The organism is Planococcus sp. TJ-201 (genome assembly GCF_058268495.1).
This window is the reverse complement of sequence record NZ_JBZDOG010000002.1, coordinates 113,899-170,234: the sequence shown is the minus strand read 5'-3', so window position 1 is coordinate 170,234 and position 56,336 is coordinate 113,899. Positions and strand designations below refer to the sequence as shown.

Here is a 56,336-nt window from a genome sequence, read left to right as displayed (position 1 = left end):
TTTAACTTTCTGCCAGGACAAGTCATGCCTAAGCATGGCCATCCCCAAAAGAATGCCTATGTGTTTGTGGCCGAAGGAGAAGGTATATGCTATCTGGATGACATAGAGTCTGCTGTTCACCAGGGAGATATCATTCACTGCAATCCTCAACAAAAGATCAGTATAGAAAATAATGGAACCACTTCAATGACAGTATATGTGGTTCACGCAGACGAATAAATCAACAATTGAAAGTCCAAGCCGCTATTATCCTCGGCTGGGCTTTTTTTATTTGGTGTTTATCAAATACTTTGGACTTGAGAATCCTTATTTTATATCTTCGATTGGTAGTAAAGAATTTACGAATTAGTCTTGATGCCATGAAATATGTAATCTACTTTACAACTGGAAGTAGCGTTAGCTGTTATATTTTTTTAAAAAAGATGTCTACACAACGCTTTTGATAGGCGTTGTGTAGACATCTTTTAAAAAGAATAGTTATTAAAGTAAAAAATGATGCGTGCCAGAATTTCCGCCTCTTGTTAGCTTTCGTGTTCTTTTTAATGTTTTTTCGGACTGCCGATAGAATGTTTCATCTATTGCCTCTTTCACTTTCCAAAGCACCCAGAAACCTAACGCTAATTGTAGAACAATCAACAAAATATAGAGCGGATTGGAAAAAACTTCTTGGCTTACAAACAACAAAAACAGCAAAGTAGCTTGCAAAGAAAATGTTTTTACTGAACGTAAAAGTACAGAAATGAAAAGAACAACAATACCGACAATTAGAATCAAATTATGATTATGCAATAGCGATGTAAAGTGGAAATCAACTGAAAACATTGAAGTTAATTGAATGGCATTCATTTATCGTCATCCTTCTTTTTTGATTTATCTTGTGCAATAGAAAGCGATAAAAGTTCTTCTTTGGCTTTTAGTTCTGCATGAACTTCTGCATATTTCGGATTGATTGAGCCGTTGCCCAATCCTTCATTAATCATGCGATCTGTTTCATTAAAACCGTCGTATTGAGCTTGTTTTTGTTCTTTCATTTTCATCTCTCCTCATTTTTATATCTTAGATAATTCGGGATTTATAGAATTCAATAACGTTTTTTGAAATTGATCCATCATTATTTTGATGGATAGCAGATCTTTATCTGAATCTGGAAACAGGTCAACTTTGACCGTCTGTTCAATGACAGTTGCATTCAAAAGTTCAAACTTTTCTTTCATCAAATCTACTGCCTCACAAAACTGAGAATAGGCCGTATCTCCTGAACCAAAGACACCGATTACTTTTCCTTTTAAATCAAGGTTTTCCAAGCTGTCGCAGAAAACCGCTGTTTCAAAGGGAAGATCTCCATCGTCATAAGTGTAGGTACCAAACAAGATACCATCATAACTAAGCAGTGAATCCAACTCCATGTTGTCCAATTCTATATTTTTTTGCGTCACCTCAAATCCTTTTGAATTGAGATATGTCTGCATCAAACAGGCAATTTCTTCTGTATTTCCGGTAGAACTTGCATAAAGAATAAGTATTTTCTTCATAATGAACACTCCTACTTATTGCGCACCAACATATGTTTCGCTCCTACTAAAATTTTAGCTGTTGATAAAATCAGCTTAACCGAATTTTTTTTAAGAAACCTTGATACGCGTCAAGTTTGTGTAGAAGTAGCATTCATTTATTTAAGGCTGAGCTTGTTCTGGTCTTAGTTGTTGAAATTAAGAAAGTGGATTGGGAAAAGCTGCACCCTCTGTACAGAAAATGCAGCCTTTTTTAGCCCTTTTTATTTTTCTATGTCTGCAATATCTTGTGTTTACTGCCCTGAAGCGTCGGCGCTAAAAATGTCCAAATTAGCGTGGCTTCTTCAGGAGAGCGTGGAGTGATGGCAGCTGACTTTGGATAAGGCAAAGCAGCAGACTGTTTCTCAATATATTTTTTCAAATATGGGTTTTGATCAATAGCTTCTGTATAGAGTTCCTGGGATTTTTGTGAAAGTATATTTTTTTGCTGTTCAATCGACCACTTAAACCAACCAAAGAATGCGTTATCGCTTAACTCTTGTTCGTAATGGAGGATTAAACTCTCAGCTTCCTCAAGACGTCCGAGTGCTATTAATGCAGATGCCGTTAAATATCGTACGCCCTGGTGATCACCCGGATTTAAACGTAATACCTCGTAGTAAACAGGGAAGGCTTCTTCAAAGCGAGCTTGTTCCCAATAGAAGTTCCCAAGCAAAAATAACGCGCGCAAGTAGGGGCGATTGGGAACGTAAAGCCAAGCAACATCCATTTCCGGCTCGAAACGTTCTTTGCCGCAGGCAACTGCCTGCTGAAGCAATTGTTCTTTCGTTGCCAAATCGGCTTCCATTTCAGCGGCCAGTAGAAATGCGTCTGTATTTTGTGGATCTAATTGCTGAATTTCCTTCAAGTGGCTTGCCGTAGTTGAATCGGTGTATGCATTATAGGCAAGAAGTTGAGCACTTTCCAATTTGGTTTTTGGTTCATAAGATTTGCTGTGATAATACTCCATCTGGCGTTTTAATTCATTTTCGCTTTTGATGGTGGCGTTTTTTAAATGCATATACAATTGCCAATTCCGCAGTTCGCTGCTCTTGGGATCTGTTCCCACTTCGAAAGCATATACTGCTTCTTTTTCAGTGTCTTCATTTCCCGTTGCGTTTTGATAAAAAGAATCAATTTCTTTTTTGAAGCTTTCCAATTTTTCTTCGTCTACGGCAAAATACTTTGCAATGTCTTCGGCACGCCATTCCAATTTTATCAACTGGTTTTCGATGGCAAATTGAATTGCGCCAGCCACAGCTTCTTTAGGAATCAACGCTAAAGGTTCTGCGTAATGGAAAAAGGCTTCGATTAGTTCATCGCTTTTTAAATCATGATCTATCAGGAAGTTTTCCAACTCTTCCACAGTCTCAAGAACGGCCGAAGAAACTTTGTCAGTAGCGAGGAGGCCACTGCTCAGTAGTTGATAAACCGTCAGGATGTTTTGGCTGTAAAATTCCTGTGCCGTTGCAGCTTTAGAGCTTTGATACATAGTTTGAAGCTTGGAAACGCTATCCTCTTCGACTTCAACAGCAACAGTCAAGCTGTTTAGCACCATGAAGAAATGTGCACCCATTCGAACATCTGGCAAGTAAAAACCAGAAGCAATATTTCCGGCTTCTACAGGAAAGGATTCATTGACTTCAATTTCCATGACTGCTTCAGAAAGCAAATCGCGGACCTGTGCGCGGTAGTCGGAGACGGAAACAACTTCGCCGGCCATAAACATGGGGTTGAGCCAAGTTTCAAGAATCTGTTTAATTTGTGTTCTTTCTTCCTTGGCAATTTTTTGTTCGATAAAACCATTCCACACATCGACCCGTTCGGAAAAGAAAAAGATATCCCCAATAATTCCGTTTGATTTTTCTTCCCCGTAAAGAGGGACGAGCAGGTTTTCAACCGTATCTTTCCATTTCAACAGCTCTCTTTGTTCTGAGGGACGAGGAAAATTTCCAAAAAAATCCTGGAGAAATCCTTGAAGTACTTTGTTTTGTTCTTCGGTGATCAAGTTTGAAGAATCTTGGACTCCACAACATTTTTTGTATTTTTTTCCACTTCCACAATGGCATAAGTCGTTTCTACCGAGTGTGTTTATCATAATGCAGGCTCCTTCAATAGCAGCCGTTCTTCTTCACGGCTATGAATGGCATTTATCACAAGCAATGCATGGAACTGTTTCATAACTCCGTAGCTGACGCCTTCGTCTTCAAGCAGTTTTTTTATATCCGAAACAATAATCCGCAATATATCGTGATCACGCGTCAACTCGGCTACGGTTTGTTTGAGTTCGGAGTTTTGTTCGATCATTTCCAAATAAAATCCTTCTTCTTCCGCGTCTGCATGGCTGATGATCCGTGTTTCCCAATATTCCAGCAAATGGTCGGCTGCCTGACGAGCGACTTCATATTCTTTAGCTCTCAATAAATCTTCTACTTCTTCGGTTTTTGTTAATGCGCCGGATAAGGCGCCTTCGTGAATTGCATGATGGGCATGCAATTGGCGCAAAGATGGTCCTGACATAATCATTCATTCCCCTCATTTTTTTTCAGTATAACACGCTGAAAACCCGAAATTTTCCAGCTAGGGCATTTCCTTATCGGAAAGAGGGAACTCCCTTATTCGCTCCAATAAAAGGCCTGAAGCATAGTTAAATCAAAAGGGGACTTGGTATCTTTGGTTTTATTTTGAACAGAAATTTTTAGAGGGAATATTGAATGTTTCCTGTCTGCTTGTTCAAGATTCGTCTAAAAGGAATTTAAACAGTTTGCCTATTAATAGAACAAAGTCCGCAATTTTTCTGGGAACAAGGGAGTTCCACCGGTTCTATAGGACTTTCCCTAATGGGAACTTTTTTGCATCACTTCCATAATGAACACATACGAATGATATGGAGTGTATTCCCATCCATGTTTTCATTCTGAGAAGGAGTGGTAGTAAGCGATGAAGAAAAAATTTGGATTAAATTTCTTTAAACCAGTAGAAAGTTATTCAGGCAGCTGGTCAATCCTTGAAGAAAAAAGTAGAGATTGGGAAAATATGTACCGCCAAAGATGGTCACACGATAAAGTAGTCCGCACCACACACGGCGTTAACTGTACAGGTTCATGCAGCTGGAAAGTATTTGTGAAAAACGGCATCATCACTTGGGAAAATCAGCAAATTGATTACCCTTCCTGCGGACCGGACATGCCGGAATTTGAACCACGCGGATGTCCACGAGGGGCTACGTTTTCCTGGTACGAATACAGCCCGCTTCGCGTGAAATATCCTTATATGCGCGGTAAGCTTTGGCGGTTATGGAAAGCAGCTCGTGCAAGCCATGCAAATCCAGTAGAGGCTTGGGCGAGCATTGTAGAAGATCCTGAAAAAGCGATGTTCTATAAATCAGCGCGAGGAAAAGGCGGACATATCCGGGTTAACTGGGATGATGCGCTGGAACTGATCGCAGCACAATTGATTTACACAATTCGGAAATACGGCCCGGATCGCGTGGCTGGCTTTACGCCAATCCCTGCGATGTCAATGGTCAGCTACGCTTCGGGAGCACGTTTTATTTCGCTTCTTGGTGGGCAGATGCTGAGCTTTTATGATTGGTACGCAGATCTTCCACCGGCTTCTCCACAAATATGGGGCGAGCAGACAGATGTACCTGAATCATCAGATTGGTATAACGCAGGCTACTTAATGATGTGGGGATCGAATGTGCCCATGACTCGGACGCCGGATGCGCATTTCATGACAGAAGTTCGCTATAAAGGAACAAAAGTAGTGTCCGTGGCTCCAGATTATGCGGAAAATGTAAAGTTTGCTGACAATTGGCTGGCTCCACATCCTGGAACAGATGCCGCATTGGCTCAAGCCATGACACACGTGATTTTGGATGAGTTCTACCAAACGCGCCAAGAACCAATGTTCATTAATTATGCGAAACAGTTTACGGACATGCCGTTTATGATTCTTCTGGATCCTCATGAAGATACATTAAAAGGCGGGCGCTTCCTGCGTGCCAGTGATTTAGGAGATACTTCACAACATGCAGAATGGAAACCGGTCATCTTTGATGAAGCGGCAGACAACTTGATGGTTCCAAACGGTACGATGGGTCAGCGATGGGAAGAAGATAAAAAATGGAACTTAATTCTTGAAAATGAGGATGGCTCTAAAGTAGAGCCGGCTTTGAGTGTGGAAGGCCACCAAGAAGAATGGAAGGAAATTGTTTTTCCATATTTCGATAATCAAGGAAATGGCGTCTTTAAACGCGTGATTCCGGCAAGAAAAGTCCTTTTGGCAGATGGCACTGAACGTTACGCTGCAACTGTTTATGATTTGATGATGAGCCAGTACGGCATTATTCGGACAGACAGTGAATACAACGCCAAAGGTTACGATGACGAAACGTCCCATTATACACCGGCATGGCAGGAAAAAATAACATCGGTAAAAGCATCGGTCGTTACGCAGATCGCCCGTGAATTTGCACAAAATTCACTGGATACAGATGGCCGCTCGATGATTATAATGGGTGCCGGAATCAACCACTGGTTCAACAGCGACACCATTTACCGGGCAATTTTAAACTTGGTCATCCTAACAGCCTCTCAAGGTGTTAACGGCGGAGGATGGGCTCATTATGTTGGACAAGAAAAATGCCGTCCGATTGAAGGCTGGTCTACAGTCGCTTTTGCAAAAGATTGGCAGGGCCCTCCAAGACTGCAGAATGCAACTTCCTTCTTTTACTTTGCAACGGAACAATGGAGATATGAAGAAAGCGGCACAGATGCCCTAACTTCACCACTCGCTGAAAACGTTGCATACCAGCATCCGGCTGACTATAACGTATTGGCAGCAAGACTGGGCTGGCTGCCTTCTTATCCGCAATTTGATAAAAACAGCCTCCAGTTTGCTGAAGAAGCTGCTGAAAAAGGTGGAAAGACCGATAAGGAAATTTTAGATTACGCTATTGAGCAAGTTACATCCCGTGAAACAAAATTTGCTGTAGAAGATCCTGGTGCACCTGAAAACTTCCCAAGAACCTTGTTCATTTGGCGTTCAAACTTGATTTCCAGTTCTGCCAAAGGCCAGGAATACTTTATGAAGCATTTGTTAGGCGCATCGGATGGCTTGTTGGCTGAACCGAACGTCGAAGAAAAGCCAGAAGAAATTGTCTGGAGAGAAGATGTAGAGGGCAAATTGGATTTGATGGTTGCACTTGATTTCCGAATGACTTCAACGCCACTGTATGCGGATATTGTGTTACCGGCCGCAACTTGGTATGAAAAAACCGATTTGTCATCAACAGATATGCATCCTTTTGTTCATCCATTTAATCCGGCGGTCAATCCGCTTTGGGAATCTCGGTCAGACTGGGATATTTACGCGAAATTGGCTGAAAGATTCTCTGAAATGGCAGAAACACATTTGCCTGGTATTTACAAAGATGTCGTAATTACACCGCTTGCCCATGACACAGCCAGTGAAATTGCACAGCCGATGGGTCTGGTCAAAGATTGGACCAAAGGCGAAATTGAAGCGATTCCCGGCAAAACAATGCCAAACTTCAGTATAGTGGAGCGGGATTACACTCAAATTCACAACAAATACATTACCTTAGGACCGAATTTGGCAACCGGCAAAACCGGTGCCCACGGCGTCAGCTTCTCAGTTGCAGAAGAATATGAGGAGTTAAAGCAGATAAACGGCACGTACTTTGATGAAACGATTAAAAACGGTTTGCCGAAAATCCAAACAGCGCGTCAAGTAGCTGACGCAATGCTAAATCTATCATCAGCGACCAATGGCCGTGTTTCGCAAAAAGCATATATCGAAGCGGAAAAAGATACCGGTGTTCCATTAAAAGATATTTCTGCAGATCGCGCCGCAGAGAAAATCACTTTCCAAAGCATCACTGTCCAACCGCGTGAAGTCATACCAACACCAGTGTTCAGTGGCTCCAATAAAATGGGCCGCCGCTACTCGCCATTTACAACAAATATCGAGCGTTTGGTTCCATTCCGGACATTGACCGGCAGACAACATTTCTATATTGACCATGAAATTTTCCAGCAGTTTGGCGAAGCCTTGCCGGTTTATAAGCCGACATTGCCACCTATGGTGTTTGGTAAAAATGATAAGAAGATTAAAGGCGGAGTCGATTCACTCGTGCTGCGGTATTTGACACCTCATGGCAAATGGAATATCCATTCCACTTACCAGGACAATCAGCACATGCTGACGTTATTCCGTGGAGGTCCGACTGTCTGGCTCAACAATGAAGATGCGAAGGCTCACGACATTGATGATAATGCTTGGCTTGAAATCTACAACCGAAACGGCGTAGTGACAGCGCGTGCCGTCGTCAGCCACCGGATGCCAAGAGGCACAATGTTCATGTACCACGCTCAAGACAAACACATCCAAGTACCGGGATCAGAAATCACCGATACCCGCGGCGGCAGCCATAATGCACCAACACGGATCCATTTGAAACCGACTCAGATGGTCGGGGGATACGCGCAGCTAAGCTATGGCTTTAACTATTACGGGCCAATAGGCAATCAGCGCGATGAGTACGTAGCGGTTCGGAAAATGAAGGAGGTCGACTGGCTTGAAGATTAAAGCACAAGTAGCGATGGTTATGAATCTCGACAAATGCATCGGCTGCCATACCTGCAGTGTTACGTGCAAAACTACATGGACCAACCGTAAAGGCGCTGAATACATGTGGTTCAACAACGTAGAAACTAAGCCTGGAATCGGCTATCCAAAGCGTTGGGAAGATCAGGAGCTGTACAAAGGCGGCTGGGAACTCCGCAAAGGAAAACTAGAGTTGAAATCAGGCAATAAGCTGTCAAAAATTGCGTTGGGGAAAATCTTTTATAATCCCGATATGCCCGAAATGAAAGATTATTACGAACCTTGGACCTACAATTACGAGCACTTGACCAACGCAGGTGAATTAGAACATTCACCTGTTGCGCGGGCGCACTCGTTGATTACCGGCAAAAAAATGGATCTCGAATGGGGCCCAAACTGGGAAGATGATTTGGCTGGCGCGCACATTACTGGCCCTCTGGATCCAAACATTCAAAAAATAGAAGAAGAAATCAAATTTAACTTTGATAAGGCGTTTATGGTTTATTTGCCAAGACTATGTGAACACTGCCTGAATCCAAGCTGTGTTGCCTCTTGTCCTTCTGGAGCAATCTACAAACGGGAAGAAGATGGCATTGTTTTGGTCGATCAGGAAGCATGTAGAGGCTGGCGGTATTGCATGACGGGTTGCCCATACAAGAAAGTTTACTTTAATTGGCAGACCAATAAAGCAGAAAAATGTACATTCTGTTTCCCGCGCATCGAGGCAGGCTTGCCTACCGTATGCTCGGAAACCTGTACAGGCCGGATTCGCTATTTAGGCGTTCTGCTTTATGATGCAGACCGTGTTCTGGAAGTAGCTTCTACACCGGACGAAAAAGATTTGTACAAAGCGCAATGTGATTTATTTATTGATCCATTTGATCCTGAGATGATGGCATTGGCAAGAAAAGACGGAATTTCAGAAGACTGGATTGAAGCGGCTCAGAATTCACCTGTCTACAAGCTGGCAATTGAGCATAAACTGGCTTTCCCGCTTCACCCGGAATACCGCACCTTGCCGATGGTTTGGTATGTACCACCGCTTAGCCCAATCATGAACTATTTTGAAGGAAAAGATTCCATCAAGAATCCAGATATGATTTTCCCTGCTATTGAAGAAATGCGGACACCAATTCAATATTTGGCCAATATGTTGACTGCCGGGGATACCGAGACGGTGAAGCATTCGCTGCAGCGTATGGCCATGATGCGTTCATACATGCGTGCCAAAACAACGGGCAAAGATTTTGATGAAAGCCGCTTGGAGCGAATTGGCATGACGGCTCATCAAACGGAACAAATGTATAGACTCTTGGCAATTGCCAAATACGAAGACCGCTTTGTTATTCCAACTACGCACAGAGAAGGCCGTGTCAACCCTTACCGAGCACAAGGAATGGAAGGTTTTGATACAGAAGGCATGGGCGGTTGGGGAACTGATTCTGGCAGTTCATGTGATGGCTGTGGACCTGCATCCCCAAGCCCAACTGGAACCGCTACGAAAACAGGCAAAGAAATTTACGAAGAAAACTTCTATGGAGGTATTTGGCGTGATTAATTTAGAGAAGCTATATCGTTACAAAGTGTCATTCGGCTTCTTTGCCCATCACCTGACCTATCCGCAAAAACTGGATTTTCATCCTTCTCTTATTGAGGAATCATTTGATGCGGATCATCCGGCATTTGAGCATGTTCAACGTTATTGGGAATTGATGCACGAATTGAGCTTGGATCAGATACAGGAAATGTATACCGATATTTTTGATTTTGACAAAGACAGCACATTGTTTATGACGTACTTCAAGTTCGAAGATGCGAAGGAACGGGGCCAGATGCTTGCCAAGATGAAGGTATCGTATGAAATGTTCGGACTTGAAATGCCTGACTCGGAGTTATCCGATTTCCTCCCGCTTATCTGCGAGTTTTTATATGCAGCTGAGTGGCTGGGAGATCCCCGGGCACCCCAAAGCTTCCAAATGCTGATTGCGGTATTGGAAGATGGAACCTATCATTTGCTCAAGTCTTTAGAAGAAAAGAATAGTCCATATTACTATCTTGTAAAAGGATTGCGCGAAACGTTTAAAGTTTGTATCGAGCAGGAGGTGCCTGTCGATGGAAACAGTTGATAAATTCATTTGGGTAGTTTTCCCCTATATGTGCATGGCTATTTTCATATTCGGCCATATTTACCGATACCGCGTTGATAAATTTCATTGGACAGCAAAATCCAGTGAATTTATTGAGAAAAAGCAGCTGATGATTGGCAGTTTATTGTTCCACTTGGGGATTATCCCCGTGATTTTTGGTCATATCGGGGGATTGGCCGTTCCAGTAAGCTGGATGAACGCCATGGGAGTCAACGACCATCTTTATCATATCGGCGCAATCTACATCGGCGGATTTTTCGGTTTTATGACCTTGTTTGGGATGATTGTTTTAACTTTTAGACGTTTTTCCATTTCGAGCGTCCGGAAACTAAGTTCGTTTTCCGATCTTGCGGTGAATTCACTTCTTTTGTTTATTGTTGTGATGGGCATGTATGCCACACTCGTTACCAACGTGGTTCAGCCTGATTTTGATTATCGATTGACCATATCTGTATGGTTCCGAGATTTGTTCTTTTTTAATGCCAATCCTGAAATTATGGCGAATGTGCCTTTGTCTTTTAAAATTCATATTTTGACTGGTTTCGCTATATTTGCATTCTGGCCGTTTACGCGTCTCGTACATGTTTGGAGCGTACCGTTGAATTATGTGGGCAGAAGTTATATCCTATACAGAAGACACAAACCAACAAATTAGAAATGAGTCTTTCTTTTTAGTTTGATAGGAGATAAAAGTATGGAATATATAGAAGAATACCAATTGCAAATTGAAAAATTCCGGGAAGCTCTTGGATGCGATATTATGGCGCTTGCATTGGTCCAACCAGCGGAAAATCTTTACGTGTTAAAATGGCAGTACATTTCCGGCAATACAAGCGAACGCATCAAAAAAGTTGTGCTGCAATCTGGAAAAGGAATTGCAGGGGGCGTTTTTAAAAGCGGAAAGCCATTGATGGTACCCGATGTAAGCGAATTTGCTTCAAGAGATGATTTGTTCAACTACCCAATACTAAGACTGGAAAAGTTAAAGAGTGTAGGAGCCACACCGTTATGGCATAGCGGCAGAGTGGTGGGTGTGCTTTTAGGTGGATACCGGGAAGCAAACTTAATGACAACGGAAAAGTTGCAGCTGTTGATTAGCATGTCAAAATCCGGTCTTGGCAAACTGGATGGAAAGGAATTGTTGCGTAATTGATTTCTGACAAAAAAGAACAATTAACGGACTTGATGCTGAAGATGTATGAAAACAGCACTGAAGCAATTTTCTTTTTTACCAGGGAAGGCCAGACAATTTCCATGAATCCTGCCGCCGAAAAAATTATGAACGTCCATGTGCTGGAACAGCTTAAAAAAGGTGCAGAAAATGCACTTTGCACAGTTTGTATAGGCTATACCAGTGAGAGTGATCTGCAAACATGCAAAGACTGTTATTTTACGAGTTCCAATCATGAAGATTTTTCCTCTTTTCAAGTTTTTCTGGAAACCGAAGGCAAAGGAATCACACCTTACGCTGCCACTTTTCATATCGTAGATTTTGAAAAAGGCACCCGTGTTTTTATCTTAAGAGATTTATCGATTCAATTTGAAACGCAAACCAAACTCGAGCAAAATACAATGATGAAAAATGTCATTAAAGCACAGGAAAATGAACGAAAGCGTATTTCAAGGGAATTGCATGACAGTGTAGCCCAAGAGCTTTTGAGCGCAGTTGTTGATTTGCGGGCCCTTAAATACATGACAGATGATCAAGATGTATTAAAGAAAACCAATGAAAGCACGGCTACATTAATACGGCTAATGGATGATATACGCAACCTGTCCGTAGAACTCCGTCCGTCAGCCCTCGATGATTTTGGGTTAGAAGCAGCTTTTCGCTCACACTTCAAACGATTGGAAGAAAGTTCTGGATTGAGCGTCGACTTTGTGTCTGCAATTGAACGAAAACGGTATGAAACCGAAGTCGAAACGGTTTTCTACAGAATTTGCCAGGAAGCTGTATTTAATGCGATTAAGTATGCCCATGTTGAAACGGTTCAAGTCAGGTTGTTTGAAGAAGACAATGTGCTGCAGTTAATTGTCAAAGATGAAGGTGCCGGTTTTGTGCGAGGAAGCGACCCAATAGGAACTGGGCTTGGACTATACGGAATGAATGAACGAGCCGAATTGGTACTGGGCAATGTCACGATAAGTTCTGAAGTTGGCAAAGGAACTACCGTACACCTGCGTGTGCCTTTACAAGAAAAGCGGGAGATGGCGACATGAAAATTGTGATAGCAGATGACCATGCAATTGTGCGCAGCGGTTTTTCCATGATCCTCAATTTCCAAGAAGATATGGAAGTAATTGCAATGGCAGCAGATGGAATTGAAGCTTATCAAATGGTAGCCAAACACCAACCGGACATCTTACTTCTGGATTTAAGCATGCCGCCGGGTGAAAGCGGGCTCGTGGCGACAGGAAATATCAAAGAGGACTTTCCGGAAACCAAAATTTTGGTTTTGACGATGCATGACGATGAAGAATATTTATTTCATGTGTTAAAAAACGGCGCATCCGGCTATATGCTGAAAAGCGCCCCAGATGAAGAACTGCTGCAGGCTATAAGAGTCATCTATAATGGCGGTACTTATATTCACCCAAATATGGCTACGTCATTGGTTCGGGAATTGCAGAATAAAGATCAAAATGTTAAGGAATCAGATCCTTTTGAATTGTTGTCCAAAAGAGAAATTGAAGTACTTCCTTTGGTTGCTAAGGGCTATGGAAATAAAGAAATTGCTCAAAAACTGTTCATATCTGTAAAAACAGTCGAAGCGCACAAATCAAAAATTATGGAAAAGCTGCAGTTAAAGAGCCGTCCGGAATTAGTTGAATATGTGTTAAAGAAAAAGCTAATGAATTTTTGATGATAGTAAGGAGGCGGCATCTGCATGGCAGAAAAATCAGAGTTTCGATTTAAAGAACCCGGGATGAGGCTGTTGGAAAATGAACATGCTTATTTAACCTTTTTGATGAATGAATGGCATGCACTTGTCTTATCGTTTGAAGATGATCGGCTCAGCTTGGAAGCCGGGCGTGAAAACATGAAAACGTTACGCCAAAAGCTCTTTGAGTTTATCGAACCCTTTAAAAACCATACGGATAAAGAAGAAGAATTCTTTTTTCCAGCGCTTGGAAACTACATTGGATTTGAGCAGGGACCACTCGTTGGGATTCAAGATGAGCACCAGGAAATTGATGCTTATATTGGACACTTTTTTCACCATACCCGTGATAATATCGACTTGCTGACATTGGAACAAATGAAAGCCGTTGCGCAAGACGCAGCAGAGGCATTTGAAGTTTTGACAGTCCATTTCATGAAAGAGGAAACCGTATTATTTCCGATGGCTGAAAAAGCGATGAAGGCGGTCGATCAAGACGAATTGTATAAAAAATTAAATTCCCTTATTACCTGACTTTACTGAGCTGCTTCCTTTGGAAGCAGCTCTTTTCATTTTAAGGGTTTTCCCTTCCATCGTCAGGGCTCTCCCTTATTAAAAATAGACTTGTCTAGGGATACAATGAAGACAGGAAATTAATATGAAAGAATCGTAAAGAAAATTCGGTGGAAAAGGTGATTTTGATGATCAAGAAAATGCAATTGCCGCTTCAAACAATGAATCTCGTCGTGGGTTTTATGGTGTGGGTAATAATATCGTCGCTTATTCCATTTATCAGTGAAGACATAGCCATTGCTCCAGAAAGATTGGCTATAGTAACAGCGGTTCCTGTCGTACTGGGATCCATTTTGCGTATCCCATTAGGGTATTACGCCAATATCTTTGGAGCTCGTATTATATTTTTAGTAAGCTTTATCTTGCTTTTGTTTCCTGTGTTTTATTTGAGTGAAGCTTCCAGTTTTACAGACCTTATTGTGAGTGGATTATTCTTAGGAATCGGTGGAGCAGTATTTTCCGTCGGTGTCACTTCTTTGCCTAAGTACTATCCGAAAGAAAAGCACGGGTTTATCAATGGGATTTATGGGGCCGGCAACATCGGGACAGCTGTCACTACATTTTCAGCACCATTAATTGCTACCCAAATTGGCTGGTCATCAACAGTCAAAATTTACTTGATCCTGCTGCTGATTTTTGCAGGGCTGAACTTTTTCTTTGGAGATCGCCACGAAACAAAAGTGAAAACCCCTATTATTGAACAAATTAAAGGGGTTTATAAAAATGAGAAGCTCTGGTATTTCTCTTTATTTTACTTCATTACATTTGGCTCTTTTGTCGCGTTTACGATATATCTTCCCAACTTTTTAGTCAGCAATTTCGGACTCGATAAAGTAGATGCCGGCATGCGAACTGCTGGATTTATTGCACTTGCAACTTTTCTGCGGCCTGTAGGCGGATGGCTTGGCGACAAATTGCAGCCTTTGCTGCTATTGATGGGAACGTTCTCCATCTATACAGTCGCCGCAATTATGTTGGCATTTTCTCCGACAATTGAGCTTTATACTGTGGGCAGTCTGGCTATTGCTGTAAGCGCAGGGATTGGCAACGGCGTTATCTTCAAACTCGTTCCTTTTTACTTTAACAAACAGGCCGGCATTGCGAACGGAATTGTCTCAATGATGGGCGGTTTGGGCGGATTTTTCCCTCCGATTATGCTATCGATTATCTTCTCGGTTACGGGGCAGTATTCAATCGGTTTCATGCTTCTTTCGCAAGTCGCATTGGCTAGTCTTGTGCTGGTAGTCTGGATGTATTATCAAGATCGCCTGCAGCTATCTGCTGAAGTTTTCAACTCTACGGGCCAGGGCATCCTGGTGACCGACATCTCAGGAAAAATCAAAACGGTTAATCCTGCCTTTACCAGACTGACTGGATTTGACGAATCTGATGTAGTCGGACAAAAACCAAGTATTATGAAGTCTGGCAGACAGCCTCTTGATTTCTACAAAAAGATGTGGAAAGAAATCGAGGGAAGTGGCATGTGGCAAGGCGAGATTTGGAATAAAAGAAAAAATGGAGAAGAGTATCTTCAATGGTTGAATATTAGTGCAGTAAACGATGATACAGGTGAAGTGGTTCGCTATGTCGGAACGTTCACTGATATTACACCAAAATCTAAAGAAACACTCGGTTCAGAGAGCATCTGAGTGAGTTTGATAGAAAGGTGAGAAACCATTGAATAATCGTTATTCCCGGCAAGTGTTGTTTAACCCCATAGGATTAACTGGCCAGAAGAAAATAAGTGAAACAGCTGTTGCAATCATTGGATGTGGAGCATTGGGATCTGCCATTGCTGAAACTTTGACACGAGCCGGTATTGGCGAAATTCATTTAGTTGATCGGGATTATGTCGAGTTTTCCAATTTGCAGCGGCAACAGCTTTTTACTGAAGATGATGCAGAACAGATGAGGCCAAAAGTTGTTGCCGCAGAAAAAAGGTTAAAAGCAATTCGAAGTGATCTGCGATTGTATACGTATTTGGAGCATCTTGATGCAAAACTTATCGAAAAACTTGCAGGAGTCAGTACGATTTTTATAGATGCAACAGACAATTTTGAAACCCGCCTTTTGATCAATGACGCATCCGTAAAATACGGTCTGCCTTGGATTTATGGGGCATGTGTTGGAAGCTCAGGAGTAGTTTTCCCATTTATACCAGGAGAAAACGCCTGTTTTCGCTGCCTGTTGCCGGTGCTTCCCGCGATAAATGAAACCTGCGATTTGGCCGGCATCATCTCACCGGCAGTTCAAGTGACCGCTGCGCTGCAATGCACAGAAGTGATTAAATGGATTAATGGAAATCAAACAGAGATCCGAAAAAAAATTCATCATTTCAATTTATGGGATAACACACAATGTGATATCGGAATTTCACGCATAAAAAATAATGACTGCCAAACATGTGGGGAGAATCGCACTTTTCCTTCTTTACAAAATGAAGCCGTCAATTCTTACGCAGTCATATGCGGTAGAGATACAGTTCAGGTGTTGCCTGATCGAAATCGTCCCATTACATTGGCCGATGCCGAAAATATAGGATTAAAATTGGGATGTGCAGTTAAATCGAACCCATATTTTGTTGAGATCAAAGCATTTGAAAAAAGGTTAATCTTGTTTGCGGACGGCAGGCTGCTGATTCATGGAATTCGAAGTACGGCAGAAGGCAGAAAAATATATCATCGTTTATTTGGTTGATTCAGAAAGGAAGAGTTAATTGTCGAACTCGTTTCCACTAAAAAGAAACGTACATATTGCTATCTTAACGATTAGCGATACGCGTAAAAAGATGCTGATCCAGGCGGTGAATTGATTAAAAAATTGGCAAAAGCAAACGGATTGGAAGTTTGTAACTACAAAATCGTCAATGACAACAAAAATGAAATTAGTGGCGTATTGTCCGATTGGTTGGAAAATGAAGAACTGGATGCCATCATAACCACAGGTGGCACAGGCATTTCTGAACGGGATGTGACATTGGAAGCCGTGGAGCCTTTTTTTGATAAAGAATTGAGAGGTTTTGGAGAATTGTTCCGCTACTTGAGCTTTACAGAAAGTATTGGAACCAAAGCCATTCTAAGCCGGGCTACAGCAGGTGTGGCATCGGACAAAGCTATTTTTGTACTGCCGGGTTCACGTGCGGCAGTAAAGATCGCCATGAAGCGGCTCGTCTTGCCGGAAATTCGTCATATCATTTTTGAGCTCTGCAAACATCATCATCCTCGTGTGTAGGCTTTTTATATTTGGCTTCTAAGCTTCAGGTTCGATTTTCACACATAAAGCTAATCAATAAAAGCAAGGAGTAGATGGGAATGATTGAACAACGTCAGCCGATTCCGGTGTCAGAGGCTGTAAAAAAAATAATCGGACAGGCACAGTTGCTTGGGACTGAGATGGTATCCCTTAATCAAAGCTATCATCGGATACTGGCAGAACCTATTGTAGCTAAGCACCCTGTACCGCCATTTGATCGGTCTCCGTACGACGGTTTTGCCATTTCTTCCAAAGACTCAATTGGAGCTTCCGGTGATAACCGCGTCACGTTTACAGTTATCGACCACATTGGAGCAGGGACAGTATCAGAAAAGCCTCTTTACGGCAACGAGGCAATACGGATTATGACTGGTGCACCACTCCCGAAAAACGCGGACGCCATTGTCATGTTCGAGCAAACTGTCGAATCGAAGGACTCTTTCACAATTCGAAAACCTTTCACGCCTTTGGAAAATGTTTCGCAGAAAGGTGAAGATATCAAACAAAGTGAAACAGTAATAGAAAGTGGAAACCTAATCCATTCTGGCACTATTGCCGTTCTTGCTACTTTTGGTTACGCACAAGTACGTGTCTCCAAACAGCCGGTAGTTGGCATTTTGTCGACTGGAACAGAGTTGTTGGATGTAGCTGACTTGCTCGTTCCGGGAAAAATTCGCAACAGCAATGGTCCAATGATAGCAGCGCAGCTAGCTCGTATGGGAATTTTGTGTAAAACATATGGCTTGTCTGCGGACAAATTAGATGAGAGTTTTGAACTTGTAAAAAAAGCGGCTGCGGAAACGGATTGCTTGATTACCACTGGCGGTGTATCGGTTGGCGACTTTGATTTTCTGCCGGCCATTTATGAGCGTCTGGGTGCCCATGTATTATTCAACAAAGTCACCATGCGTCCTGGCAGTGTAACGACAGTAGCTGTAGCGGATAACAAATATTTATTCGGGTTGTCCGGAAATCCTTCTGCCTGTTTTACAGGTTTTGAGTTGTTTGTCCGTCCGGCTTTGTTAAAAATGATGGGTGCAGAAAAACTGTATTTGCCGCATACCACAGCCGTACTCGGAGAAGATTTTACAAAAGCAAATCCGTTTACTCGTTTTATTAGAGCAGTATACGACGGCATTACTATAAAACCAGCAGGCTTTAACAAATCAAATGCAGTTGCTTCGATCGCAAAAGGTAATTCACTGATTGTCCTGCCAAGTGGGACAAGGGGATTCAAAAAAGGAGATACGGTAGACGTTCTTCTTCTAGGAGTAGAAGAAGGCAGCGCGTTATGGAAAATAGAATAATTCAGCAGGAAAAATAGCTAACCATTACCCAAAAGATAGACACGTATGTTATGAACTGGTTGGAAGGGGAACTAGATGAAAACATTTAGCATCGTATCAGAACCGATCAATCCTCAATTGTATGCAGACTATGTTTTAAGAGCTGAAGCTGGGGCAATCATACTTTTTACAGGACATGTTCGAGAATGGACGGGAACTGCACAAACTCTTTTCTTGGAATATGAAGCTTATGTGCCGATGGCAGAAAAGAAATTGGCACAAATCGGTCAGGAGATAGAGGGAAAATGGGAGGGCTGCCAAGTGGCAATAGCCCATCGCATCGGCGAACTTCAAATCAGTGATATCGCGGTAGTAATTGCAGTATCTTCACCTCATCGGAAAGCCGCTTATGAAGCCAACGAATATGCGATTGAACGAATCAAGGAAATCGTTCCAATCTGGAAAAAAGAAATTTGGAATGATGGAGAAGAATGGGGTGGCGACCAAAAGAAAAAACCGGGAGGATACAAATGATTACGGTACAGTATTTTGCGGGAATTCGGAACATTACAGGTAGATCCAATGAAGTTGTTCTTTTTACAGAAAAAACTGTTGGCGAGTTTCGAAAATGGCTTGAAGAAAAATATAGTGGTCTAAAAGAAAGTTCCGTACAATTCGCAGTTAATGAAGAATATGCAATGCCGAATGAGGTCTTAAAAGAAGGCGATATTGTTGCCTTAATCCCGCCGGTTAGCGGAGGCTGATGATCAAATTATGCTAATTGATTTGAATTATAATGTAGAAAGGGAGAAGCACTATGGAAAGAAAACCATTAAATGACCAACTGGGGCGGCCAATCCGCGATTTGCGAATTTCCGTTACGGACCGGTGCAATTTCCGGTGCTCGTATTGTATGCCAAAAGAAGTTTTTGGGGATGACTATGCATTTTTGCCAAAACAGGAATTGCTGTCTTTTGAAGAAATTTACCGGCTGACCAAGTTATTTGTAACGATGGGAGTAAAAAAAATTAGGTTAACAGGGGGAGAACCCTTGTTGCGTAAAGATCTGTCAGAGTTGATCCAGCAAATTTTGTCAATTGACGGCGTAGAGGATTTAGGGTTGACCACTAATGGCCTTTTGCTGAAAAAGCATGGACAATCTTTGTACGATGCGGGTTTAAGAAGATTGAACATCAGCCTGGATGCTTTGGATTCTACTCTTTTTGGAAAGCTCAATGGCAGAGGTGTGGGTTCCTCAAAAATCCTTGAACAAATTGACTATGCCAATGAACTGGGTTTCGAAATAAAAGTAAACATGGTCGTGCAAAAAGATGTGAATGAAAAAGAAATTTTGCCGATGGCAGCTTATTTTAAAGAACGGGGAATTACACTTCGCTTTATTGAGTTTATGGACGTAGGAACTGACAATAGCTGGAGCTTTAAAAAAGTAATCACCAAAAAAGAAATTCTCTCGTTGCTTCAAACTGTTTATAAACTGGAACCTGTCGACAAAGACTATTTCGGTGAAGTGGCGAAGCGATACAGTTACAACGAAAGCAAATCACAAATAGGATTTATAACGTCCGTTTCAGAATCTTTTTGTTCTTCCTGTACGCGTGCACGCCTGTCTTCGGATGGAAAATTTTATACTTGTTTGTTTGCCACAGAAGGTTTTGATATTCGTGAATTGCTTCGAAATGGTTTAGATGACGCTGGAATATTGAACGCTGTGAGCCATGTATGGGGAAATCGTACAGATCGGTATTCTGACGAACGAACAGAGCAAACTGCTAAAACCCGTAAAAAAATCGGGATGTCTTATATCGGTGGTTGAAAATCAATTGCTGGTTTAATTATGAAAAATAGTTTATAAAACATATAAGCAGTCGTACTTCTTGAACTTTTTGATAGAGATCGCAAATTTTAATGATAACAAAATTCATTCGTCATTCTATCGTTTAATTGGCGCATACGAAGGGAGAATTGAAAGTATGGACCATAAAGAGGCATTTAAACATACCAGTTCAAAAACCAATAAAAATCATGAGTTGTGTGTTTCGATTGTTCCGATTTTCAATCATCTTCAACCAGAAGAAATGGAGATGATTGCGAAAGCGACTCGTCCAGTTTCTTTGAAAAAAGGCGAAATTTTATACAGAGCCGGCGACACTTCGAACTCTTTGTATATTGTTCATGAAGGAAAAATAAAGGTGTATCGTTTATCAGAGAATGGCAAGGAGCAGCTGATTCGAATTTTGTCACCAGGTGAGTTTACAGGTGAACTTGCTGTTTTTACCGAATCCGTACATGAAGTCTATGGAGAAGCTATGGAGAAAACGGAGATTTGCAGCATAAACAATTCTGATTTACAGGAATTGCTGCAGAAACACCCGAATATTTCATTGAAAATTTTAACGGAGTTTTCAAAACGGCTTGATTCTGCAGAACATCAATTGACTAGTTTTGCCACCGAAGATGTGGAAACACGCATTGCCTTATATTTGGTTGAATTGGTCCAAGAAAGTGAGAGTGCTGAGATTCGCCTCCCCATGTCCCGAAAAGACCTGGCATCATTTTTGGGAACAGCACCAGAAACCATAAGCCGGAAGCTTACGAGATTTGAAGATATGGGCTGGATTAAGCAAGAAGATCGCCGTGTGATCAAAATTTTAGATGTAGATGCTTTGCTTCTTCTGTAGCATATGCTATTTAGTTGAGTGTCCAAATGATGCATCACCCACAATACAGTCCTGGTTACGAAAGTGAGAGAATACAAATGAAAAGAACAGGCATTGTTCGAAAAATTGATCGCTTGGGACGTATTACGATTCCATATGAGCTAAGAAAATCTTTTCAACTTAATGAGCATGATAAGATTGTATTTTATATGGAAGATGAAAAAGTAGTAATGAAAAAATATCAGCCATACGCTGCTTGTTTTATTACCGGAAAAGTACTTCCAGAAAACAAACGATATGCATCTGGTTTTTTTCTGAGTACAAAAGGTGCAACTATTTTATTGAAGCAGCTAAACAACTTAAGTGACTTGCAGCTATAGGGAATTTGAGATGAGAAAAGAGCCTGTTCAGGCGAATTTCTTGTCTTTTTTTGTAGAAGTCCCTGCTATTTTATTACTTAAAATATCTAAAGTAATAAAAGATACTATATTCTTACTTTTCATTTTTTAAAAAAATTTCTATTACTTTATACAAGGTTTTAATCCAATGGTTTCCGAGTTATCAAGTATCTACTAAGATAAATTGAAATCTACATATTTAAAGAGAACCGACAATATAGTTTTGTGTAGAGAATTAAAAATGTATATTCATATTTTAGAATCAAAAATATTTGCTAAAAGAAAATAAAAAATTGAATTTAAGCAGGCTTCTTCTGGTCTTTAACGAATTAAGATAAATGATTAATTTAATTCAGAATGGAGGAGAATCAATGGCATTAAAAGCAAAAGAGATTTACGTCAATTTGCCTGTGAAAGATTTGGACAAATCGGTGGAGTTTTTTACAAAGCTTGGATTTGAATTTCATCCAGAAATGACGGATGAAAATGCATCGTGCATGATTGTCGGAGAAAACATTTTTGTCATGTTGTTAATTGAGCCTTTTTTTAAAACGTTCACCAAAAAAGAACTTGCCGATTCGACAACAAATACAGAAGTGATTGTGGCGCTTTCTGCCGATAGCCGTCAAAGTGTTGATGACATCGTCAACAAAGCGTTAGAAGCGGGCGGAACAGCATCGAATGATGTGATGGATAACGAGTATATGTATGCTTGGAGCTTTCAAGACCTTGATGGCCATTTATGGGAAGTCATGGCCATGGCAGAAAGCGACAATTCGAATAAGAGCAATACGTAAAACCAGAAAACCATTTAGGAGAAATCCTAAATGGTTTTCTGGTTTATAAATCATGGTCTTTCAAAGGAGTTAAGTTATTGAAAGAAAGCAGCAATTTAAAATTTTGGGGGATTATACAGTTAACACTACAAGAGGTGAAAAATTATGAAGCGAAAGGTCGAAATTTTCACATGTAATGGCATATCTATTGAGTATTCCATTGTTGGAAAGGGAGAACCGGTACTGGTCATGCACGGTGGACATTCAAGTTCCAAGGAAGAAATGGGTTACAGAGCATTGGTTGAAAACGATTTTATGGTGATTACTCCTTCAAGAGCAGGCTATGGAAAAACTTCAAAGAGGGTGGGGAAAAGCCTGTCGACAGCTTGCGAATGTTACCGCAAATTGATCAATCACTTGAATATCGAGAAAGTTCACTTGCTTGTGATTTCAGCTGGCGGACCCAGCGGCATTTACTTTGCATCACATTTTCCTGAAATGGTCAGCACGTTGACTTTACAGTCTGCAGTAACCACTAATTGGCTTCAACCAAAAGATAAAGAATACAAGACAGCTAAAATATTATTTCAACCTTATACTGAAAAGTTTACCTGGTCTTTCATTTCTGTACTAAACAATAGGTTTCCGCAATTGATTTTCCGCAGCATGTTTTCATCATTCAGTACTCTGTCCTACAGGGAGGCAAAAACTAAATTTGCGATTACTGATCGTGAATCCATGCGAAAAATGAACAATCGCGAGCGATCGGGCTTTGGCTTTATGATCGACCTCAAGCAAAATGCGGAAATAACTATTGAAAATTTACAATCAATTGCTTGCCCCACGCTCATTCTTCACAGTAAGCATGATGGAGCCGTTTCTTTAGAGCATCCTTACCATGCACATACACATATCCCTCATTCGAACCTTTATTTAGTCGACTCATGGGGGCATTTAATTTGGCTTGGGAATACGGCAAATGAAATCGACGAAAAAACAACCTCTTTTCTGAAAACACAGCGTATTTCTTGATGAAAGATTGGATATTATTGGTATAATTAATATGGACATAGTTGTGATAGGGTCACTTTCCAAACTTATTGCTGTTGCATGTTAGCTGAAATTTTATATAAGGAGCCTTTGAATGAAGCATATTTATGCCTTTGAAAAAATAGAAGAGGTGGAAAAATACCAAGCCGTCATTGAACGATTCAAAAGACAGTTAAATGCCTATCAAAAACATTTAGAAACTAATTATTGCCTAGTAGATAAACCTAAGGCAGTTGTTTGGACGTCTGTAGAGTCTGCTACAACTGTTTTTTCTAATCTTCCCATCCCAGCATTTACAAACAAGAACACGATTTATATCTCACCAGATGTCCTAGCTTGGAGAGAACTTTTCGTCCAGCAGTTAGATGGGCTGGATCTTCCCCATATCATCCAGTTTTACGAGAAGCTTTCAGAAAAGCATGTTCTCACAATTCTCGGTCACGAACTAACTCATCACTCCGATTTGTTTTTAGATGAGTTTGACGAAGAGCGGGAAGACAGCATATGGTTTGAAGAAGGCATGTGTGAGTACTTACCCCGAAAGTTCCTGTTAACTAATGAGGAATTTCATCAAGTCTCAGCCGTTGAAAAGGAGCTGGTTACCCTATTTACGGTAAAGTATGGAGATCGACCGCTTGATGAGTTTGGAAGCAATTCGTATCAGGAAAGTTTATCAAGCATCATGTTTGATTATTGGAGAAGTTTTCTTACAGTTAAGTATTTGGTGGAAGTTTGTTATGAAAACAATATAGAGTCGGTTTTTAAAGATTACAGTCAATGGCATGTAGATGGGCGTAGGATTTCACTTACTGAACATTTTAAATTAGAGAAGTTATCTGTGTAAAAATGAGGAGGAAGTCATATGACTGTTTTATTAAAAGTTATAAGCATCCTGCTTATAATTTCAGCGGCGATTTTAATCTACACCGAGACGACCGATCTTTTAATCGGTGTAATTTTTTTTGTTGCAGGTGCTCTTCTTTACACCTATACGAAAAGTAAGAATACATATGCTGAATAACTGATTAAAGTTCAAAGAATAACGAGAAAAGAAGCTGAGCACAGCAAATCTTTTCTCCTTTTGTTTAATCGGGCTGTCACTAGCCGTGAACTGTGATGGACCTGATCAGAGATCATTTAACCACTCTCTCAAAACACGGTTAAAAAGCTCTGCTTTTTGTACAGGCCAGGCATGTTGTGCTCCTGGGATTAAACTCCCTTTGGCGTTCGGAATGTATTTTGGAGCCAATTGAATTGTTTCAAGAATGCCGCGGGACTCGCGATCGCCTGCGACGATAAAACATGGACTGGTGATCTTTCCATAGGATTCGTCCAATCTGAAAGACATGATTTCCTTCCAAATCGTTTCGTAGGTTTTACGTGTCAGCAGCTGATAATTCGTTATGAATTCAGTCGTTTTATCGGGAGGCAATTGGTAGTACTCCCGGGCCAGTTTGTTCAGGTAGCGTTCATTTTGTATGCCACGCTGTACTGCACGAGATTGTAGTTTCATTAAAAACTGAAAGTGCATCGGTTTTGCGGTAATGCCGCTGACCAATAGGCTAAGAATATTTTCGGGAAATCGTTTTGCTAATTCTAACGCTACATGGCCGCCCAATGAAATTCCGACCACATGAACCTTTCGATTTCCAATCACTTCGTCGACAATTAACTCTGTGGTATCCGATAAACTAACCCATGGCGTTGAGATGCTTTTCCCATGTCCCGGCAAATCGGCCAGGACTAGTGGATAATCTGAGAAAGCAGCTTCTTGCTGCCACCACATCCAGCAGCTCGCCCCAAGTCCATGGAGAAAGAGTATTGGGTCATTTTGATCGACTCTGGTTTCCTTGTAATTTATCATATCTGAGATCTCCTATAGTAAATTATTTCCGAGGCAGGCAATTTTATTTAAGGAGCCATGAGTGGTCTCAACAAAATTGGAGGGATATCATGACCAACGGAATCGATTTTTATATTGCTAATAAACCCAAAGAAATAGCGTCTTCCCCCAAATATGTAAAGTTTGACGAGAGACTTCACCAGTACCTGATAGATCAGGAGGGATATCCTGCAAAAAACACAGCTTGTTAATCAATCTTGATCAATATAGTGATCGCTTGTTTTCAACGAGAGATCTATATGAGTTAGTGATGATTTGTGAAAGACTGTTAAATGAATACAGACTAGATCTAACTAAACAAGGGGAAGCAGACAAAATTACGTGGGGCATCAACCAATTTGCACAAGATCTGAAAACGCTTTGCCTGGTTGCAATAGAACAAAACAAAAAAGTATTTGCAGCAGGTGATTGAAAAGTTTTTTGTATTTGCAACAAAGTGGTACCGCTGTAACTAAAGTTTTCAACCGCCGTCTAAATGGTATTGGAGGCGGTAGGAAATGACCTTAAGACAGTTATTTTTAATGAGTATACTTATTAGTATGATGGTCGGCTGCAGCTCCAAAAATCCACTGGTGCAAAATGACAGAGACATGAATACTTCTTCGGAGGATCTAGAATCCATCTCACAAAAGCCACCGCAAATGAAAATCGAAATAAATGGAGAACAGTTTATGGCTGCCCTAAGTGGATATGCATGGAGTTACTTTGACCCAGAAGAAAATGCGATGGCTTCTGTGCAAGCAGAATCCATCTCACCTTTTGAACTGCTTGGCAACCGCAGTGCTCCGAAAGTAAATTCGAAAACATCTATTCAGTTTAAATTTGAGACAGATCCACTTTCTTACAAAGTAACTATTTGGGAAGCTGAAAAGAATTTAAAGAGTTCTTCTGATATGGTCGTTTTAGAAGGACAAACTGGCAGAACGATTTATGAAGTGACAGCAACTTGGGAACAAGGAACAGCCCATTATTTTTTTCCTTTGATGGTTGAATAGTATTCGGACTTGGTAGTTGGTGTCTTTTTATAAAACTATATTTTGTCTAAAATTATTTACACTTGATAAAAAAGTCAGAAAAGAAATGAATAGAATCAATTCCATTTCATCCTAATATGTTAAGGTAATAATTAGGAGGTGATCCCTTGGAACGTTTTGATTTAAGCTTCAACAACCGAAGTGTAAGGATATATTTCGCTACAGTTCTTCCGTTAATGCTACTGGCAATAGTGTTGTATCTCTTTTTGCCAACTGAACTTCATTTGATTCCATCCTTACTATTGGTTACGGGGACTGTCAGCTATTTTATATGGTATTACTCGAATAAGAAAAAACATAGAAATTATTAGTTTTAAATCCGTGTTGGGTAAAGATGTAAGTTACATTTACTTATAGCGGAGGGATACTAATTCATAAATTGATTGTTATTTTTTGTTTCTACTAAAATTGTGTAAAGCTCTATGCTTTTGAAAAATACAAGGAGGGAGTACATTGGATCAAGTAGAGAAAAATCAGCAATTCTATTGGATCATCTGGCATCTTGCGCTGTTATTTATAGGTTTGGGGGCCATCAGAGCTCTTACTATTTACCAAGACGGGTTAGGGTTTGTCCTCAGCTTTATAGGTTTTTCTTTTGTGTCTATCCACGTCAAGTTTATGGAAAAAAAGTGGGGGGTTTCAAGAAAGGTGTCAATTCTCAGCTGGGTTGCATTTATGCTTGTGCTAGTTCCACTCGCTTACTGGCTTTCCTATCCTCGGTAAATAGCTAATCACCATGCCTTTATATACAATCAAAAAAGCTCGGTTAGCTTGAAAAACAAGTTAACCGAACTCTTCCGGAGAAATAATTACTGCTTAGGCTTTTTGCTTCGGACCACCAAAACATCACAAGGGCTGCTGCTGACAATATGTTGAGACACACTTCCCATTAATATATGTTCGACTGCATTCAAACCTTGCGCTCCGCATACAATAAGGTCGGCATCCACCTGCTTGGCATAGTCTCGTGTAATGACCTTATTAGGGGATCCCGGAACCACAAATTCATTCACTTCCGGGATGCCTGCTGCAACAGCTTCCTTCTTATAGTCATCAAGCAGCTGGATGCCATAATCAAATACATCATCGTTTTTATCCGGTACACGTTTTGTCATCGCCGTAAAGGAGCGGGTATCGACTACGTAAATTAAGTTCAATTCCGCATTATCCCGTTTCGCTATTTGCACCGATTTTTTAAAAGCCGCTTCCGCTTCAGGTGATCCGTCAACCGCCGTCAAAATGTGTTTGTATTCCAAAGTCATGCTAATCCCTCCCAATTTTTTAATTCTTTTCTAAAGCTTAATTCTTCAATGCTGCTTAAAACCCTTTTTAAAAAGACTGAATATTTAAATAAAATTTAAAAATAGACTTTTGAAGAAATTCAAATCTCAGCAGTTCCGAACAAAGCCATTGCAAAAGAGCTTCAAATCCAGCTATGGGTGCCTTGTTTGTTTTGATGAAATGAGCAAGCCTGTTGTCCAAACACAGGAAAAACATGAAACCTCAACTGTACCGCTTCGTATATAAGAAATTAAAGATGTACATAAAATACAAATGAAAAGAGGGATTATTCATGTCTTCAGAAATAATCGGTCTACTGGCTATAGTCACAAGTATAATTTGGGTTACTATGACCAACGAACTTATGAAATCTTCAGAGACACAGAACGGGCGTAAGATTGTCACTTTAATGACAGCGGGCACTTTGTTTACATCGATCCTCACAGTTTCACTGTTTCAAAGTCTTCCATTTTAAAATGCGGAGAAATCATGAAGCAAAATATATACTAATAACTAGAGAGAAGGAGCCGCCTAAAAGCTCATCTTCTCTCTTTTCTCTATAACGCTCATGTTTGGGAAATGACAATGTCCTTACGAAGGATTTCATTGTAATAATCAGGAGAGTACCGTTTTAAAACCATTAATCCTCTTAATGTATTCATAGCTCCAATTTTTGCGGTTTCCATCCGAAAGTGAATCTTGCCAGTGTAGGCTGGCCCTTTAGTCAAGTACCCTTTTTCAAACTTTTTTTTGAGCAGTTCCAATCCCTCTTCCAATGCGGGGGCATGCGGATAACTGATGGCCGCAAAATAAACCAAGGCGCGTAAGACGTCGTATTTCCACCTTGTTGGGAAGTGAAACTCAGCAATATAAGGCAAAATGATTTCATGGGTCGATTTTCTGCGCAACAGATTCCGGTCCAGCAAATAGCTCTGGCCCGTTTGAGTCTGTTTCTTTATCCTGGAAAGGCTGTTTCCATAACCTTCTTTTTCGTATTCTGCATATGCTTCCAGAACAGACAAGGTGGTGTGTATGGAACTTTTAGCACTATGGCTACGCGCAGCGGAACAATTCCAACCACCATCCGGCTGCTGTTGCTCAAGCAAATAGCGAATCATCTCATCAATAACAGACGCCGGGTAATTGCCGTAAGCCAATAACCCAGAAAGCATTGCTACGACACAAACATCGTCTTCCACAAATTCTCGAGGGTTCCACATATGGTCGATCAAGGTCTGCAATCCCTGTTGGTAAATGGGATGCGCCGGATCAATTTCCAAAGATTTTAAATCTCTCATCGTATAAAAAGTCGATATCCACTTCGGGCTGTAAATCCCGTTTCCCCACGTCTTTTTTTCTCCATCAAAGTAAGAAAGAAATTGACTGATCCAACCGTCTGTTGTGTAAGAAGGGTGTTTATCCAACAAATAGAGCTCCGTCTGCCTTTTTACAGCCGGGTCGCTGTCCAATAAAAAGTCAATGATCTTCATCATGGAAACCTCCTTCGGATACTTACCCACCTATTTATCTGGAAGTTATTCTAGATATCTTGTCTGTATCAAAATCAGATAGTTGATTGACATAAAGCTTGAATTCCGTACTTAAACTAAAATTTGCACCCACGTCCCAAAAATCAAAGCATCGTAAACGCTAGTCGGTGGAATATACCCAGTTAGTAGCATGAGGCCCTTTAAGTGTGGACGATAATTTCGATTCCACTGTTTAACATACTTCCATGTGCTTTTAATATTTCCTTCTGATTTTTAAAAAAATGTAAGAAAAGAACATTTTGAATGTTCCTTCATATAAAATTAGGAAAGATAAACTAAATAAAGGGTAGAAAGCAGGGAGTAGCATGGATCGAAAAAAACTGGAAGCAGCACTAGTTCATGCCGGTGTTCAAGAACCAATATTTCTCGGTGAGGGTGCATGGCATTGTGCTTGGAAAGTACAAAAAGACAACGATGATTTTGTATTGCGAATTCCGAAACAAACAGCTTATGGAAAAGCGGTACCATATAACGAGGAAACGTTAAAAGCGGACTATGGTGGAACCAAGCTGTATTACCAGTCTGTTAATGGAGCAACAGAAAGCGCAGCACCTGAATTTTACGAGTTTCATATTTCGCCGGAACTGACGTATACACTGGAAACTTTTGCTGGAAATCCTATCGACTTGCATGCAATGACCGAAGAATGGGCTTTTCAAATAGGACAGGAGGTCGGGAGGATCCACCGCGAAACTGAAGAAACTCTACACGGACTTGATGGTTTTGGATATCTTGTATGGACAGAGGAAAAAGGACTGCAAGGTACTTTTGCTGGCGATGCCAAGGAATTTTTGAAAGAAGAAAGCGAAGAGCATTTAGCAGATTACAGAACCTTATGTGCAGCTCGTTCGGAGTTTAAAGACCCAGTCGTTAACCAAACGATTCAATTGGCTGTTAAACTTCGAAATCAGCAGTTCACGAAACCGCTTCTGGCAAATCAGGACGTTTCGCCGGAAAATATCTTACTGGATAACGGCCGTATTCGCTTAATCGATCCATATCCAAGCATTTATTATGCACGGGGAATGGCTGGCAATTTTATGAACCTTTATGAAACTTATTTTATCGCATTGGCAGATACTCAGCGATATCGCAAACATCAGTTTTTAAAATGTACCGACCAGCTGAGAGCATTGGCAAAAGGATTTCTCGAAGGATACAGTGCAGGAGATTTGCATGTGGTAAAGGAAGTGAGAGGAGAACAAGTACTGCAGTTGCTGGAGACTGCATACAGTCATTTTTGTTTGTTGGGAGAAGAGATATCTGAGGGGACGAGAATTCGGTACGGCGATAAGGCAGCAATAGAAGAAAGGCTTGCGTGGCTTTCAAAAGAGTTGAAAACATTGGCCGATTCTCAAATCACAGAGCTTACTGCCAGTAACTGAAATCTAATAAAGGCAAGGTGGAAAATGAATTTGACTCAAGTTTTGCAAGAAATGAAAATCCATCCCATTACACAGTCATTTGAAGAAGAAGCAAGGGATGTAATCCTAAAAGGCTTAGAAGAGCGCTTTGGCTTTATCGATCCCAAGTACAATCCAGATTTGAAAAGCATCATTGAGAGCTATAGCGGGCGAGGCGCTGTGTTTTTAGTTGGCACCTACAAAAATCGAATAATTTGTACGGGTGCCGTTTCTTCGGAAGCTTCGGGTGTTGGAAGAGTCGAGCGAATGTCTGTCTTAAAAGAATACAGAAGAACCGGCGTTGCCAACCGGATGATTCATAGTTTGGAGTTATGGGCGGGAGATAACGGCTATAAAAAACTACTTTTAGAAACAAATAATGACTGGCAAAGTGCGATTGAATTTTATAAGAATAGCGGGTACAGCTTATATTTGGATGATGGAGAGTGCAGCCATTTTGTGAAGAATTTACTTTAGGTATGCTAATCAAAAACTGTACTCTCTCTTTGCTGGATCTTTTGCTTTGGTAAAAACGAAAGAAACATTTTAATGGATGTAGAACAAGTGGCAAAAAAAGTGAGAGCTCCTTGCAGGAAAAAAGTCAATTACAGAAACAGAGAAGGAAAACGCGACTAGAGACTTTTATGAAGATGTCAAAATTGATGAAATAGATTTAAAAATTATGGGTTATTTATGATAACACTAGTTGAGAGAGGTGACTTATGACTACTCTTTTTGACACTATTCCGATGGAGGCAAATCAACTAAAGAAAACTTTGGTAGCTTTGCAGAAGAGAGAACAAAGCTGGAAGAAAGAAAATGAACTTTTAATAATCAAATCTATGATGGAACATATTGGATCGTCCGATAGTGAGTTGCGTGACAATCTGATTTACGGGACTTTTAGCAAATTAATACTAAGCAAGAAAATTGAACATAAGCTATTGATTGAAATGTTGAACTCTTGTTTAGGCAGCAGTATGCTGTTCAAAGGCATAAGGGAAGTAAGATCAGATACAGTTTTTACCCGCTCTTTCACGTCATTATTAATTGCACTAATTTTATATAGAGATAATGAAGATGGTTTTTTAACAAGACACATGGTTTTGGAAGTAAAAGACAACCTGGTGTCCTACATGGAACAAGAAAACGATTTGAGAGGTTTTGTTCATGGAAAAGGGTGGGCACACAGTGTGGCACATGCTGCGGATGCATTTGATGAGCTTATAAAAAATAAAAACATTAAAACAGATGCGTATTCAGAAATACTAAATTCGCTTTGGAACAAAGCTTCTGTCTCTCACCATGTATATATTCATGATGAAGATGAAAGACTGCTTGTACCCATTCTTGAACTACTTAACAACGGGTTAGATCCTGTAGAGATTGAGAATTTGGCAAAAGATATTCCTTTAGAGTTAGAAAAATTAAACAAAGTGATAGAAGAAGAAAATTACTGGAAGTTGTACTCGAACTGTAAGAAATTCTTAAAAAGTTTTTACATAGTTATTGAAGATATTTCTGGTGCTTCGTCATTAAAAAAGAGTATAAGAAAATGTATTTTAGAGATGTAAAAATCAATATCTATCTATAAATTGCATTAGGTTGGAGCGTTTTCTCATAGGAGGGATTCAATCGTGACAGAACAACAAAAGCGTATCGCGGTTATAACAGGAGTTAGCAATCCAAAAGGTATTGGGGCTGCAGTCTGTCGAAAGTTGGCGTCACAGGGTGTAGATCTATTTTTCACTCACTGGAAATCAAACTTTGGTTTCCCTAACAACTTCAAATCAGAAATTACCGATATGGGTGTGCAGTGTGAGTTTATAGAGGTAGATTTGTCTGAAACAAGTGCTTACAAAACGGTTTTGTCTTCCGTGAATGAAAAGTTGGGATCACCTAACATTTTAATCAACAATGCGGCCTATTCAACCAATTCAAATTACATGGAGCTTACTGAAAAAATATTGGATGACCATTATAGTGTGAATGTCAGGACAACATCTTTGCTTTGTACAGAGTTTGCGGTGCAATTCCAAAAAAGTGAAAATAAGTTTGGAAGAATTATCAATCTAGTATCTGGGCAAGGTCTGGGTCCCATGCCCGAGGAGTTGGCTTATGCAGCAACTAAAGGGGCCATCTCAGCCTTTACGGTTTCGCTATCATCAGACCTTGCGAAATTAGGCATTACAGTCAATGCGGTTAATCCTGGGCCGACCGATACGACTTGGATGACGGATGACATTCGGCAGCATTTGCTTCCCAAATTTCCAACTGGAAGAATCGGACAACCTGAAGATGCAGCGAACATTATCGCATTTCTGGCCAGTGAAGAAGCACAATGGATCACCGGACAGATTATCAATTCAGAAGGCGGCTTTCTTAGAGGGTAGAAAATGTATACGCGGCACAGTAATAGCGGAGTTTTATTGCTAAACGTTTGAAAGAGGAACGTTATGGAGATCACAATAAACTTGCTTAACGAAAATCTATGCAAAAACAACCACTATTAATATAGCATCTCAAAAAGTGTTGAAGAAAACTGGTTTTATTCAGCAGGAAATTGGCGATGAAGAGTTTGAAATGAATGGTCAAATGAAGAAATTCATTTATTATTCTTGGGAGAAGAGAATATCGAGTTAAAAAGCATATATTACGACAATCACGATTTTTTATTAGGGTATGAAATATTAGAAGTTCCAGCAAAGGAGTTTATTTTACAAGCATTTCACGGAAATCAACATCTTAAAACCGAGCAAAAAAATAAAAAATGAGGGCATTCGACAGAATCATCGGATGTCCTCATTTTTTAATTTAAATTTAGGAACCACCGCTCTTTTTATATCGATTTCCTGTATTCATATAAACCAATGCAATTACGATGGTAGCGATCATCAAACCAATCCCAACGGTTAATAACCAATTTTTTTGGAGATATCCGCCTAAGAAAATAAAGGCCATTGAAAACGTAATGCAAAGCATCATTTTTCCTGTCGCTTTGCACAAAGCTACCTCATCATATTTTGCCTTTTCTTCCGCCGGCATCGTGTTATATCCTGCAATCAAAAATGCGCCTTTTCCTCGTAATAAAATAAAGCTCAAAATAAGAAAAAAAATCATTAAACCAAGTGGAACCAGCACTTCAGTTGCCATAGTGACAAATCCTCCTTCGAAAAAACCTATAGTAATCATATCGTTTCATTTCTTATAAAGTTTCATTTTACTGCCATTTTGAAAACATACTTTGTTTGCCCAGTTAAATTCCAGGGAACGATAGTATTTAGAGCGATTAGTTGAATGGACTATAATAACAAGATTTGAAAGGAGCAATACATTATGCAAAAGAAAGTATTCATTTCACCTAAAAAATATATCCAAGGTGCTGGGGTTCTTGGCGAAATTGGTGAAGAAGTAGCAAAAATCGGGAAAGCTCCACTCGTGTTATCGGATAGCATTGTTTGGGAAATTACCGGAAATACTGTAAAAGAAAGTTTTGAAGCAGCAAATACGTCTTACATCTACGAAGAGTTTACAGGCGAAGCATCCAATACAGAGATTACTCGTCTGACTGAAGTCGGCAAGAATAAAAAAGCAGACGTAGTCATTGGCCTAGGCGGAGGCAAAACCATTGATACGGCAAAAGCTGTGGGTGATGCATTAGGAATCCCTGTAGTTGTAGCGCCGACGACCGCATCTACAGACGCACCAACAAGTGCACTTTCTGTTATCTATTCGGATGAAGGCGTATTCGAAGGCTATAAATTCTATAACAAAAACCCGGAATTGGTGTTAATTGATTCCAAAGTAGTGGTAGGCGCACCAATCTTCTTGCTTGCTTCCGGTATGGGTGATGCGATGGCGACATTGGTTGAAGTGAGAGCTTCACAAAAACGCAATTCCAATACCATGGCTGGCGGGAAAGCAACGCTCGCAGCCATTGCAATCGCGGAAAAAGCAGAAGAAATCTTGTTTGATCAAGGGATCGCGGCATTCAAAGCAGCCAAGCAAAAAATTGTCACACCACAAGTGGAAGCGATTATTGAAGCAAATACGTTATTGTCAGGCATAGGCTTTGAAAATGGCGGACTCGCTGCCGCTCATGCGATTCACAACGGATTTACTGCCTTAAAAGGGGATATTCACAAATTGACCCATGGCCAGAAAGTGTCGTACGGAGTATTGACGCAGTTGGTCCTTGAAGGCTATTCTGAAAAAGAGATTATGCGTTATGCTGACTTCTTTAAAGCAATTGAATTGCCAACCACCTTAAAAGATCTTCATTTGGAAGATGTTGCTTATGAAGATTTGTTGGAAATCGGCAAATTGGCAACGGTGGAAGGCGAAACCACGCACAACATGAATCCAGAACTTACACCTGAACAAATAGCAGATGCTATTTTGGCAGTAAATGCATTAACGACTGCTTAATTTTAGTTGATCAATACCCCCAATGGACTCAACAAGTCCATTTGGGGTATTTTGGTTGGGAATAAAGAAACCGTTGAATCCAAATTTTGCTCTTTCTAAACACGTTACTTTATTTTACTATATATTACAGAAGTACTAATAAAAGAAAAGAGGCAATAGCATGCAGATAGAAAGAGTCACACTGGACATGGTGGAGCGGGTTGTTCCTTTATTTGATGGATATCGGCAATTTTACGGTCAGCAAGAAGATAAACAAGCAGCACAACAGTTTTTGGAAGAACGCATTTCAAAAGAAGAGTCGATTGTTTTTATTGCATTGGTGGAAGGCGAAGCAGCTGGCTTTGTTCAGTTGTATCCAGTATTTTCTTCTGTTTCCTTGAAGAGAGCTTATATCCTCAACGATTTATATGTTGATCCACGATTTCGCCAGCAAGGCGCAGGAAAGCGGTTAATGGAGAAAAGCTTTGCTTACTGCGAAGAAAATCATGCCCGCTTTGTCGCGCTTGAAACAGCAACAGATAATGTCCAAGCCCAAAAGCTTTATGAACACATGGGCATGAGCCAAGAAGAAATGCTTCACTACTCAAAAACTTGGGAAGAGTAAGATACAACTAGTTTTGACAGAGGATCATCTAATTGGTGTTGACTTGTTTCACTATTTCAATTAATCTGTATAAAATACAAATAGCATTCCATTCGCACGTTTAAGGACTAGTAAACAAGCTGTACTTTTTCAGAGAGGATATTGCAAGCTGCGAGATATCCAATGTACATTTGTCGAACCTGCCTTTCATATTCTGTATTGAAAAATACAGCGGTTGATGCCGTTAGCCATTTCGAGAGTAAAGCTTTGCTTTAAATAAGGGTGGTACCGCCTCCAGAGGTCCCTTAGTTTAAAGTGGGGCTTTTTTGTGTTCCAAAATATTTATTAAAAGGAGAATGGACATGGCCAAACAATTAGTTGAACAAATTACCAACATGGATCAAGACTTTGCGAAATGGTACACAGATGTTGTCACCAAAGCAGAACTGATTGACTACTCGAGCGTACGGGGCTCTATGATCATCCGCCCTTACGGATACGCCATCTGGGAAAACATCAAAGCTTCGCTTGACCAGGAAATCAAAAACACGGGCCATGAAAATGTCTACATGCCATTGCTTATACCGGAAAGCCTGCTTCAAAAGGAAAAGGATCACATAGATGGATTTGCGCCTGAAGTGGCCTGGGTCACGCACGGGGGAGATGAGCAGCTGGCAGAACGCTTGTGCATCCGACCGACTTCAGAAGTTTTATTTGCAGAACATTATAAAAACATCATTCATTCCTATCGCGATTTGCCAAAGTTGTATAACCAGTGGTCTAACGTTGTCCGTTGGGAGAAAACGACCAGGCCGTTTTTGCGGACGCTCGAATTTCTGTGGCAAGAAGGGCATACGTGCCATGAAACAGAAGAAGAAGCTCAGGAAGAAACTCTTAGGATGCTCGATGTTTATGGCGATATTTGTGAGCGGGTGCTGGCAATTCCAGTAGTCAAAGGGCGGAAAACGGACAAAGAGAAATTTGCGGGAGCAAAGTCTACTTACACGATTGAAAGTTTGATGCACGACGGAAAAGCGCTTCAATCCGGTACTTCACATAATTTCGGTACCGGATTTGCGGAGACATTTGGAATCGAGTTTTTAAACAGGGAAGGGAAGTTAGAGCCGGTTCACCAAACTTCATGGGGATTCACGACGAGGATTATTGGCGCGATGATTATGGTCCATGGCGACAACAAAGGATTGGTGTTGCCGCCTGCTATAGCGCCAACTCAAGTACTCGTTGTTCCAATCGCGCAGCATAAGGAAGGCGTGCTGGATGCCGCCTATGCCATTCACCAATCGCTTCAAACTTCATTGCGGGTCAAGATAGACGCGAGCGATAAAAAGCCAGGGTGGAAATTCAGCGAGTCCGAAATGAAGGGAATTCCAATTCGTTTGGAAATCGGTCCGAAAGATATTGAAAACGAGAAAGTGGTGTTGGTCCGAAGAGATACAGGAGAGAAAATTGATGTAAAAAACAAAGATATCGAAACAACAATCGACCGGCTGCTTCAGGAGATCCAGAGCTCGTTGTACGACAAAGCATTGGAACATCGCTTAGCCAAAACAACCGTTGCTGTGAATATGGAGGAGTTTAAAACGAATTTGTACCATGTCGGAGGGTTTATCAAAGCGATGTGGTGCGGCGACCAAGCATGTGAAGATCAAATAAAAGAACAGACGCAGGCGACTTCACGCTGCATTCCATTTGATGAAGAAGCTGTATCTGATAGTTGTGTGTGCTGTGGAAAAATGGCGAAAGATTTGGTTTACTGGGCAAAAGCATACTAGAGCTATATGCTTTAGTTAGCAAAGAGGAAGAGCTTCTTAATGAAGTTTCTTCTTTTTTATTTGGATAAGGACGAAAGTGATACTCCGAAGCAAAATACCTGGGGCAATTTGCAAAAAATGAAACTATCCTCTTCCGCTTTTCGTATAAATAACCATCAAAGGTCGATGAAGAGGTGAGAAATGCAATCCAATTCGGACGCAAAAACTAATTCAATTAAACAAATTGGCATAAGAAGCGTTATGAATTTATATGGTGCGTTTCTGTTTTCGGGATTACTTCTGTCTATTTATGCACATGAAATTAAAGATGTCGGTGGATTCCTGGTGTTTCTTCTAATCAGTAGCGTGCTTTATTTTCTGTTGTGGAATCTTTATTTTAAAAGCGAACGGTGGAAAAAGATGGTTTTTATTACGTTATGCTTTATTGCATTGTTCAGCCTGTTTATGGTGTTCTTTACAGCAGCTTAAAAGAGGAGTTGAACACTACAATCATGAGAGTTGAACAGAAAAGGATGGCAATTGAACAGTTGCTGGCTCGAGGTGGACCAGATGTCTTTCAAAGAATAGCAGAATATGCAAAAGAGGAGGATCGAGAAGTACGAATCATGGCTATAGAAGGTTTGGGAGGACTTCCTGTCCATCCGATGATTAAATCCACACTTTTGCCACTAACAGAAGATCCGGACGAAGAAATTCGCTATTTGGCTCTTGAAGCATTATGGGGGTACACGGGAGAAGAAGTTTTTATTGCCCACATTAGGCGATTGAAAGACTCAGACGAGCTGGTCCGCATGTCAGCGGTAGAAGGGTTAGGTGAGTTGAGGGACGTCCGAGCAGAAAAATATCTTATTGAATCCTTACGTGATGAGGAAGAAATTGTCCGGAGAGATGCAGCAGCAGGACTTGGCAAAATTGGAGCCGCAACTGCCATTCCAGTACTACAAAAGCATCTTCAACAGGAAAAGAGCAGTTTAACCAAGGTGGGGATTTATACCGGTTTGTACTTGCTGGGTTCCCAAATTCATTTGCAATCACTCTTGAACTTATTGAGCGATCCTTCTTATGCAGTCAGATGCGCTGTTGCGAACACGGTCGTGACCTTAGCTGACCCAGAAAATGAAAAAAACATCAAAAAAGCGCTGAAAGCCGCATTACGAAGAGAGCCGACAATTTCTGGCCAATCCACCCTGCAAGAAGTATTGGATAAATTAAACTCATAGACTGGGGATGTAAAGTTGGAATTGATTTTTATTCGCCATGGGCAAGGTGAACACACTGTGAATTTGCCAGACAGCCTTCAACTGGCCAATCCTTCATTGACAGCTAAAGGATTCAGCCAAGCTGAAAAACTGCGTTCTACACTTTCGTTAACTGCTGAAGATGTATTAATTGTCAGTCCAACTTTAAGAACCCTTCAAACGGCAACGATTTGGAGTGCAGATATAGCGTGCCAAAAAATTATCCATCCTTTGGCAGCACCACGCATATTTCCAACGCGGTTAAATGCAGTTACATTACCATGCGATATATTGCTTGATTTAAAGCGGCTTCAAAGTGACTTTCCTAATTTCTCTCTTGCACCAAATCTGTCTTTGTCCTTATGGTCAGAAGGCATTAATACGCTATCTGAAGATGAGTTTGCTAACTTAGCTGAAGAGTTTATTGGGTTTTGCCAAAGTTTCAAATGCCACAAAGTTTATGTCGTTACACATGATGGGACCATTACTTCATACCGCCAAAAGATGTTAAAGCAAAAATTCACAAGAAAAGATTTTCTTGAAGAAACAGAATGGATTCGACTGGTGGTTGAGTAAGTTACTACTAGTCAAGGAGGAACCGATGGACCAAACAAATAAGTTTCCCACACTTAAATCCGAGAGATTGATATTAAGGCAAGTTACTGAAGAAGATGCAGCAAATGTACTTGAGTACTTGTCCAATGAAAAAGTAACCAAGCATATGGGAATTGAAGCCTTCAAATCACGGCAAGATGCAATCGATGAAATTTCTTGGTATAAATCAATTTTCGATAAAGATACTGGAATTAGATGGGGCATTACGATAAAAGGCCAGGAAAAAGTTATTGGCAGTTGTGGGTTTTTAAATGTAAAGTCTCAGCACCATCGTTCGGAAATCGGAGTTGAATTGAGTGAAGAGTACTGGGGAAAGGGAATTGCAGGTGAAGCTTTCCAGTCGGTTTTAGCATATGGATTTGAACGCATGAATTTGCAGCGAATCGAAGCTTTAATCGAACCGGCCAATACTCCTTCCCAAAAGTTGGTGGAAAAACACGGGTTTCAAAAGGAAGGTTTGCTTAGAAGCTATGAATTTACGTGTGGAAAGTTTGATGATTTGTTTATGTATTCGCTGCTCAAGCAGGAGTTTAAGAGTAAAAACTAGCTCTAAAGGAACTAATGAAGGAGCGTACAAGAATTCTGAAAGTGACTTTTCAACCTATGTGTCACTTTCAAAACAGATCATGACAGTTTTTTAATCTGAAGATTTTTTATAATATTTATCCGTAAAGATGATGTAAAAGAGCGTAATCACTGCAGATAGTGTAATGTTGCTAAACCACTCAAACGAACCGTGATTTATATAATCGAGTCCGACTAAAAAAACAAGCAATATCGTAAACAAGACTACGTAAAAATAAGGACGATTCAGTTTCATGACGATCCTCCTCTTCAAACACTAATGATTGTTTGTGGTTGCATCTCTTATTATGGCGATTGGCTTCGAAAAAAGTTTCGTGTTAGAATGAAATATTTTACAAATTTTAACCGGTGAAGTGTTTGTTCATTACTCCGAATAAATTTTCGTTTTGCAAAAAAGAAACAAGAGCCCAACGATCGCAAACACGTTAAAGGCAAAAGGATATGAAATTTCTTCTATCAACATGCCCGCAGCCATCGATCCGGCTGATTGGCCAATGCCCAGTGAAAAAAATGAGATGCTGACGCCAATAGAAGGTGAAGCTGAAAACTCGCGTGTGCCCCAAACGATAAACAGGCCCGTCATGAAGATAAAAGAAATTCCGAATAACAGGGCCGAGAAGTAGATGGCTTCTTGATTGGAAATGGTTAACAAGAAAATAGAAGCAGAGACAACCACAACGCCCAATCGGTAGGATTGATTTAGTCCAATGGATTGAATAATGGCTCCAGCAATCCCCCCAAGAATTCCTGCGCCTCCCATGATGATCCAGAAAACCACACTTTCATTTGTTGAAAGGCCATGAACAACGGTAACGTAACTTCTCGAAAAGGTCCAATATATAGAAGAACTGAAACCGATTCCGACAGATGCCAAGATCAAAAATCGTGCCTTTGTTAATAATTTCAAATTAAATCTATTCGATTTTCTTACTGAAGGGGTTTGTTTTTCTTGTTCAATTACAGATGCATTCCACCAGCAAACCACGGTTGCAAGAACTGCAAATAGCACGTAACTCCATCTCCATTGGTCTGTAAATAGTAAAGCTACAGGACCCGTCAGAAAAATTCCAAAGCTCGTACCCGTATTAATCCACGTGTTGCCCTTATCCCGCAAATTCGATTTCATTGTATAAGACACCACTTGGCTAAATGTCGGTGAAACCCATCCGCTGCCGGATCCTGCAACAAAAGCGCTGAAAGCCAGCATATAGAATCCTTGGGAAGCTGCCATCCCAATCATTCCAAGGCAGGCAGCACCACCAGACAGTAGAATTACGTTTCGCGCATTTAGTTTATGAATAAATAGTGAAGACGTCAGCAAAGCGAGTGTATAAGCAATGTAGGCTGCCGAACTTACATAGCCCAATTGGCTTTCAGATAAATTCAAAGTCGAACTGATGTCGGGCAAAAACAAACCAAAACTGTATCGTGCAAAAGCATAAGTGACAGCGACCATGGCAATGCCAGGCATAATAATTTTCCACATATTTTCATCTCCTAATTATAGATAGAACGGTCACTATATTTTTGGGTTAAAAAAAGTAAGCAGTCAGCCTACTTCTAAGTGTTGCACTAAAGGGATGAAGGAATCTTCAACTTTACCGATCTCTATGGTTTCGGATAGGGAAGTGGCTCCTTCAAATAACAGGGATAGCTGCAAAGCGGTCAAAGTGGAGAGCCCACTTGATTGGAAAAACTGAAGCAAGTTTTCTTTGTGGGAATAAACCTTCTGAACAATCAATTGATCTGGAGCACTGCCAAACTCTTCTTTAGCACGCAAAAACATACAACCGTTAGGCGAACTATTTTTTAACCACACTAAGTGGCCAGCAGCAAGGCGATTCTCAATAGATCCTTTTTCGCTATTTTTAGCTTCCTCCAATAAATCGAAGTAACCCTTTTCTCTTCTGTTCAGAATTTCCAAGATAAGTTCTTCTTTGGAGCTAAAATGATTGTACAGTGTCATCAGCGCGACGCCAGCTTCCTGGACAATCGCTTTCAAGCCAATTGCGTGAAACCCATGGCTGTAAAAAAGACGTTCAGCGGTTACGAGCAAATCTTCTTTTTTGGAACTCATCGTATCCCTCCAGTAAAATTAGATATAACGGTCACTCTAAAAATAACATAAACAAGTACTTAGCACAATGCAATGGGATAAAAAATTTACTTGTTTGTGAAAGAAAGAAGTGGTAAATTTAAGAGTATATTTAATAAATCGTAATTATTACGCTTTATGGGGATGGACTAATACTGAGAAGATGGGAAATGGGGTGGGGTACGATGTTTAAATGGATAATCGTGGGCGGTGGAATTCAAGGAATAACCATGGCTAGTTATTTAATCAGAAAACAGAAAGCCAAGGTGGAAGAATTATTGATAATTGACCGGCACGCAGAGCCTTTAGCGAACTGGCACCGATGTACTAACACTATTTCAATGCCTTTTCTTCGATCACCCGGAGTCCATCACTTGGATGTAAATCCATTTGGACTGGGAGCTTTTGCGAAAGACAATGAATTTGACGACAGTGCTTCTTTTCTTGGAAGATTTAAACGTCCTTCTCTTTTGCTGTTTGAAGAACATTGCACTTGCATGATTCAAGAATTGGCACTGAAGAAATGCTGGAAAAAGGGATCTGTTGAATCTATTAGCCGAAAGAATACAGGTTGGCAAGTAAATATGAGTAACAGCGAAACGGTGCAAAGTGAGCAATTGATCTTGGCGATTGGCAATAACGAACAATTGCATTTGCCTGAGTGGGCAGACGTTTTGCAGGAAGGTACACATGCACCGATATACCACATTTTCGACATGTCCCTTCCGAGATTAGAGAAACTAAAACCACCATTCACCGTAATTGGCGGAGGCATCACGGCAGTCCATTTAACTCTCAAGTTAAACAAGCTTTTTCCAAATCAAGTAACGCTGCTAAAGCGCCATTCGTTTCGCATCCATGACTTTGATAGCGATCCAGGATGGCTCGGCCCCAAAAAGCAAATGGCTTTCCATAAAACACACAGCTACCAAAAACGGCGACAGCAAATCAAGGCAGCGCGTTATAAGGGATCCATTCCCCGTGACTTGTACATCAAACTGCTTCACCAAGTGCGAAAAAATCCCAATCTCACAACGGATGGCGAAGTCCATTTCGGCAGGTTTGAGAAAGGTGCGATAAACCTGTACGATAAGTCTAACCGATTGCTTCAGCAAAGCGGAACCGTCTTATTAGCTACTGGCTTTCAAACAACGCTGCCTGGGAAAGAGTGGCTGGCACCAGCGATAAAAGAAAACCACTTGCAATGCGCCAACTGCGGATATCCCATCGTTTCCAAAAATCTTCAATGGGCCCATAACCTCTATGTCATGGGGGCATTGGCAGAGCTGGAAATCGGGCCGATCGCCAGAAACATTTCCGGCGCACGCCAGGCAGCTGATCGCATTACTCAACAGGTTTAAGAAAAGCGACCCAGCTTTGCTGGAATTGACCCTATCAAGGAAACAAGGAGAGAGTTGTATGAATGAACGATTAATGGACTTTTTGTGGAAGAGTGAAGTTGCAAAACTTCCTATCGGAAAAAAGAAAATTTATGAATACGTTGTACAAGCAGAAAATGGATTGGCAGAAAAAGCTGCAACGGCAGATGAGTTCTGCAAACTGCTGTTGGCCGATTCTCCTGTAACTGCAGCGATGAATCACTTTCAACTACCTTATGAAAAAGTAGTCTTCACAATCATGAGCACGGAAGAAGAGCTTCATCATAAAGTCGAACAACGTTATAAAAAGGTAAAGTGGGTAGATTACAGCAAAGCGGTAGATTCTAAAAATGCCAATAGCAATGGGAATTATTTATTCTTGTTTGTGAACTAGAAAACAGTATGGAATTTAAAGAGCGAGATTGCCAAAAAGCAATTTTCTCGCTCTTTTTACTTTGACAAAATATTTAACGTCTTCCACTAATCGATCACTTGGTGTTTTTACAATATGAGGGTGAATGGTAGTATAAAAGTCAGCAATTAATTATTGAATATCGAATCGTATAAATTAATTTTAGTGATATATGGAAACTGAAGTGTCTAAAGGACTGAAGTGGAAAGGGGTCTCCAAATGCCTATCATAAATCATGAAATTTATATTCAAGCACCTATCTTAAAATGTTTCGATCTTACGAGAAATGTCGATGTTCACACTGAGACTACTTCAAAGACGAAAGAGCGGGCAATTGCAGGAGTGACAAACGGGTTAATGGAGAAAGGCGATTTTGTAACTTGAGAAGCCACTCACTTTGGCGTAAGACAAAAGCTAACAGCCAGAATCGTTGAGATGGAGAAACCTCACTGGTTTACAGATGAAATGGTGAAAGGTGCTTTTCATTCATTTACCCATACACACGAATTTATAGAAAGTGGCGATGGAACAATTATGATTGATAAGTTTAGTTACAAAGCTCCTTTCGGTCCATTAGGATATATAGCTGATAGGTTATTTTTAGAAAACTATATGAGAAAATTCATCATGGGGCGGGCAGTTGAGCTAAAGAAAATAGCAGAAAACTAAGTTCATAAGAGTTAATGTATAAGAGGAGTTAGGGTTCGTTAAAAGAATACATAAAATTTGCTTAAATAGTTATAAAGCAACAGATGATTTTGCTGCCAAATCAAGAAACTAATTAGCAGCACTGCTACCGGAGGATAAAGAAACAAAAAACCATTGGCTCTATACAATTAATAAAGACACTGACGTCATTGACTACGTTTGGCTAAAGTCAGATCAAGAGAAGTATAGTGCCTTTCTTTATGAAATTTACGTTTTCGACGCCTATCAATCGATGGGAAATGGTACCGAACGATGTTGTTGATTGAGTAATGGAAGAAAGAGCGAAAACTTCATTTTTTGAAATTGCATGTTTTTGGCTCTAACAAAGGCACACATAAACTATATGAAAAGTTTGGTTTTGCTGTTACAGGATACAACATGATTAAAGTTTTGGAATGACATTCATTGCGTAATAGAATTTAGTAAGGAGCAAACTTAAGTTGAGAAATCATAAAATTTTCCCTTCACCATACTCCGTATTTCCTGCTGAGAATCCAAGCACCGGTAAAACTATTGTTATTTTTCATGGTTGGGGGTCCAGTACCAAAAATTATGAAGATTTTGCAAAATTTCTTTCATCATTTGGTTTTGGGGTGATTGTCCCCGAATTGCCTTTTCACGACAGCAGAAACAAGCTAGATAACCATTTTAACAATGCAGCAGTTCAAGAGTATTTTTGGGAAACGATCTTCAAGAGTATAGATGAAATGCCAATTCTCTTACAAAATTTAGAAATTTCAAATGAACAAGTTATACTTTTGGGTATTTCGATGGGAGGGTTTATAGCAACAGGAATCCACGCAAAGTTTACGGGTTTTGCGGGCTTAATCAATATTAACGGGTCTGGCTCTTTTTTATTATCAGAAAAAATCTTTAGAGAAAATGATCATCGTCCAGAATTATCGCTTAGAGAAATGCGGAAGCTAATTGCTTATGATCCAGTGAGAGCAACTAATCGAAATTCGTCCATCCTTTTAATGCACGGTGAGGAGGACAGTATCGTCTCAATAAAGGGACAGGAAGATTATTTTGCTTATTCGGTAGCCGAGTCAATATCAAGCGATATAACGTTTAAAAAATATCAAAACATCAACCATTCATTTTCTGAAGATATGAAAAAAGATTTAATACGATGGCTGGGAAAGAAATTTTTAAGTTGACTTATTGACTGTAAAAAGAGGATTTTGCACAGTAGTAGTTTAATGAGAATCACTTACCAACAGAATTAAAAGCAAGCGCATTCGTATCTATCCGAATGCGCTTGCTTTTTTAACTAATCACACAAGTAGTGGCTAACTCATCTTTGCAAATGCGACAAGTGTTCCTTTGTCACAAGATTCGAAGCCATTCTTTTCATAAAAATGCCGAACATTCGGAGCTTCTTCTGTCAGGAGAACCTTTTGCCGAACCTCTTTAAATTTCTCTAGAACCTGATCTACTAAACCAGTCGCAACTCCTTGATTTTGATGACTGTTTTTTACCAAGATGTCTTGTATATAGATGATTGTAAAACCATCACCAACGACTCTAATCAAACCAATTAACTGTTCATCTTCCCATGCAGATAAAACATATAGGGAATTTGATAGTGATTTCTCTAATTGATTTAAATCTTTAATGTATGCGTACCATCCTACATCTTCATATAAAGCAGCCAGCTTTCTTTGATCAAATTCCTTTGTTACTTTTAATATAATCGTCATTGTTTTTCCTCCTCGAAAATTATATTTTGAAGAGCTCATGCGGAATTTTTCCACTGTCTTATGCCTCCTTTTCTACTGGTAATCTATAAGTTTTTATTGGAGCAGTTTGCGTTTTTCTTTCCATGCCTTTAACAGGTTTTCATGATATTCTTTTGGCTTTTCGATCAAAATCCAATCAATAGAGTGTCCAGGTGTTGGCATCCATTTTTTTCGGCGAAGCCGTATTTTTTCGTGATTCGTATAATGAGGGTATATAACAGTAGATTTCGTAAAAGAATCATTCCATACTTCACTAAATTTAATACTTTCTATTTCCTCCCAATACACTTTTGCCCCTTTTAAGTAAATGACTACTCCTTCGTCATCCCAATAAAAACCTCTGCCTTCGTTTCTTTTGTTCCACAGATAAATGGGATACCATATAAAGGGCAACGGTAACAGTATGGTGATGCCTATCATCTTAATCGTTTCCAGGAAACCGTTTTCTATAGTGTCTCTTAATCCGAGCAAGCATAAAAATAAACATAACAGTCCAAAATTCAGAAACACAATTATCAATAGTCTTGATATTTTATAAATTTTACGTTGCCCCAGGAGAACCCCCTCCATTTCATACATACAACTTTTTAATAATTTTAAATTTGTTAATTCATTTCCATTTTAAGTATAACCAACTATATGTAAAAATAAATTTAGTTAAAAAGGAAAATGAACGATGTGATTCTTTTTTTGAAAACTGCAATATTACTTTTACATATATTGTATAATTGAATAAAAAGTCATAAGAGTGGCGGGGAAGTTGTGGGAGAAATGGATCTTCGAAACAGAACTAGACAGCTTGATTGCCGCTTACTTTTCCTACGTTTAACATGTATTTCTTATTTATCTTCAATGAGCAGGTCTGTCTGAATTTCATGGAGCAATCACAGTCCTTTTTCTGAGGAAGAAGACTTGTTCCATGAGTTTGTGAAAAAGACACTTTAGAATATGGAAAAGACTTTTGGAAGAGCGAGGTGTTCTACTTGGCAAGGTTGTTCTTTTATAGCGATCAAGTTGTTGAATCAACTGGAAACAAAAGAATGGATGGTTTTCTTTTTAATGGATTAGATATTAAAAATACAAAAATTGGCTATATTCCTTCCACAGAAGATAAAGAAAAAGTACACTTTCTTAAAAAAACACAGTATTACCAAAGTTACGGAATAGAAGATGTTATGTTTTTTGACCTTTATGATGGGTTTGATTCTTCAAAGATAAAGGATTTGTTACAGTGTGACATCATTCATCTTGCTGCTGGAAATCCAATTGAATTTAGTAAAGCGCTTGAGCGGCATAATTTTAAAAAAGTACTGCGAGACTATGCAGAAGCAGGTGGAACAATCGTTGGGGTAAGTGGAGGAGCGGTTCAACTGGGCAAGTCTATTAAACTTTTTCAGCTGTTTATAGGGGAGAATGAAGAACAGTTAGAAAGTTTAAACCTTACAGAGTTTGAATTTTTACCTCACTATAATCGCTGGACCAGTGAATATATAAGAAAAGTGCAGCAATATGCTAAACAGACGAATACCCTTGTTTACGCAGGAAATGATGGAGACGGACTAATCGTTGAAAATGGAAACCTCAAAATGATAGGAAATATCGTTTTGATTAATTCTTAAAGATCTTTCTTGAAAAGTTGATTTCGAACTTCCAAAAAATAACCTGTAATTATTCAACAATAATTTAATGTAACTCATTCTTTTTTCATATATTTAGTTTTAAAGAGCGGAGATAAATATGAACTCTATACGTATAACAAAATACAATCCACTGAACAGGGATGCAAACGGCCATTACACATTAGTTGAAGAATGGACCAGTATATCAGATGTTGGAAAATCTTTTTATGGTCAAACCTTTACAATGCAGCAGTACTTGATCACAGAGGATAAATATATCGACGCCGTTGAATCGCTTATGCAGGAAACAGGTAGTACTCATTTGAGGATAATAGGCTTAGAGAATCATTTTAACGTAAAAGAAATGAACCTAACAGAAGGAAAAGCCATTCTTAGAAAAATGGTGAAAGAGCTGGTTAAGATGATTCTTCGGGAAGAAGTCTGGGGTAAACTTATAGCCAAAAACCAATTCGAAATACATTTCGGAACTGATTATTATATGTATTTTGTAGGAGAAGGGATTACAGAGGAGCTTATTAAAAGACTGAAAAGGATCGAAGGTTTATACATAGAAGAATTTCGGTCACCTTATCTGGATCAATGAAATTATAGTTCATTTTAGTTTTATCAAATAATTTTTAGGAGAAAGAACATGCGTGAGAAAAAAGTCCGTGGGATAAAAAGGAAGTCGAATCAGATGAAACGAAGAATAGAAGAAGAAACTGCTGAGTTTCCAACCCATTTCTACCATGGCTACTGGCATCTTCATTTGCCAGTGGATCAAAGTTTTATCGATTCCACTCAAACACCTAAAAAAGTTAGGCAGCTGTGCATCCAAACCTTGATAGATCAAGCTGAGTATTTAATTAAACAGAAACCGAATACAGAAGAAACATACCGAGTAGTCGTGGCAGTAGATTTGCCCAAGTTGTGGGATTCACAACTTATTGTTTTTAAAGGCAACGAACATTTTGAAGGGTTTTTTAGCAGAAATAGTGAGGAACAAAAATGGCTGGAGCTTCCGTCAGACAGGAACATTCCAACCGAATGGGCGTTAACCATTCCAGAAAGTTTGTTTTTTACCGGCTGCAAAGAAGTGATTACAGACGATGATTATTATCATGAAGGGGAAATTTGGTTTATTGGAGAAATTATTTAAGCCGAGCATAAGGACTACGTTTTGAAAATAGGAGTGCAATGGGTTTTACGAACGTCTCGAAATCTTTTTAAGATGAAATTATTACTAAATATATGAATATATTTTCTAAATTTTATGATATGTTTAAGGCATTAAAGCAGAGGATCAATCCGAAGGAGAATACAGTATGCAGTTGACGATTCGGGCAACCGGTGACAATGTAAAAGCCATTTCATATTTAGTGTCCAAAAATCCGGAAAATTTATACGAGCGAAACCAAAAGGGCCATTTGGTCCGAATGTTTTACAGCAAGTTTGCAGATAAAGAACTTGAAATGACGGTTTTTGTAACTCCAGATCCACTGGAATTGATGCAAAACAAGTCCAATTCCTTTGATATTACGCATTATATTAACGACCGCGAATTTGCTGTCAGCAGTATTTTTTGTTCGTTTATTCGCTCTGCGCTCGGTACGGCATTAAATGGCCAGCCAAAAGAAGAATATGCTCAGTGGGTTGACCATGAATTCCCTTTCGTATTGGGATTAGGGCCGGTTGCTTCAACCTTATCGGATCAGCAGCTCAAGGATTTGTTCGAGCCTATGGGATACCAAGTAGATATTGAACGTCCTGAGATACACTACTCTTTTCAGTTGAAAGAAAGCAGCACTGTCCGCACCCTCACATTAACCGGATATCAAACCCTCCAAAATTCTCTGCGTCATTTGTTTGTTCTCATTCCGGTCATAGACAATTACAAACATTATTTCATAGACGAAAAAGAGATTGAAAAACTGGAACGGTACGGAGATGGCTGGCTGGAAGAGCATCCGATGCGGGAAATGATTTACCGTCAGGCCCTTCGCTTTAAAGAAATTTACAGCCTGGTAGAAAGCCCAAAAACAGAAGAAAAACCGGAAGAACCAGTGAGAAAAGTACGATTGAATGAAATGCGCTATGAAAAAATTGTGGAAACTGCCAAACTGCTAAAGCCAAATAGCATTGTGGATTTTGGCTCTGGCGAAGGAAAACTGGCTGTCCAGTTGGGCTTTATCAACGGTGTTCAAGAAGTCCTGGCAGTAGAGCCTTCTCAAGCAGCGACTTTAAAAGCAGTCAAGCGTTTTGAAAAAGTGAAAGACCGGTCGAACTTTATTGAACCCACTACCTTATGGGGCTCGTTATTCTATTACGACGAACGCTTAAAAGGAAAAGACCTGATTATCCTATGCGAAGTGATTGAACATATAGACGCACAGCGGCTGCCAAAAGCATTCGATACGATTCTAAACTTGTATGCCCCAGAATCGCTTATTATTACTACACCAAATCAGGAGTATAACGAAATTTATGACATGGAAGACCACTTCCGGCATGACGACCATCGATTCGAATGGACGCGTCAGGAGTTCCAGGAATGGTGCAAGGCCCGGAATCACCTTGATTTGTATGAGCTCGAATTTAGTGGAATTGGTGAAGAAAACTTGAATCAAGGATTCCCTACGCAGATGTGTGTGTTTAAAAGGAAGGTGAACAACTCATGAAAATCGGCTTGCCTCATTCAGGGATCGTTTTATTAATTGGTCCATCAAATAGCGGGAAAACGACGTTATTGAAAAGATTAATCGAAGAAAAAGCAATATTGCCTTCAGAAGTCGTCAGCTCAGATGATTTTAGGGTAATGGTCAGTGACGAAGCGTTTATCGATTGGCGAAATCGTCCTCAGGATGAAGCTGCAGGGTTAATGGACAGCTATCAGGAAATTTCAACAGAGGCTTTCGAGATGATGGATTCTGTTATCGAATCCCGATGCCGCTTGAACAAGGTAGTACTGGTTGATGCGACACATCTTCATTCAGACGACCGCAAAAAGTATATTCTATTAGCGAAGAAGAATCATGTTCCCATTCATGCCATTGTTTTTGACGTTCCTGAAAAGATTTTGGTCAACAGAGACGAAGTGCGTGACAACCCACGCGGAAAACGGCGGATCAAACAGCAGTTTCAAATTTTCAGGAATGAAAAGCGCACCATAAAAAAAGAAGGCTTTGCATCTGTGTATATGGTAAAAGAAAGCGAAGGCATAGAAATTTTCAGGCGTGCAAGCCGAATTGAACAAGATATCGGACAAGGCATCGACATTATTGGAGATGTTCACGGCTGTTACACAGAGTTGATGGAGTTGCTTGAAAAACTTGGCTATCAAGAAGATCAAGATGGATTTTTTGTACATCCGGAAGGCCGGAAATTCATTTCTGTCGGGGATGTAATGAGCCGGGGACCCGAGTCACTCAAGACGATGCTCTTCTTTTATCGACACGTTCAGCAAGAGCTTGCTTTGATGGTAGACAGCAACCACGGCTGGAAAATTGCCAGGTGGCTGGAAGGGAGGCAAGTGGTACTGGGACATGGAGACGAAAAGGTCGAAGAAGAATTTCTTGCCTATGAAACACAGTACGGGGAAACTGAACTTCAAAAACTCAAACGGCAGCTGCATCGGTTTTTGCTGGAAGCCCCTTCCCATTACGTTTTCAAAAAGAATGGAGCACCAGTTTTGGTTTGTACACATGCAGGAATCAGAGATGCATTTATCGGCAAGCAATCTGAGGCAATCAGTGATTTTTGCCGCTACGGAGATACGGATGGGTTTAGTGACACAGGAAAGCCGGTGCGAAAAGATTGGACAGTGGCTCACCAAAACAAATTACTGATCGTTTGGGGGCATGATCCAAAACCCAAGCCTCTATTGATCAATAACACCATCAATATTGACCAGGGCGTTGTTTTTGGCGGAGAACTGACGGCTTATCGATATCCGGAAAGAGAATTCACAGCAGTAAAGGCCAAGCAAGATTATTCCGGTACGGATGAAAACCCATTGGCTGAATGGGAGAAAAACCGGTTAAATCCGCCAAACCTTGCCAAGTTTATCCACGGGTATTCTGTATTGACAGAAGCGCTGGGTGAAGTGAAAATATTTCCAGAACAAGTGAAACCGGCAATCGATGCCGTTTCCCACTTCACGGTCCCAATCGAACAATTGGTCTATATTCCGCCAACGATGAGTCCGACACCAAACGCATCCGGACTGGCAGATTATTTGGAACACCCAAAAGAAGCAATGGAGTATTTTAAAAACAACGGAATCCAGACGATGATTGCAGAGAAAAAACACATGGGCAGCCGCGGCATCCTGTTCTTGTTTAAAGACAAACAAGCAGCGTTAAAGCATACTGGAATCGAATCACTGGGGACCATTTACACCAGAACCGGAAAGCGGTTTTTTGATAGTGAAACAGAAGAACGGCTTCTCGTACAGTTGAACAAAGACTTAATTGGCATGAATTATTTCAAACAGTACGAAACCGATTATATTTTGCTGGATGCAGAAATTATGCCGTGGAACTTAAAAGCGAAAGAGCTCATCAGCAGCCAGTATGCACATGTGGCAGAAAATGCATTGGTCGACCGCTCGCTGCTGAAAAAGAAGCTGAGTGCGGCGCTCGGAACCAACGAAGGCTTGCAGCTGTGGCTTGAGGAGTATGAGCAGAAACTTGAAAACGCGCACGAATTCAATGAAGTGTTCCAGAAATACTGTTGGAATGTGGACTCGATCAATTCTATTCAAATTGCGCCATTTCATGTGCTGGCACACAGCAACAAGGCTTTTATCGACAAACCTCATGCTTGGCATATGGAGATGAATCAATTTCTTGCCAGCCAATCTCAATTATTTGTAGAAACAGAATTCAAACTAATAACAGATGAAGCAAGCGAGAATGAGGTAATTGAGTGGTGGGAGAGAATCACAGAAGACGGCCACGAAGGACTGATCATCAAACCTGAATTTTTTATTGCCAAAAACAAAGGGAAACTGCTGCAGCCTGCCATTAAAGTCAGGGGTCGCAAATACTTGCGGATCATTTACGGAATGGATTATGTAGAAGGCAAAAACTTAGAACGATTGAAGAACAGAAATACTGGCAAAAAACAGAAGATGGCATTAAAAGAATTTGCACTTGGAGTTGAAGGATTGCTTCGCTATACCAGCGGAGATACGATCGAACGGGTCCACGAATGCAGCTTGGGGACACTTGCGATGGAATCAGATCCTGTCGATCCAAGATTGTAAAAAAACTGATCGAGTCAGAAACTGTCACAAGTTTTTTGGCACAAATGAGACTTTTCCGATTGGATATGTAAAAGGAGTATTGAGAGGGCTTGGTCCAAAAACACGCGAGCATTTTATTTCCATCTCAAGTTTAACCAATGAGATTTTCCTTTATAGGATTGAGAATAAAGAAGAGTACAGTAGTATAATTTAAGTCATTAATAGTTCGCCGAAATTATGTAGGGAAAGCTTTCTGTTAAGAAGGCTTTTTTCTTTGAATAAAATCGGCCCTAAAGAAATCCTACTTATGTTCACAAATCTCTCGAATATTATCAGTACTACAAACATTAATCGAAATATCCAATTAAATTTTTTGTATGTTTACATTTTCTTTAATGCAAAAATACCAATAATTCAAACAAATGAAATTTTAATTTATTTATCTTGTTTTTAAATGGTAATATAAGTATGTAATGAGGTTTATTCACAGCATCAAACGATTGGAAGGGTGATCATTCCTGTTAAATAATCGAGGATTTGATTTATGGGCAGACGAATACGACAGAACGGTTAAAGTGAGCGAGTACAACAACTTGTATCCGTTTGCTGGATACAAAGATATATCGAACATGGTTTTTAATGAAGTGATGAAAGTGGAATGGGACATTTCAAAAGGGTTGCCGGACTCTGTGAAACAGAAAGAATATGACGTTGTCGTCAGCACATATACCTTGCACCACTTAACAGACGTGGACAAAGTTCAACTTATAAAAAATCTATTGGAAATTCTTTCAGAACAAGGCGAAATCGTTATCGGCGACATTGCCTTTCAAACACGCGAAGAGTTAGAGATTTGCAGAAATAACAGCAACCCTTATTTGGGATCCGGACGAATTTTATTTTGTATTTGATGAACTTCAGGAAGTATTCAAAGACTTTTGTTCCTGTGAGTTTTATCCACTTTCACATTGCGGTGGAGTAATCATAATTTCGAAATAGAGGAGTTGGAATCAGGGTCAAAAATCAGATTTCTAGCTCTCTCAAAACCTTTTATAAGTCCAGAGGAAATTGAGAAATACAATTGAACCCATTGAAATTGTTAAATACGAACGGATTGGAATGAAGAATGGATGGGGATTAGAAATTCGGCAAAGGCAGTCATTATTCAAGGGTCCAAGGTTCTGATGACTAAAAATCAGGACGATGAAGGATTCTTTTATCTTTTCCCAGGTGGCGGCCAAGATTATCGGGAAACTCTGACAGACACAGTGAAGCGGGAATGCATAGAAGAAATCGGAAGCAACGTCGAAGTAAAAGAACTTCTCCACATTCGGGAGTACATAGGCAAAAATCATGAGCATGCTCATTTCGATGGCGGTGTTCATCAGGTGGAATATTACTTCGTTTGCCACCTGCTGGAAGAACAAGTGGCAGCGTCTGCTCCAACCAATCCGGACTCGCATCAAGTAGGGATCGAGTGGCTGACAGTTTCCCAACTGAAGGATTATCGAATTTATCCAAAAGGTGTTTGCAAACTGATTCAAAGTTATGCAAAGAATAAAAAAGAAGCGGTTTATTTAGGGGATATTAATTAGAAAATTTCTGTGAAAGGAGTTAAGACAATGGGTTCTAGAATGATGCACTTGCTCATTGCTGATAAGGTGTCTGAGCAGTTGGCCATAGTGGATAAGCAACTATTTCTGTTAGGAGGAATTGCGCCTGATGCTGCTTATACAACTGAAAGAAAATCAGCTTCGCATTTTTATGAAGGAAGTTTGGATGATGGTACACGGCACGTAAATTACAAGCGGTTTATTAAAAAATATCCACGAGATGTTCAAACAGAATATGGACTTGGATACTTGATTCATCTTATTTCCGACAATGTCTGGCTAAAGCAGGTTTATTTTAAAAACGACTTCAAAAACCGAACAGATGCTGATCCTCAATTGCTTGAAAAATGGCATAGCGATTTTAGAAAATTAAATGGGAAATTGATTAACCATTTTGGATGCGACGCTTTGAAAGATGAATTGATAGAATCCTTTCTGTATGCGACTCATATAAGTGAGATTAAGATTGAAAATCTTGAAGAATTCAAGCAGGAAACGGCTAAAGATTTTATATTTACGAGGAATGAACTAGCAAGTGAGCTGGAGGTATATTCCATGGAGCAAATTTTAGACTACATTGATTCCGCAGCCGAGGAGGCAGTAAAGGTTTGCAGAGACATTCGACTAGAATTGCAGTTAAATAAATGAGTAACTCTATGACAATAAACCTGATTAAACAAATTCCAGAAATCAGAAATTGCCAAAAGATCACTCAAATAGACAAAGGATTTTCATCAGACAACAAATACTTAATTGATATGCCTGTAGGCAATGACAAACTATTGCTTCGAACGTTTAGCTTGGAACAATTCGACGTGAAAAAACTTGAGAGTACTATTCTACAAGAAATGCAGAAGCTTGGTGTCGCTTGCCCCAAACCAATAGCAATTGGCCAAACAGAAAAATTCGGATATATGATCGTTACTTACATAGATGGAAGTGATGGAGAGAGTGAAATTTTAATAACTTCAGAAAAAGAGCAGTTTTCGATCGGTTATAAGGCAGGCATGGAGTTGCGAAAAATGCACCAGCTTGAAGCGCCTGTGCATATCGATTCCTGGTATAGAAGAAAAACAGAAAAGCATAAACGCTATATGAAAGCATATCTTTCATGCGGTGTGAAAATCGAACAAGATGAAAAAATTATAGATTTTATCGACGCCAACCTTCATCTTATGAAACAGCGGCCGAATGTATTCCAGCATGATGATTTTCATCTCAGCAATTTGATTTTGCACAATCAGCAGTTCGTTGGTGTTATAGACTTTGAAAGGTACGATTGGGGAGACCCCATTCATGAATTTCTCAAAATCGGGATTTTTAGCCGTGGAATAAGCATTCCGTTTTCCATCGGCCAAATAAAAGGCTATTTTAATGGGGCAGAGCCCGATGAAGATTTCTGGAGATTGTATTCATTGTATTTAGCGATGTGTGTGTTTTCTTCAGTCGTTTGGACTTTGAACACGTTTCCTGAGGATATGGATAATGCGCTCGATAAGATTTATACGTTTTTAGATGACCACGATTATTTCATTGACATAAAGCCGAAATGGTACAAGTAAGTTGCTGTATAAATCTAAGTAAATTGGATGTGGAAAACGGTGATGAAAATGCTTGGTATACTGATAATTCTTACGGTTTTTTTATCAGCATGTGGAGGCTATGAAGGAACCGTAACAGAAAAGACAGATTCGAGTTTTATTATGGAAGTCTCTTCGAATGATTCAGAAGACGAAACGCTTATTGAAATGCATTTAACTGACGGCACAGTTTTTAAAGGCTCAATCCGTTCTTTTGATGAACTGGAAGAAGGAGATCAAGTCCGGGTTGTTCCCTTCGATCTGCCAAAAGACTTTTCGTATATTCTACCTTCAGAAGTGATAGT

Annotated in this window: 63 protein-coding genes, 2 pseudogenes and 1 other annotated feature (2 of these 66 only partly in view); of the genes and pseudogenes, 51 read left to right on the top strand and 14 right to left on the bottom strand. The window is 40.1% G+C overall.

Going from position 1 to position 56,336, the window contains the following annotated elements:
* Positions 1-219 carry the 3' portion of a cupin domain-containing protein gene (locus tag AC4EG4_RS06575; protein ID WP_490987321.1) on the top strand. Its footprint begins 96 nt before the window's first position, so 219 of the gene's 315 nt are visible here — the last part of the coding sequence; its start codon lies beyond the left edge, outside the window; the stop codon is at positions 217-219.
* Positions 220-480: 261 nt separating this feature from the next.
* On the opposite strand, the gene AC4EG4_RS06570 is transcribed toward AC4EG4_RS06575, so the two are convergent.
* The 5 genes from AC4EG4_RS06570 to AC4EG4_RS06550 all read right to left on the bottom strand — a co-directional run bounded on the left by AC4EG4_RS06570 (position 481) and on the right by AC4EG4_RS06550 (position 4,070).
* Positions 481-846 (bottom strand): hypothetical protein, encoded by a 366-nt coding sequence (locus AC4EG4_RS06570; RefSeq protein ID WP_490987320.1) that lies wholly within the window; start codon positions 844-846, stop codon positions 481-483.
* Positions 843-1,031 (bottom strand): hypothetical protein, encoded by a 189-nt coding sequence (locus AC4EG4_RS06565; protein WP_490987319.1) that lies wholly within the window; start codon positions 1,029-1,031, stop codon positions 843-845. The genes AC4EG4_RS06570 and AC4EG4_RS06565 overlap by 4 nt, the downstream gene beginning before the upstream one ends.
* A gap of 18 nt (positions 1,032-1,049) precedes the next feature.
* A complete protein-coding gene (locus tag AC4EG4_RS06560) occupies positions 1,050-1,532 on the bottom strand; it encodes a flavodoxin domain-containing protein (protein WP_490987318.1) in 483 nt (160 codons plus the stop codon).
* A 250-nt stretch (positions 1,533-1,782) separates the two neighbouring features.
* Positions 1,783-3,648, bottom strand: coding sequence for an SEC-C domain-containing protein (locus AC4EG4_RS06555; RefSeq protein WP_490987317.1), 1,866 nt, complete (start codon positions 3,646-3,648; stop codon positions 1,783-1,785).
* Complete coding sequence (locus tag AC4EG4_RS06550) at positions 3,645-4,070, bottom strand: hemerythrin domain-containing protein (RefSeq protein WP_490987510.1); 426 nt, start codon at positions 4,068-4,070, stop codon at positions 3,645-3,647. Before AC4EG4_RS06550 ends, AC4EG4_RS06555 begins: the two co-directional genes overlap by 4 nt.
* Before the next feature lie 420 nt (positions 4,071-4,490).
* On the opposite strand from AC4EG4_RS06550, the gene AC4EG4_RS06545 reads away from it, so the two are divergent.
* The 21 genes and pseudogenes from AC4EG4_RS06545 to AC4EG4_RS06445 all read left to right on the top strand — a co-directional run bounded on the left by AC4EG4_RS06545 (position 4,491) and on the right by AC4EG4_RS06445 (position 24,246).
* Positions 4,491-8,165 (top strand): nitrate reductase subunit alpha, encoded by a 3,675-nt coding sequence (locus AC4EG4_RS06545; protein ID WP_490987316.1) that lies wholly within the window; start codon positions 4,491-4,493, stop codon positions 8,163-8,165.
* Positions 8,155-9,741 carry a nitrate reductase subunit beta gene (gene narH / locus AC4EG4_RS06540; protein ID WP_490987315.1) on the top strand — a complete coding sequence of 529 codons (1,587 nt, stop codon included), beginning with the start codon at positions 8,155-8,157 and terminating at the stop codon, positions 9,739-9,741. Before AC4EG4_RS06545 ends, narH begins: the two co-directional genes overlap by 11 nt.
* Positions 9,734-10,309 carry a nitrate reductase molybdenum cofactor assembly chaperone gene (narJ, locus tag AC4EG4_RS06535; protein WP_490987314.1) on the top strand — a complete coding sequence of 192 codons (576 nt, stop codon included), beginning with the start codon at positions 9,734-9,736 and terminating at the stop codon, positions 10,307-10,309. The genes narH and narJ overlap by 8 nt, the downstream gene beginning before the upstream one ends.
* Positions 10,296-10,985, top strand: coding sequence for a respiratory nitrate reductase subunit gamma (narI, locus tag AC4EG4_RS06530; protein ID WP_490987313.1), 690 nt, complete (start codon positions 10,296-10,298; stop codon positions 10,983-10,985). Before narJ ends, narI begins: the two co-directional genes overlap by 14 nt.
* Positions 10,986-11,024: 39 nt before the next feature.
* Positions 11,025-11,483, top strand: a complete 459-nt coding sequence (locus AC4EG4_RS06525) for a GAF domain-containing protein (protein ID WP_490987312.1) — start codon at positions 11,025-11,027, stop codon at positions 11,481-11,483.
* A gap of 32 nt (positions 11,484-11,515) precedes the next feature.
* Positions 11,516-12,550, top strand: coding sequence for a sensor histidine kinase (locus AC4EG4_RS06520; protein ID WP_490987509.1), 1,035 nt, complete (start codon positions 11,516-11,518; stop codon positions 12,548-12,550).
* Positions 12,547-13,194, top strand: coding sequence for a response regulator transcription factor (locus AC4EG4_RS06515; protein WP_490987311.1), 648 nt, complete (start codon positions 12,547-12,549; stop codon positions 13,192-13,194). Before AC4EG4_RS06520 ends, AC4EG4_RS06515 begins: the two co-directional genes overlap by 4 nt.
* A 24-nt stretch (positions 13,195-13,218) precedes the next feature.
* Positions 13,219-13,746 carry a hemerythrin domain-containing protein gene (locus tag AC4EG4_RS06510; protein ID WP_490987310.1) on the top strand — a complete coding sequence of 176 codons (528 nt, stop codon included), beginning with the start codon at positions 13,219-13,221 and terminating at the stop codon, positions 13,744-13,746.
* Between the two features lie 167 nt (positions 13,747-13,913).
* A complete protein-coding gene (locus tag AC4EG4_RS06505) occupies positions 13,914-15,434 on the top strand; it encodes a nitrate/nitrite transporter (protein ID WP_490987309.1) in 1,521 nt (506 codons plus the stop codon).
* 28 nt (positions 15,435-15,462) lie between these two features.
* Entirely contained in the window at positions 15,463-16,482 is a 1,020-nt protein-coding gene (locus tag AC4EG4_RS06500) for a ThiF family adenylyltransferase (RefSeq protein WP_490987308.1), read from the top strand.
* Between the two features lie 19 nt (positions 16,483-16,501).
* Positions 16,502-17,016: pseudogene (locus tag AC4EG4_RS06495) on the top strand (MogA/MoaB family molybdenum cofactor biosynthesis protein).
* Between the two features lie 80 nt (positions 17,017-17,096).
* A complete protein-coding gene (locus AC4EG4_RS06490) occupies positions 17,097-18,344 on the top strand; it encodes a molybdopterin molybdotransferase MoeA (protein WP_490987307.1) in 1,248 nt (415 codons plus the stop codon).
* A gap of 75 nt (positions 18,345-18,419) precedes the next feature.
* Positions 18,420-18,857 (top strand): molybdenum cofactor biosynthesis protein MoaE, encoded by a 438-nt coding sequence (locus AC4EG4_RS06485; RefSeq protein ID WP_490987306.1) that lies wholly within the window; start codon positions 18,420-18,422, stop codon positions 18,855-18,857.
* Complete coding sequence (gene moaD, locus AC4EG4_RS06480; RefSeq protein ID WP_490987305.1) at positions 18,854-19,087, top strand: molybdopterin converting factor subunit 1; 234 nt, start codon at positions 18,854-18,856, stop codon at positions 19,085-19,087. The genes AC4EG4_RS06485 and moaD overlap by 4 nt, the downstream gene beginning before the upstream one ends.
* A gap of 53 nt (positions 19,088-19,140) precedes the next feature.
* Positions 19,141-20,157, top strand: a complete 1,017-nt coding sequence (gene moaA, locus AC4EG4_RS06475) for a GTP 3',8-cyclase MoaA (protein WP_490987304.1) — start codon at positions 19,141-19,143, stop codon at positions 20,155-20,157.
* A gap of 157 nt (positions 20,158-20,314) precedes the next feature.
* Positions 20,315-21,022, top strand: coding sequence for a Crp/Fnr family transcriptional regulator (locus tag AC4EG4_RS06470; protein ID WP_490987303.1), 708 nt, complete (start codon positions 20,315-20,317; stop codon positions 21,020-21,022).
* Between the two features lie 77 nt (positions 21,023-21,099).
* A complete protein-coding gene (locus AC4EG4_RS06465; RefSeq protein WP_490987302.1) occupies positions 21,100-21,381 on the top strand; it encodes an AbrB/MazE/SpoVT family DNA-binding domain-containing protein in 282 nt (93 codons plus the stop codon).
* 389 nt (positions 21,382-21,770) lie between these two features.
* Entirely contained in the window at positions 21,771-22,196 is a 426-nt protein-coding gene (locus AC4EG4_RS06460; RefSeq protein ID WP_490987301.1) for a VOC family protein, read from the top strand.
* 144 nt (positions 22,197-22,340) lie between these two features.
* A complete protein-coding gene (locus tag AC4EG4_RS06455) occupies positions 22,341-23,207 on the top strand; it encodes an alpha/beta fold hydrolase (protein ID WP_490987300.1) in 867 nt (288 codons plus the stop codon).
* 112 nt (positions 23,208-23,319) lie between these two features.
* Positions 23,320-24,069: a hypothetical protein gene (locus AC4EG4_RS06450; protein ID WP_490987299.1), complete on the top strand. Its 750-nt coding sequence runs from the start codon at positions 23,320-23,322 to the stop codon at positions 24,067-24,069.
* 18 nt (positions 24,070-24,087) lie between these two features.
* The gene (locus tag AC4EG4_RS06445; protein WP_490987298.1) at positions 24,088-24,246 is read left to right on the top strand and encodes a hypothetical protein; all 159 of its coding nucleotides are present in this window, start codon (positions 24,088-24,090) and stop codon (positions 24,244-24,246) included.
* A 105-nt stretch (positions 24,247-24,351) separates the two neighbouring features.
* On the opposite strand, the gene AC4EG4_RS06440 is transcribed toward AC4EG4_RS06445, so the two are convergent.
* Positions 24,352-25,089: an alpha/beta fold hydrolase gene (locus AC4EG4_RS06440; protein ID WP_490987297.1), complete on the bottom strand. Its 738-nt coding sequence runs from the start codon at positions 25,087-25,089 to the stop codon at positions 24,352-24,354.
* Positions 25,090-25,178: 89 nt separating this feature from the next.
* On the opposite strand from AC4EG4_RS06440, the gene AC4EG4_RS06435 reads away from it, so the two are divergent.
* From AC4EG4_RS06435 to AC4EG4_RS06420, 4 genes are all read left to right on the top strand, one after another.
* Complete coding sequence (locus AC4EG4_RS06435) at positions 25,179-25,319, top strand: hypothetical protein (RefSeq protein WP_490987296.1); 141 nt, start codon at positions 25,179-25,181, stop codon at positions 25,317-25,319.
* Positions 25,320-25,378: 59 nt separating this feature from the next.
* Positions 25,379-25,540 carry a hypothetical protein gene (locus AC4EG4_RS06430; RefSeq protein ID WP_490987295.1) on the top strand — a complete coding sequence of 54 codons (162 nt, stop codon included), beginning with the start codon at positions 25,379-25,381 and terminating at the stop codon, positions 25,538-25,540.
* A gap of 85 nt (positions 25,541-25,625) precedes the next feature.
* Entirely contained in the window at positions 25,626-26,123 is a 498-nt protein-coding gene (locus AC4EG4_RS06425) for a hypothetical protein (RefSeq protein WP_490987294.1), read from the top strand.
* 492 nt (positions 26,124-26,615) lie between these two features.
* Positions 26,616-26,885 (top strand): hypothetical protein, encoded by a 270-nt coding sequence (locus tag AC4EG4_RS06420; protein WP_490978481.1) that lies wholly within the window; start codon positions 26,616-26,618, stop codon positions 26,883-26,885.
* Positions 26,886-26,971: 86 nt separating this feature from the next.
* On the opposite strand, the gene AC4EG4_RS06415 is transcribed toward AC4EG4_RS06420, so the two are convergent.
* Positions 26,972-27,424, bottom strand: a complete 453-nt coding sequence (locus AC4EG4_RS06415) for a universal stress protein (protein WP_490987293.1) — start codon at positions 27,422-27,424, stop codon at positions 26,972-26,974.
* A gap of 311 nt (positions 27,425-27,735) precedes the next feature.
* Between AC4EG4_RS06415 and AC4EG4_RS06410 the strand changes: the two genes are divergently transcribed.
* Positions 27,736-27,918, top strand: a complete 183-nt coding sequence (locus AC4EG4_RS06410; protein WP_490987292.1) for a hypothetical protein — start codon at positions 27,736-27,738, stop codon at positions 27,916-27,918.
* A 91-nt stretch (positions 27,919-28,009) separates the two neighbouring features.
* Here AC4EG4_RS06410 and AC4EG4_RS06405 read toward each other — a convergent pair whose 3' ends face one another.
* Complete coding sequence (locus AC4EG4_RS06405; protein ID WP_490987291.1) at positions 28,010-28,933, bottom strand: hypothetical protein; 924 nt, start codon at positions 28,931-28,933, stop codon at positions 28,010-28,012.
* 365 nt (positions 28,934-29,298) lie between these two features.
* Between AC4EG4_RS06405 and AC4EG4_RS06400 the strand changes: the two genes are divergently transcribed.
* The 4 genes from AC4EG4_RS06400 (at position 29,299) to AC4EG4_RS06385 (ending at position 32,789) form a co-directional block, all read left to right on the top strand.
* Positions 29,299-30,378 carry a protein kinase family protein gene (locus tag AC4EG4_RS06400; RefSeq protein WP_490987290.1) on the top strand — a complete coding sequence of 360 codons (1,080 nt, stop codon included), beginning with the start codon at positions 29,299-29,301 and terminating at the stop codon, positions 30,376-30,378.
* A gap of 24 nt (positions 30,379-30,402) precedes the next feature.
* Positions 30,403-30,873, top strand: coding sequence for a GNAT family N-acetyltransferase (locus AC4EG4_RS06395; protein WP_490987289.1), 471 nt, complete (start codon positions 30,403-30,405; stop codon positions 30,871-30,873).
* A gap of 245 nt (positions 30,874-31,118) precedes the next feature.
* Entirely contained in the window at positions 31,119-31,970 is an 852-nt protein-coding gene (locus AC4EG4_RS06390; RefSeq protein ID WP_490987288.1) for a DUF2785 domain-containing protein, read from the top strand.
* 63 nt (positions 31,971-32,033) lie between these two features.
* Positions 32,034-32,789 carry an SDR family oxidoreductase gene (locus AC4EG4_RS06385; protein WP_490987287.1) on the top strand — a complete coding sequence of 252 codons (756 nt, stop codon included), beginning with the start codon at positions 32,034-32,036 and terminating at the stop codon, positions 32,787-32,789.
* 427 nt (positions 32,790-33,216) lie between these two features.
* Here AC4EG4_RS06385 and AC4EG4_RS06380 read toward each other — a convergent pair whose 3' ends face one another.
* Complete coding sequence (locus tag AC4EG4_RS06380; RefSeq protein ID WP_490987286.1) at positions 33,217-33,549, bottom strand: DUF3784 domain-containing protein; 333 nt, start codon at positions 33,547-33,549, stop codon at positions 33,217-33,219.
* A gap of 183 nt (positions 33,550-33,732) precedes the next feature.
* Between AC4EG4_RS06380 and AC4EG4_RS06375 the strand changes: the two genes are divergently transcribed.
* From AC4EG4_RS06375 to AC4EG4_RS06350, 6 genes are all read left to right on the top strand, one after another.
* Positions 33,733-34,824 (top strand): glycerol dehydrogenase, encoded by a 1,092-nt coding sequence (locus tag AC4EG4_RS06375; protein ID WP_490987285.1) that lies wholly within the window; start codon positions 33,733-33,735, stop codon positions 34,822-34,824.
* A 160-nt stretch (positions 34,825-34,984) separates the two neighbouring features.
* Complete coding sequence (locus AC4EG4_RS06370) at positions 34,985-35,428, top strand: GNAT family N-acetyltransferase (protein ID WP_490978471.1); 444 nt, start codon at positions 34,985-34,987, stop codon at positions 35,426-35,428.
* A gap of 94 nt (positions 35,429-35,522) precedes the next feature.
* Positions 35,523-35,716: a binding site (T-box leader), on the top strand.
* A 53-nt stretch (positions 35,717-35,769) separates the two neighbouring features.
* Positions 35,770-37,200 (top strand): proline--tRNA ligase, encoded by a 1,431-nt coding sequence (proS, locus tag AC4EG4_RS06365; RefSeq protein WP_490987284.1) that lies wholly within the window; start codon positions 35,770-35,772, stop codon positions 37,198-37,200.
* A gap of 491 nt (positions 37,201-37,691) precedes the next feature.
* Positions 37,692-38,420 carry a HEAT repeat domain-containing protein gene (locus AC4EG4_RS06360; RefSeq protein ID WP_490987283.1) on the top strand — a complete coding sequence of 243 codons (729 nt, stop codon included), beginning with the start codon at positions 37,692-37,694 and terminating at the stop codon, positions 38,418-38,420.
* Between the two features lie 15 nt (positions 38,421-38,435).
* Complete coding sequence (locus AC4EG4_RS06355) at positions 38,436-39,014, top strand: histidine phosphatase family protein (RefSeq protein WP_490978467.1); 579 nt, start codon at positions 38,436-38,438, stop codon at positions 39,012-39,014.
* Positions 39,015-39,039: 25 nt separating this feature from the next.
* The gene (locus tag AC4EG4_RS06350) at positions 39,040-39,600 is read left to right on the top strand and encodes a GNAT family N-acetyltransferase (RefSeq protein WP_490978466.1); all 561 of its coding nucleotides are present in this window, start codon (positions 39,040-39,042) and stop codon (positions 39,598-39,600) included.
* 90 nt (positions 39,601-39,690) lie between these two features.
* On the opposite strand, the gene AC4EG4_RS06345 is transcribed toward AC4EG4_RS06350, so the two are convergent.
* From AC4EG4_RS06345 to AC4EG4_RS06335, 3 genes are all read right to left on the bottom strand, one after another.
* Positions 39,691-39,873 carry a hypothetical protein gene (locus tag AC4EG4_RS06345; RefSeq protein ID WP_490978465.1) on the bottom strand — a complete coding sequence of 61 codons (183 nt, stop codon included), beginning with the start codon at positions 39,871-39,873 and terminating at the stop codon, positions 39,691-39,693.
* A gap of 129 nt (positions 39,874-40,002) precedes the next feature.
* Positions 40,003-41,124: an MFS transporter gene (locus AC4EG4_RS06340; RefSeq protein ID WP_490987282.1), complete on the bottom strand. Its 1,122-nt coding sequence runs from the start codon at positions 41,122-41,124 to the stop codon at positions 40,003-40,005.
* Between the two features lie 63 nt (positions 41,125-41,187).
* Positions 41,188-41,715, bottom strand: a complete 528-nt coding sequence (locus AC4EG4_RS06335; RefSeq protein ID WP_490987281.1) for a TetR/AcrR family transcriptional regulator — start codon at positions 41,713-41,715, stop codon at positions 41,188-41,190.
* A gap of 203 nt (positions 41,716-41,918) precedes the next feature.
* Between AC4EG4_RS06335 and AC4EG4_RS06330 the strand changes: the two genes are divergently transcribed.
* From AC4EG4_RS06330 to AC4EG4_RS06315, 4 genes and pseudogenes are all read left to right on the top strand, one after another.
* Positions 41,919-43,094, top strand: a complete 1,176-nt coding sequence (locus tag AC4EG4_RS06330; RefSeq protein ID WP_490987280.1) for an FAD-dependent oxidoreductase — start codon at positions 41,919-41,921, stop codon at positions 43,092-43,094.
* Between the two features lie 58 nt (positions 43,095-43,152).
* Positions 43,153-43,506, top strand: a complete 354-nt coding sequence (locus AC4EG4_RS06325) for a hypothetical protein (RefSeq protein ID WP_490978461.1) — start codon at positions 43,153-43,155, stop codon at positions 43,504-43,506.
* A 237-nt stretch (positions 43,507-43,743) separates the two neighbouring features.
* Positions 43,744-44,193, top strand: a pseudogene (locus AC4EG4_RS06320) (SRPBCC family protein).
* A gap of 479 nt (positions 44,194-44,672) precedes the next feature.
* Positions 44,673-45,392, top strand: coding sequence for an alpha/beta hydrolase (locus tag AC4EG4_RS06315; RefSeq protein WP_490987279.1), 720 nt, complete (start codon positions 44,673-44,675; stop codon positions 45,390-45,392).
* 132 nt (positions 45,393-45,524) lie between these two features.
* Here AC4EG4_RS06315 and AC4EG4_RS06310 read toward each other — a convergent pair whose 3' ends face one another.
* Positions 45,525-45,935 (bottom strand): GNAT family N-acetyltransferase, encoded by a 411-nt coding sequence (locus AC4EG4_RS06310; RefSeq protein WP_490987278.1) that lies wholly within the window; start codon positions 45,933-45,935, stop codon positions 45,525-45,527.
* Between the two features lie 93 nt (positions 45,936-46,028).
* Positions 46,029-46,394, bottom strand: coding sequence for a hypothetical protein (locus AC4EG4_RS06305; protein ID WP_490987277.1), 366 nt, complete (start codon positions 46,392-46,394; stop codon positions 46,029-46,031).
* Positions 46,395-46,948: 554 nt separating this feature from the next.
* On the opposite strand from AC4EG4_RS06305, the gene AC4EG4_RS06300 reads away from it, so the two are divergent.
* The 10 genes from AC4EG4_RS06300 to AC4EG4_RS06255 all read left to right on the top strand — a co-directional run.
* Complete coding sequence (locus AC4EG4_RS06300; RefSeq protein ID WP_490987276.1) at positions 46,949-47,593, top strand: Type 1 glutamine amidotransferase-like domain-containing protein; 645 nt, start codon at positions 46,949-46,951, stop codon at positions 47,591-47,593.
* 118 nt (positions 47,594-47,711) lie between these two features.
* Positions 47,712-48,197, top strand: a complete 486-nt coding sequence (locus tag AC4EG4_RS06295; protein ID WP_490978456.1) for a hypothetical protein — start codon at positions 47,712-47,714, stop codon at positions 48,195-48,197.
* Positions 48,198-48,245: 48 nt separating this feature from the next.
* On the top strand, positions 48,246-48,752 hold the full coding sequence (locus AC4EG4_RS06290) for a DUF3916 domain-containing protein (RefSeq protein WP_490978455.1): 507 nt from the start codon (positions 48,246-48,248) through the stop codon (positions 48,750-48,752).
* Positions 48,753-48,918: 166 nt separating this feature from the next.
* Complete coding sequence (locus tag AC4EG4_RS06285; RefSeq protein WP_490987275.1) at positions 48,919-50,271, top strand: 3' terminal RNA ribose 2'-O-methyltransferase Hen1; 1,353 nt, start codon at positions 48,919-48,921, stop codon at positions 50,269-50,271.
* Positions 50,268-52,859: a polynucleotide kinase-phosphatase gene (locus AC4EG4_RS06280; RefSeq protein WP_490987274.1), complete on the top strand. Its 2,592-nt coding sequence runs from the start codon at positions 50,268-50,270 to the stop codon at positions 52,857-52,859. Before AC4EG4_RS06285 ends, AC4EG4_RS06280 begins: the two co-directional genes overlap by 4 nt.
* A gap of 554 nt (positions 52,860-53,413) precedes the next feature.
* Positions 53,414-53,749 carry a hypothetical protein gene (locus tag AC4EG4_RS06275; RefSeq protein WP_490987273.1) on the top strand — a complete coding sequence of 112 codons (336 nt, stop codon included), beginning with the start codon at positions 53,414-53,416 and terminating at the stop codon, positions 53,747-53,749.
* A 219-nt stretch (positions 53,750-53,968) separates the two neighbouring features.
* Positions 53,969-54,433, top strand: a complete 465-nt coding sequence (locus AC4EG4_RS06270) for an NUDIX domain-containing protein (protein ID WP_490987272.1) — start codon at positions 53,969-53,971, stop codon at positions 54,431-54,433.
* 27 nt (positions 54,434-54,460) lie between these two features.
* Entirely contained in the window at positions 54,461-55,099 is a 639-nt protein-coding gene (locus tag AC4EG4_RS06265; protein ID WP_490987271.1) for a hypothetical protein, read from the top strand.
* An 8-nt stretch (positions 55,100-55,107) separates the two neighbouring features.
* Complete coding sequence (locus tag AC4EG4_RS06260) at positions 55,108-56,013, top strand: aminoglycoside phosphotransferase family protein (RefSeq protein WP_490987270.1); 906 nt, start codon at positions 55,108-55,110, stop codon at positions 56,011-56,013.
* Positions 56,014-56,055: 42 nt separating this feature from the next.
* Positions 56,056-56,336, top strand: partial view of a hypothetical protein gene (locus AC4EG4_RS06255; protein WP_490987269.1) — the 5' portion only. Its footprint extends 7 nt past the window's final position; 281 of the gene's 288 nt are visible here — the first part of the coding sequence; it begins with the start codon at positions 56,056-56,058; its stop codon lies beyond the right edge, outside the window.

Coding starts and splice junctions, on each gene's coding strand:
- AC4EG4_RS06490 (WP_490987307.1), top strand. CDS start 17,097: ATGATTGAACAACGTCAGCCGATTCCGGTGTCAGAGGCTGTAAAAAAA.
- AC4EG4_RS06260 (WP_490987270.1), top strand. CDS start 55,108: ATGACAATAAACCTGATTAAACAAATTCCAGAAATCAGAAATTGCCAA.
- AC4EG4_RS06335 (WP_490987281.1), bottom strand. CDS start 41,715: ATGAGTTCCAAAAAAGAAGATTTGCTCGTAACCGCTGAACGTCTTTTT.
- AC4EG4_RS06395 (WP_490987289.1), top strand. CDS start 30,403: ATGAATTTGACTCAAGTTTTGCAAGAAATGAAAATCCATCCCATTACA.
- AC4EG4_RS06405 (WP_490987291.1), bottom strand. CDS start 28,933: ATGAAGATCATTGACTTTTTATTGGACAGCGACCCGGCTGTAAAAAGG.
- AC4EG4_RS06425 (WP_490987294.1), top strand. CDS start 25,626: ATGACCTTAAGACAGTTATTTTTAATGAGTATACTTATTAGTATGATG.
- AC4EG4_RS06375 (WP_490987285.1), top strand. CDS start 33,733: ATGCAAAAGAAAGTATTCATTTCACCTAAAAAATATATCCAAGGTGCT.
- AC4EG4_RS06285 (WP_490987275.1), top strand. CDS start 48,919: ATGCAGTTGACGATTCGGGCAACCGGTGACAATGTAAAAGCCATTTCA.
- AC4EG4_RS06415 (WP_490987293.1), bottom strand. CDS start 27,424: ATGACTTTGGAATACAAACACATTTTGACGGCGGTTGACGGATCACCT.
- AC4EG4_RS06340 (WP_490987282.1), bottom strand. CDS start 41,124: ATGTGGAAAATTATTATGCCTGGCATTGCCATGGTCGCTGTCACTTAT.
- AC4EG4_RS06380 (WP_490987286.1), bottom strand. CDS start 33,549: ATGGCAACTGAAGTGCTGGTTCCACTTGGTTTAATGATTTTTTTTCTT.
- AC4EG4_RS06325 (WP_490978461.1), top strand. CDS start 43,153: ATGAATGAACGATTAATGGACTTTTTGTGGAAGAGTGAAGTTGCAAAA.
- AC4EG4_RS06450 (WP_490987299.1), top strand. CDS start 23,320: ATGAAGCATATTTATGCCTTTGAAAAAATAGAAGAGGTGGAAAAATAC.
- AC4EG4_RS06280 (WP_490987274.1), top strand. CDS start 50,268: ATGAAAATCGGCTTGCCTCATTCAGGGATCGTTTTATTAATTGGTCCA.
- AC4EG4_RS06400 (WP_490987290.1), top strand. CDS start 29,299: ATGGATCGAAAAAAACTGGAAGCAGCACTAGTTCATGCCGGTGTTCAA.
- AC4EG4_RS06520 (WP_490987509.1), top strand. CDS start 11,516: ATGCTGAAGATGTATGAAAACAGCACTGAAGCAATTTTCTTTTTTACC.
- AC4EG4_RS06345 (WP_490978465.1), bottom strand. CDS start 39,873: ATGAAACTGAATCGTCCTTATTTTTACGTAGTCTTGTTTACGATATTG.
- AC4EG4_RS06545 (WP_490987316.1), top strand. CDS start 4,491: ATGAAGAAAAAATTTGGATTAAATTTCTTTAAACCAGTAGAAAGTTAT.
- AC4EG4_RS06555 (WP_490987317.1), bottom strand. CDS start 3,648: ATGATAAACACACTCGGTAGAAACGACTTATGCCATTGTGGAAGTGGA.
- AC4EG4_RS06565 (WP_490987319.1), bottom strand. CDS start 1,031: ATGAAAGAACAAAAACAAGCTCAATACGACGGTTTTAATGAAACAGAT.
- moaA (WP_490987304.1), top strand. CDS start 19,141: ATGGAAAGAAAACCATTAAATGACCAACTGGGGCGGCCAATCCGCGAT.
- AC4EG4_RS06430 (WP_490987295.1), top strand. CDS start 25,379: ATGATTTGTGAAAGACTGTTAAATGAATACAGACTAGATCTAACTAAA.
- AC4EG4_RS06510 (WP_490987310.1), top strand. CDS start 13,219: ATGGCAGAAAAATCAGAGTTTCGATTTAAAGAACCCGGGATGAGGCTG.
- AC4EG4_RS06350 (WP_490978466.1), top strand. CDS start 39,040: ATGGACCAAACAAATAAGTTTCCCACACTTAAATCCGAGAGATTGATA.
- AC4EG4_RS06560 (WP_490987318.1), bottom strand. CDS start 1,532: ATGAAGAAAATACTTATTCTTTATGCAAGTTCTACCGGAAATACAGAA.
- AC4EG4_RS06265 (WP_490987271.1), top strand. CDS start 54,461: ATGGGTTCTAGAATGATGCACTTGCTCATTGCTGATAAGGTGTCTGAG.
- AC4EG4_RS06295 (WP_490978456.1), top strand. CDS start 47,712: ATGAACTCTATACGTATAACAAAATACAATCCACTGAACAGGGATGCA.
- AC4EG4_RS06570 (WP_490987320.1), bottom strand. CDS start 846: ATGAATGCCATTCAATTAACTTCAATGTTTTCAGTTGATTTCCACTTT.
- proS (WP_490987284.1), top strand. CDS start 35,770: ATGGCCAAACAATTAGTTGAACAAATTACCAACATGGATCAAGACTTT.
- AC4EG4_RS06440 (WP_490987297.1), bottom strand. CDS start 25,089: ATGATAAATTACAAGGAAACCAGAGTCGATCAAAATGACCCAATACTC.
- AC4EG4_RS06465 (WP_490987302.1), top strand. CDS start 21,100: ATGAAAAGAACAGGCATTGTTCGAAAAATTGATCGCTTGGGACGTATT.
- AC4EG4_RS06410 (WP_490987292.1), top strand. CDS start 27,736: ATGTCTTCAGAAATAATCGGTCTACTGGCTATAGTCACAAGTATAATT.
- AC4EG4_RS06390 (WP_490987288.1), top strand. CDS start 31,119: ATGACTACTCTTTTTGACACTATTCCGATGGAGGCAAATCAACTAAAG.
- AC4EG4_RS06305 (WP_490987277.1), bottom strand. CDS start 46,394: ATGATAGGCATCACCATACTGTTACCGTTGCCCTTTATATGGTATCCC.
- AC4EG4_RS06445 (WP_490987298.1), top strand. CDS start 24,088: ATGACTGTTTTATTAAAAGTTATAAGCATCCTGCTTATAATTTCAGCG.
- AC4EG4_RS06290 (WP_490978455.1), top strand. CDS start 48,246: ATGCGTGAGAAAAAAGTCCGTGGGATAAAAAGGAAGTCGAATCAGATG.
- AC4EG4_RS06460 (WP_490987301.1), top strand. CDS start 21,771: ATGGCATTAAAAGCAAAAGAGATTTACGTCAATTTGCCTGTGAAAGAT.
- AC4EG4_RS06310 (WP_490987278.1), bottom strand. CDS start 45,935: ATGACGATTATATTAAAAGTAACAAAGGAATTTGATCAAAGAAAGCTG.
- AC4EG4_RS06505 (WP_490987309.1), top strand. CDS start 13,914: ATGATCAAGAAAATGCAATTGCCGCTTCAAACAATGAATCTCGTCGTG.
- narI (WP_490987313.1), top strand. CDS start 10,296: ATGGAAACAGTTGATAAATTCATTTGGGTAGTTTTCCCCTATATGTGC.
- AC4EG4_RS06330 (WP_490987280.1), top strand. CDS start 41,919: ATGTTTAAATGGATAATCGTGGGCGGTGGAATTCAAGGAATAACCATG.
- AC4EG4_RS06525 (WP_490987312.1), top strand. CDS start 11,025: ATGGAATATATAGAAGAATACCAATTGCAAATTGAAAAATTCCGGGAA.
- AC4EG4_RS06550 (WP_490987510.1), bottom strand. CDS start 4,070: ATGTCAGGACCATCTTTGCGCCAATTGCATGCCCATCATGCAATTCAC.
- AC4EG4_RS06270 (WP_490987272.1), top strand. CDS start 53,969: ATGGGGATTAGAAATTCGGCAAAGGCAGTCATTATTCAAGGGTCCAAG.
- AC4EG4_RS06370 (WP_490978471.1), top strand. CDS start 34,985: ATGCAGATAGAAAGAGTCACACTGGACATGGTGGAGCGGGTTGTTCCT.
- AC4EG4_RS06470 (WP_490987303.1), top strand. CDS start 20,315: ATGGACCATAAAGAGGCATTTAAACATACCAGTTCAAAAACCAATAAA.
- AC4EG4_RS06485 (WP_490987306.1), top strand. CDS start 18,420: ATGAAAACATTTAGCATCGTATCAGAACCGATCAATCCTCAATTGTAT.
- AC4EG4_RS06435 (WP_490987296.1), top strand. CDS start 25,179: ATGACCAACGGAATCGATTTTTATATTGCTAATAAACCCAAAGAAATA.
- AC4EG4_RS06515 (WP_490987311.1), top strand. CDS start 12,547: ATGAAAATTGTGATAGCAGATGACCATGCAATTGTGCGCAGCGGTTTT.
- moaD (WP_490987305.1), top strand. CDS start 18,854: ATGATTACGGTACAGTATTTTGCGGGAATTCGGAACATTACAGGTAGA.
- AC4EG4_RS06360 (WP_490987283.1), top strand. CDS start 37,692: ATGAGAGTTGAACAGAAAAGGATGGCAATTGAACAGTTGCTGGCTCGA.
- AC4EG4_RS06455 (WP_490987300.1), top strand. CDS start 22,341: ATGAAGCGAAAGGTCGAAATTTTCACATGTAATGGCATATCTATTGAG.